Here is a 56,342-nt window from a genome sequence, read left to right as displayed (position 1 = left end):
GTAGGCCTCGCTCAGCTTGTTGGACGTGGCCATCTTGCCGTTGATCGCGAACGAGTTGTACATGGCGGCGAACTTGGCCTGGTCCACGCCCAGCCGCACGGCCAGGGCCAGCATGTCCTTGTCCTCTTCCACGTCGACACGTTCGCGATGGAAGGCCTCGAACACCCGGCCCTGCAGCTCCTCGGACTTGCCCAGCGCTTCCAGCGTCAGGAACAGCTTCTGGTGCGGCTTGATGTTGGGCCGGAAGCCCACATGGATGCGGCGGAAGGCCACGTCGGCCGGCAGCTGCTTGACCCATTCACGCAGCATCGGCTCCAGCGCATAGCAATGCGGGCAGCCGTACCAGAAGAACTCGATCACCTCGATCTTGCCGGGCGTGGTCGGCACCGGGTTGCCCAGGCGCTTGTAATGCTTGCCTTCGACCGGCCCGCCCTGGGCCCAGGCGCTGCTGCCGGCCAGGGCGGCGAGTCCGAGGGCGGAGAAATCACGGCGCTTCATGGAGCTTTCCTCTGTAAGGGGAAGGGAATGGGGAGGGCGGCGGCTCAGCGCTGCACGCGGACCAGGTTGGCCTCGACGCCCGAGCCCTCGAGCTTCTTCTGCAGGCCTTCGGCCTCGTCGCGGGCATCCAGGGGGCCGATGCGGACCCGGTAGACGGTGCGGCCCGACTGCTCGAACTCATAGATCTTGGCCACATGGCCGAGCAAGGCCAGCTTGGCGCGCTGGGCCTCGGCGTCGTCGGTCTTCAGGTAGGCGCCGGCCTGCACGAAGTAGATCGACGGGTCGGCTGACGCTGCCTTGGCGTCGGCGGCCTTGGCTTCAGGCTTGGACTCGGTCCTGGCCACGGCCTTGCTGGCGACCGGCGCCGGAGCCGGTGCGGCGGCCGGGGCTGGCGCGGGGGCCTGGACCGGGGCGGCGCTGCTGGCGTGGGCCGCAGCCGGCTTGGGCGCCGGGGCTTCGCCGGCACTGACCACGCCGCTGGCCGCCTTGCCGTTCTTGCCGGCCAGCGGGGCGTTCGGGTCCCAGTTCTTGTTGCGCTCGGCCTCTTCGGCGTCCTGCTCGGCCGTGCGCTGCGGCACCTTGTTGACGAAGGGGATGGGCGTCTTGTTGATGTACAGCGCCACGCCCAGGGCCACGGCCAGGCCGATCAGCAGGCCGACGATCAGCCCGAGGACGAAGCCGCCGCGCTGCTCGCTGCTGCTGCCACCGCCGGGCGCGCCACCGGCGCCGGGCTTGCCACCACCCTTCTTTTCGCTCATGCCTTCTCTGCCTTTTCTTCCGATTCGGTCGATTCGCGGGACATCGCTTCCGGCGCGCTGACACCCAGCACCGCCAGGGCATTGCGCAGCACCTGGCGCGTGGCGGCCAGCAGGGCCACCCGGGCGCGGGTCAGGTCTTCGGCCTGGCCCAGCACGCGTTCGGCCGCATAGTAGCTGTGGAACAGGCCGGCCAGGTCGCGCAGGTAGAAGGCCACGTCATGCGGCGCCAGGCCGTTGGCGGCGCCGGACAGCATGCGCGGGTAGTCGGCCAGCTTGAGCATCAGGGCGGCCTCGGTGGGCGCGCTCAAGAGGCTGAGGTCGGCGCCCTGGAGCTGGGCTTCGTCGCCACCCCAGTTGCGGATGATGGAGCAGATGCGCGCATGGGCGTACTGCACATAGAACACCGGGTTCTCGTCGTTCTGCTTCAGCGCCAGGTCCACGTCGAAGGTGAACTCGGTGTCGGCCTTGCGGCTGATCAGGAAGAAGCGCACCGCATCGCGGCTGGTCCATTCGATCAGGTCGCGCAGCGTCACGTAGGAGCCGGCGCGCTTGGAGATCTTGACCTCCTCGCCGCCCTTCATCACCGTGACCATCTTGTGCAGCACATAGTCCGGGAAGCCCTGCGGAATGCCCAGCTCCTGGGCCTGCAGGCCACCGCGCACCCGGGCGATGGTGCCGTGGTGGTCCGTGCCCTGGATGTTGATGCACTTGGTGTAGCCGCGCTGGAACTTGTTGACGTGGTAGGCCACGTCAGGCACGAAGTAGGTGAAGCCGCCTTCGCTCTTGCGCATCACCCGGTCCTTGTCGTCACCGTAGTCGGTGGACCGGAACCACAGCGCGCCGCCTTCCTCGTAGGTCTTGCCACTGGCGACCATGCGCTCGACCGCCTTCTCCAGCTGGCCGCCGGCGTAGACGCTGGACTCCAGGAAGTAGTTGTCAAACCTGAGGCCGAAGGCCTGCAGGTCCAGGTCCTGCTCATGGCGCAGGTAGGCCACGGCGAACTGGCGGATGCCGTCCAGGTCGTTGACGTCGCCCGAGGCCGTGAACTCGCGGTCGTCGGCCTTGACCGTCTCCTTGCGCAGGAAGGCGTCGGCGATGTCCTGGATGTAGTCGCCGTTGTAGGCGGCCTCGGGCCAGCCTTGCATGCCGGGCTTCAGCCCTTGCAGACGCTTGTGCGTGGAGTCGGCCAGCGTGGCGATCTGCACGCCGGCGTCGTTGTAATAGAACTCGCGGGTGACCTGGCAGCCCTGAGTCTCGAACAGGTGGCAGATCGAATCGCCCAGCGCGGCCTGGCGGGCGTGGCCCACGTGCAGGGGGCCGGTCGGATTGGCCGAGACGAACTCGACCATGACATGGGTGTCGTTGCCGGCCTGGTGGCCGAAGCGGCCGGCACCGGCCAGCACCTCGGCCACGACGGCCTGCTTGGCGGCCGGCTTGAGGCGGATGTTGATGAAGCCGGGGCCGGCGATCTCCAGGCTCTCGGTCCAGCGCTGGAAGGCTGATCTTGCCTGCAGGGCAGCGATCAGCTGCTCGGCCAGGGCGCGCGGATTGGTCTTGAGCGCCTTGGACATCTGCATCGCGACGGTGCAGGCGAAGTCGCCGTGGCTGGCCTGCTTGGGCGACTCGAAGGCGGCAGCGAGCGCGCTGCCGGGGTTCAGTTCCTGGATGGCTTCGCCGAGGGCGGCGAGCAGTTCCTGCTTGGCTTGGATCATGGGGCGGGATTCTACGGGGAGGGCCTTTTTGAGGGCCGGCCGGCCCGTATGATCGCCGCATGAGCAGCACCGAGTCCGGCAGCCTCACGGCCTCGATCGCCAGCACCACCGGCGATCTGCCGGCCTACATCGGCAAGTACAAGGTGCTGCGTCGCCTCGGCGAGGGGGCGACCAGCGATGTGTTCCTGGCCATGGACGAGTTCCGCGGCTGCGAGGTGGCGATCAAGCGGGTGCGGTCCTGGGCCATCGCCTCCGACAACCCGGCCGACCAGATCAGCAACCGCTTCTTCGCCGCCGAGGCCGCCCTGGCCGGCCGGCTGCAGCATCCCAACGTGGTGCAGATCCTGGATGCCGTGCCCGACCCCGACTCGCCCTACCTGGTGATGGAGTTCGTGCCCGGGGTCACGCTGAAGAACTTCTGCCGCAGCGACCGGCTGCTGCCGCTGGACCAGATCGTCGAACTGGGCTTCAAGTGCGCCATGGCGCTGGACTATGTGTTCCGCCAGGGCGTGATCCACCGCGACGTCAAGCCGGCCAATCTGCTGGCCGTGCTGGACAGCCAGGGCCTGCTGACCGACGTGAAGGTCAGCGACTTCGGTTCGGCCCTGAACCTGATGTCGGACAAGACGCAAGTCCATCGCGTCGGTTCGCTGGCCTACATGCCGCCGGAGCAGGTCGAGGGCGGCGACGTGGACTGCCGGGCCGACATCTATGCGCTGGGCGCCGTGCTCTATCACCTGATCGCCGGCCGGCCGCCGTTCGACGCTCCCAACCAGATGGCGCTGATGCACCAGATCTACCACCAGCAGCCGACCTCGCTGGTCGACCTGCGCGGCGGGGTCACGGCCGAGCTGGAGAAGGTGATCTTCACCGCGCTGGCCAAGCATCCGGAGCAGCGCTTCCAGACCTGGGACGCCTTCGCCCGCGCGCTGTCCGAGCTGGTGTCCAAGCAGCTGGTGCCACTGGCGCGGCTCTACGAGGTGCGCGACTCGGAGCGCTTCAACATGCTGCGCGACCTGGAGTTCTTCAGCGACTTCGGCGACGTGGAGCTGTGGGAGGTGGTGCACCGCGCGCGCTGGCGCCGCTATCCGCTGGAGCATGCGCTGTACAAGAAAGGCCAGGAGGGCAATACCTTCCACATCATTGCCCAGGGGGCGGTCGAGGTGTTCCGCGACGGCACCAAGGTAGTGACCCTGGGCCAGGGCACCTCGGTGGGCGAGATGGTCTACCTGGCGCCAAATCCCGACCTGCGCCGCCACAGCACCGACATCCGCGTCAGCGAGGTCTGCACCACGATCTCGTTCACGCCCGAATCGCTGGGCCTGCTCAGCCCGGAATGCCAGCACCGCTTCGACCGCGCCTTCATCCAGGTGCTGGTGCGGCGCCTGCATGCGGCCCATGAGCAGCTGTCACATCCGCGCCGGATCATGTAGTCGATGGTTTCCCGTAGTCGTCAAGAGAGGTAGAAGTGATGAACCAGAAGTCCCTGCTTTCCCTGATCGTCGTGCTGTCCGCCGCGTTCGCGGCACCGGCCTTTGCGGCCGACGCGGCCGCCAGCTGCGAGGCCAAGGCGGCCGAGAAGAAGCTGGCCGGCGCCGCCAAGACCAGCTTCACCAAGAAGTGCATGGCCGATGCCGGTGGTGGTGGCGATGCCGCCGCAGCCTGCGATGCCAAGGCCGCAGAGAAGAAGCTGGCCGGCGCGGCCAAGACCAGCTTCACCAAGAAATGCGTGGCCGATGCCGGCGGCGCCGCCCCTGCCGCGGCCGGCCCGGAAGCCGCCTGCGAGGCCAAGGCGGCCGAGAAGAAGCTGCATGGTGCCGCCAAGACCAGTTTTACCAAGAAGTGCGTGGCCGACGGGGCCGCTGCGAAGTAGTCAAGCTGGTCCGTCCGGACGCCGCCCGCCGGCCCCGCGCCAGTAGGCGGCGTTGCCGTACCTGGACTTCAGGAAGTCGATCCACAGCCTCAGCCGCAGCGGCAGGTGCTTGCGTTGGGCATAGACCGCGTAGATGCCATTGGGTGGCGCGGCGAAGTCGTCGAGCACGGCACGCAGCCGGCCGGCGGCAATGTCGGCCTCCACCTCCCAGGTCGAGCGCCAGGCCAGGCCCAGGCCGGCCAGGCACCAGTCGTGCAGCACCTGGCCGTCGCTGCAGTCCAGGCGGCCGCTGGGCCGCAGATGGACCAGCTGGCCGTCGATCATGAAGGCCCAGCCGCGCGACTGGCTGGCGTCCGAGCTCAGCACCAGACAGGCATGGCGGGTGAGCTCCGAGGGATGGCGCGGCGTGCCGGCGCGCTTGAGGTAGGCCGGCGCGCCCACGCAGAGCCGGCGGTTGTCGGCCAGGCGCTGGCTGACCAGGCTGGAGTCGGGCAGGTCGCCGACCCGCACCGCGCAGTCATAGCCCTCGGCCGCCAGGTCGACGATGCGGTCGCTGAGGTTGAGCGAGACGCTGAGGTCCGGATGCGCGGCCAGGAATTCCGGCACCAGCGGCGCCACATGGCGGCGGCCGAAGCCGGCCGGCGCGGTCAGGCGCAAATGGCCGCTCGCCTGCAGGCCGCCGGCACTGACCGAGGCCTCGGCATTGGCAAAGTCGATCAAGAGCCGCTGGCAGTCCTCCAGGAAGGCGCTGCCCTCGTGGGTCAGCGTGAGCCGGCGCGTGCTGCGCAGCATCAGCTTGATGCCCAGGCGCTGTTCCAGGGCGTCGAGCCGGCGGCCCATCACGGCCGGGGTCACGCCCTCGGCCTGGGCCGCGGCGCTCAGGCTGCCCTTGGTGGCGATGGCGACGAAGGATTCGATCTGCTTCAGGCGATCCATGTAATCGACCGGGAATTTGGCCGGATCTTTGCATGAAAGTAATGAATCCAATGCGTTTGGCGTCAGCAATCTTTCATGCCGGCGGGTCTAAATTGGCGGCAGTTCCACCATTTCCTCAGCCTCCAGGAGCCTGCCATGAGCCAGCGCATCAACCTCCACCGCCTGCAAGTCGACAGCGCCCTGTTGGGCTTCATCAACAACGAGGTGCTGCCGGGCACCGGCGTCAGCCCCGAGGCCTACTGGGCGGGCTTCGATGCCATCGTCCATGAGCTGGCGCCCAAGAACCTGGCACTGCTGGCCGAGCGCGACCGGCTGCAGGCCGAGATCGACGGCTGGCACCGCGCGCATCCCGGTCCGATCGCCGACATGGCGGCCTACCGCGGCTTCCTCGAAAAGATCGGCTACCTGGTGCCGGCGCCCGGCAAGACCCAGGTGACGACGGCCCATGTCGATGCCGAGCTGGCCATCCAGGCCGGACCTCAATTGGTCGTGCCCATCCTCAATGCCCGCTATGTGCTGAACGCCGCCAATGCGCGCTGGGGCTCGCTGTACGACGCGCTCTACGGCACGGATGCGATTGCCGAGACCGGCGGCGCCGAGCGCGCCGGCGCCTACAACCCGGTGCGCGGCGCCCAGGTGATCGCTTATGCCCGCCGCGTGCTGGACCAGGCCGCGCCGCTGGCCGGCGGCTTGCATGCCGATGCCACGGCCTACAAGGTCGAGGGCGGCCGGCTGGCCGTCAGCCTGGCCAATGGTTCGACGGTCGGCCTGCAGGATGCTGCGCAGTTCGTCGGTTATCAAGGCGATGCCGCTGCGCCGAGCAGCGTGCTGCTGGTCCACCACGGCCTGCACCTGGATCTCCAGATCGACCGCTCCACGGCCATTGGCGCCAGCGATGCAGCCGGTGTCAGCGACTTGGTGCTTGAAGCCGCCCTGTCCACCATCCTGGACCTGGAGGATTCGGTGGCCGCGGTCGATGCCGAGGACAAGCTGCTGGCCTACCGCAACTGGCTCGGCATCCAGCAGGGCACGCTGACCGAGGAAGTCACCAAGGGCGGCAAGAGCTTCACCCGTCGCTTGAATAGCGACCGGGTCTACAACGCGCCGACTGGTGGCAGCCTGACGCTGCACGGCCGCTCGCTGATGTTCGTCCGCAATGTCGGCCACCTGATGAGCAACCCGGCCATCCTGTGGGACGGGGGCAAGGAGATCCCGGAAGGCATCATGGATGCGCTGGTCACCGTGGCCATCGCCGTGCATGACCTGAAGCGCCGCGGAAATTCAAGGACCGGCTCGATCTACATCGTCAAGCCCAAGATGCACGGCCCGGCCGAGGTCGGCTTCGCGGCCGAACTGTTCGGCCGCGTCGAGCAGCTGCTGGGCCTGGCGGACAGCACGGTCAAGCTGGGCATCATGGACGAGGAGCGCCGCACCAGCGTCAACCTCAAGGCCTGCATCGCCGCGGCTTCCAGCCGCGTGGCCTTCATCAACACCGGCTTCCTGGACCGCACCGGCGACGAGATGCACACGGCCATGCTGGCCGGCCCGATGCTGCGCAAGGGCGACATGAAGACATCGGCCTGGATCCAGGCCTATGAGCGCAGCAATGTGCTGACCGGCCTCTGCTGCGGTCTGCGCGGCCGGGCCCAGATCGGCAAGGGCATGTGGGCCATGCCCGATCTGATGGCCGCCATGCTGGAGCAGAAGATCGGTCACCCCAAGGCCGGTGCCAACACCGCCTGGGTGCCCTCGCCGACCGCAGCCACACTGCATGCGCTGCACTACCACCAGGTCGACGTGGCGGCGGTCCAGCGCGAGCTGGAAGCCATCGACGCCGATGCGCTGCGCCCCGAGCTGCTGGACAAGCTGCTAAGCGTGCCCGTGGCCGCCGAGGCCCAGTGGTCGGCCACCGAGCGCCAGCAGGAGCTGGACAACAACGTGCAGGGCATCCTCGGCTATGTGGTGCGCTGGATCGACCAGGGCGTGGGCTGCTCCAAGGTGCCCGACATCAATGGCATAGGCCTGATGGAAGACCGCGCCACGCTGCGCATCTCCAGCCAGCACATCGCTAACTGGCTGCATCACGGCGTGGTGACCGAGGCCCAGGTGCGCGAGACCTTTACGCGCATGGCGGCCGTGGTGGACGGCCAGAACGCCGGTGACCCGCTCTACAAGAGCCTGGCCGCTAACCCCGGCGGCGCTGCCTTCCAGGCCGCGCTGGACCTGGTGTTCACGGGCAAGGAGCAGCCCAGCGGCTACACGGAGCCGCTGCTGCATGCCTGGCGATTGAGGGTGAAGGCGGGCTGAACCGCCCCCGGGGCGACGAACCAAACCCTCAGCAAGGGCCGGTCGGGAGACCGGCCCTTTCTTCTTCTTTCCAGTCAATGCTCGCAAGTCCCCGGCCGTCATGCGGCAGCGCCGGCGGGTGGCTTGTCATGACGCGAAGGCCCCCCTTGGTGGGAATGCCAACAGAGGCGTCGTTGCAACAGTGGCCCCGGCCGGATCCTGCTGACTGTGAGGTCAGTGGATCCATGCGGTCGGATCGGGCGGAACTGAGGCGCCGACCAGTCCTTTGGGGGGATGGCGCAGCCCCTGTTGTCGTCCGGCGACCCTGTTCAAGCATGAGTACGGTCATGGGTGGCTTTCGGCAGGGCTGTTGCTGCACCATCGCGCCGCCGCAATCACGGTGACAGCAGAGGGAGCCCGTCGGCAGGACGAGCCATCGCACGAGCGAAGGTCGCACCTGACCCGCAGGGCCAATCTCAATAGCAGAGCGCGCTCGACTAGAGCCGGGCGCGCCGCACACAACCATTGGTTCATTGGAGGAGATTTGTTTATGAGTTACATCAAGCGTCAGACGAGGAAGCGCCTGGCTCGGTCGCTGGTCGCGGCCGCGGTCGGCACCTGCCTGGCCGGCATCGTCATGGCCCAGAGCACGACCGGTAGCGTGCATGGCAGCTTGCCGGCTGGCACCGTGGTCGTGCTCACCAGCAATACCGGTGTCACCCGGACCGTGACCGCAGGCGCCGATGGCCGCTTCTCGGTCGCCAACCTGCAGGCCGGCAGCTACAAGATCGAAGCCAAGGGAATCGGCACGCGCGAAGTGACCGTCACCATCGGCGGCGGTACCGACGTCTCCTTTGCAAACACGCTGGAGACCGTGACGGTGTCCGGCACCCGCATCTCCAAGATCGACGTCAGTCAGACGGACACGCGCACCGTCTTCACGGCCGACGCACTGACCAAGATCGCGGTCGGCCAGTCGGTCAACCAGGTGGCCTTGCTGGCGCCTGGCGTGATCAACAGCAACAGCTACAACCTGGCCACCGGTGGCAACGACACGCCACTGGGTCGCGCAGCCATGGCCAACATCGGCAGCTTCGGGGGCTCGGCGGCCTCGGAGAATGCGTACTACATCAATGGCTTCTCGGTCACGAACCCGCTGACCAACATGGGCGCCACCACCCTGCCTTTCGCCGCCATCGGCCAGATGCAGGTGCTGACCGGCGGCTATGGCGCGGAGTTCGGCCGTTCGACCGGCGGCGTGGTCAATGTGCTGACCAAGGCCGGCACCAACGAGTGGAAGGGCGGCGTCTACGCCGTCTGGGCGCCTGCAGCGCTGCGCAGCGCTCCCAAGGATCTGTACTACGCCAACACCGGCAAGTGGAGCGAAGCCAATCACTACAACACCACGGCCGGCAACAACAAGGACAACTGGACCGACGGTACGCTGTACTCGCTGCGCTCGCTCAACAAGCTGGAAGAGACCAAGGTCGGCGGCTATGTCAGCGGCCCCATCATCAAGGACAAGCTGTTCATCTTTGCCAACGCCGAGCAGACCACGCGGGAATCGGAAGGTGTCCGCATCCGTCGCATCGACACGCTGACCGCAACGAATGCGGCACAGGCCTGGGGTGAAACCAGAACCCAGTACCCGCGCGCGGCGGTGAAGGTGGACTGGAACATCACCGACAACCACCTGCTGGAAGTGACCGGCGTCAAGGATGGCGCCAACGAGCAGTTCGCCTACTACGGCTTCGACTACAACACGCTGACGCGCAACAAGACCAAGTTCAATGGCCTGAATGGGGACCATGTGCTGGACGACAAGGCGGAGCTGTGGGTCGCGAAGTACACCGGCAATCTGACCGACAACTTCTCGGTGGCCGCCACCTTCGGCCAGCAGAAGATCCGCCACAACCCGGATCCGCTGCCCGGCTACGACGCCACCAAGACCTATGTGAGCATCAGCCCCACGACGGTGCCGGCACAGTACAAGGCCATCACCAACCCTCAGCCCTATGGCTCGGTCACGGACCCGGGGCAGGACAAGACCACCGGCTACCGCCTGGACCTGACCTACCACCTGGGCAAGCATGAATTGCGCTTCGGCGTCGACCATTTCAAGGCCGACTCGACGGTGGGCGACAAGAACTCCGGACCCGGCGCCTATACCTGGACCTATGCGCTTTCGAATGACCCGACCGCGGCCGTTTCCGCCGGCTACGGCATCGGCTCGCCGGCCAGTGGCGGCGGACTGGGTGCGCAGGGCTATTACGTGACCCAGAACCTGCATGCCAGTGGCGGCACGGTCAGTACCGAACAGCACGCCATCTATGTCGAGGACCGCTGGCAGGCCACCAAGAATCTGCTGCTGTCGCTGGGCATCCGCAACGACAGCTTCACCAACTACAACGGCGACCATCAGCCCTACGCCAAGCAGAAGAACAACCGCGGCCCGCGCATGGGCGCCGTCTGGGATGTGAACGGCGACGCTTCGCTGAAGACCTTTGCCAACTTCGGCCGCTACTTCCTGGCCCTGCCCAACAACGTCGCCATCCGTGGCGCCAACGCTTCGCTGGGCGCCACGAAGTACTACACCTACACCGGCATTGGCGCCGATGGCGCGCCGACAGGCTTGAACCAGCTGAAGCCGGCTGCCGGTTCCGCCGGCTTGTGCCCCGACGGCACGCCGGGCGCCGGCGCCACCTCCGAGAACTCGGAATGCGGCAAGGCACCGGATCCGAGCACCGTGGCGATCGAGGGTCTGAAGGCGCACTACCAGGATGAGCTGATCCTGGGCTTCGAACAGGCGCTGAACAAGCAATGGTCCTGGGGATCGAAGTTCACCTACCGTGATCTGAAGAACTCCATCGACGACGTCTGCGTCGGCTCGGTCTGCCGCATCTTCAACCCGGGCCAGGCGGCCACCTTCCTGATCCCGCAGGCCGACGGCACGATCAAGCGGACCAGCTACACCGCCGAGGAAATGCGCTTCCCCAAGCTCAAGCGCAAGCTGGTGGCTCTGGACCTCTTCGCCGAGTATCAGGACGGCCGCACCTTCGGCAAGCTTGAGTACACGCTGTCGCGCAACTATGGCAACGCCGAAGGTCAGCTGGATTCCAGTGGGGACACCGGCAACGGCGGTCAGCCCGATGTCTCCGTGACTGCCCAGTGGGACATTCCGGAAATCATGGAAGGGTCCGATGGCCTGCTGCCCAATAACCGCACGCATCAGATCAAGGCCTTCGGCAGCTACAAGCTGAATTCGGAATGGAGGGTGGGTGGTTCGACCATCATCCAGAGCGGCCGTCCCAACTACTGCCGGAGCCTGTATCCGTACGCCAAGAAGGGCATCTACAACGGCGCGTATTACAACTTCTGTGGTGTGGCGGGTGCTCAGACGGCCACCGACAAGCCTGGCACGGCGCCGAACGCGGACTACCGGTCGACGCCGCACGGCACGCTGGGCAACACGCCGTGGACCAAGACCTTCAACCTCAACGTGACCTACACGCCTGAGTTCCTGAAGGGCTTCAGCCTGCAGGCCGACATCCAGAACCTGTTCAATACGCAGACGGCTACGGCCTACAGCGCGGTGTCGGCTTCGTCGCGGACCGCGGCCTCGTCGACCTACAACCGCGTGATTTACTACACCGATCCGCGCACCGTCCGCTTCACCGGCCGCTACGACTTCTAAGGAGGTTGGCAAATCCCCCCGGTGGCCTGGCTCGCCGGGGTGGTTTGCCCAGGACGGGCTGATTTCCGGCCTGCCGAGCGATAGGTACAACACCCCAGGGGCCCCGCGAGGGCCCCTTCTTCATGGGGCTGCGAGAATCCGCGCCACGACATGGAGACCCGATGGTGGAGAGTTCCTCTTCTGCGATGCGATGCGAGGTACTGGTGGTCGGCGCCGGTCCGGCCGGCAGCGCCAGCGCGCGCGTGCTGGCCCAGGCGGGCCTGGATGTGCTGCTGATCGACCAGGCCCAGCCCGGCCGCGACAAGATTTGCGGGGACGGCCTGATTCCCGACGCCCATGCGGCGCTGCGGCGCCTGGGCCTGCTGGACCAGGTGATGGCCCGCGCCCATCCGGCCGAGCATGTGGGCTGCATCGGCCCGCGCGGCGGCCGCATCGACGTGCCGGGTAGCCTGGCCGTGCTGCCGCGCCGCGAACTGGATGCGATGCTGCTGGAAGGCGCTCGCGAAGCCGGTGCCCGCGTGCTGATGCCGGCGCGCTTCGAGTCGCCGATCGAAGACGAGGGCGGCCGCGTGGCCGGCGCCCGCGTCAAGCTGGACGGTGCCGAGGTCGAGGTGCAGGCCCAATGGGTGGTGCTGGCCACCGGCGCCGTGCCCAAGGCTCTGACGGCCGCCGGCCTGTGCGAGCGCCACACGCCCAGTGGCGTGGCCCTGCGCGGCTATGTGCGCGCGCCGTCCATGGTCGGCAAGATCAAGGCCCTGGAGGTCGTCTGGTGCAACGCGGTGCGGCCCGGCTACGGCTGGATCTTTCCGGCGCCGGACGGCTGCTTCAACATCGGCGTCGGCGTGACCGACAGCCATTCGGCCGTCGGCGGCAAGGGTTCCAAGAAGGAGCTCAACCTGCGCGCCATCTTCGACGCCTTCTGCCAGCACTACGAGCCGGCCGCCCAGCTGATGCGCGAGGGCGAGCTGGTAGGCGAGCTCAAGGGCGCGCCGCTGCGCTGCACGCTGGAGGGCGCGCGCTGGAGCCGCCCGGGTCTGCTGGTCACAGGCGAGGCCGCGGGAAGCACCTACTCGTTCACCGGCGAAGGCATTGGCAAGGCGATGGAGACCGGCATGCTGGCCGCCGATGCCATCCTGCGCGGCCGCAACCAGGGCCTGGACGACGCGGCCGTGCGCGCCGACTACGAAGCTGAGCTGACGGCTCTCAAGCCGCGCTTCGACCTCTACCAGAAGGCCAACCGCGTCAATGCCATGCCCTGGCTGGCCGACCTCCTGATCTGGCGCGCCAAGCGCAGCCCGCGCCTGCTCAAGCGCATGAGTGGCGTGCTCAACGAGACCAGCAATCCGGGCAACCTGGTGACGTTCAAAGGCTTGTCGCGCCTGTTCCTGGAGTGAGCCTCATGAACCCCCACGCTCGCTTCGTTTCCTGCCCCCCAAGGGGGTGCTCAGCGCCTTTCGGGCGGCCGCGCGGGCGCTGACCATGTGCCAGCTGCTCGGCATGAATGCCAACACGCCGACCGACGTGATGTTCAGCTTCGCCGGCCTGGCCAACCGGGCTGACGAGCACAAGGACGGCTTCGGCATCGCCTTCTTCGAGGGCCGCGGCCTGCGGCATTTCGTCGACCACCACAGCGCCCGCCACTCGCCGCTGGCCGAGCTGGTCAAGCATTACCCGATCAAGAGCGACAACGTCATCGCCCACATCCGCAAGGCCACGCAGGGCCAGGTGGCGCTGGAGAACACCCATCCGTTCGCCCGCGAACTGTGGGGCCGCTACTGGGTGTTCGCCCACAACGGCAACCTGAAGGACTTCCAGCCGCGGCTGCACGGCGCCTTCCGGCCGGTCGGCGACACCGACAGCGAGCGCGCCTTCTGCTGGCTGATGCAGGAGCTGGCCAAGGCCCACCATTCCGTGCCGAGCATCGAGGAGCTCAGCCTCACGCTGGCCGAGCTGATGCCCCAGCTCAACGCCTACGGCACTTTCAACATGCTGCTGTCCAACGGCCAGGCCCTGTGGGCCCATGGCTCGACCCGCCTGCATTACCTGGTGCGCCAGCATCCGTTCGGCCGGGTGCAGTTGCAGGATGAAGACCTGCATGTGGATTTCGCCAGCGCCACCACGCCGCGCGACCAGGTGGCGGTCATCGCCACCGAACCGCTGACCCGCGACGAAGCCTGGGTGGCCTTCCAGCCGGGCCAGCTCAAGGTCTTTGTCGACGGGATGCCCCGCGAGTGAGGCATCCGGCCATTCATCCGGCCATCCCGCCATTCGCCGCCCGGCCGGCCCGGCGGCCCGGCGGCCGCGCCTAGACTGCGCCCCCATGAGTACCCCGACCGCTCCTCTCAACCGCTTCCAGCGCTGGTATTTCGGCTGGGCCGAGAAGCACTACCAGCGCATGCCGGCCGACATCCAGGCCCAGGCGCGCGAGCTGGACCGCCTGCTCTACAGCCGGCGCGGCCTGGGCATCTGGTTGGGCTTGCTGGGCGGCTTGATGGGTTCGACCTTCGGGCTGCACGGCGGCGGCATGGGCTGGGGCGCCGCGTTCGGCATTTCGCTGCTGGGCATGTTCTGCCTGGTGATCGGCCTGGCCGGTGCCTGGCTGCATCCCGAGAAATTCATAGGCCGCTGGCGCTTCAGCCGCATCTTCCTTTGGTCCCTGTTCGGCGTGGCCTTCGGCGCCGCTATGGGGTGGCTGGTCGGACCGTTCTTCCGCTACGGCATGGATGGGCTCGATCATTTCCCGCGGGCCTTTAGCAGCCTGTTCAAGATCGGCCTGCCGGTGGCCCTGGGCGTGACCATCGCCTACGGCCTGCTGCTGTCCATGACCGCCGCCGTGCGGCGCAACATGCTCCAGCAGGAACTGGAGGCCAGCCGCGAGGCCGAGGCCCAGGCCCAGGCCCAGCGCGAGGCCAGCGAAGCCCGGCTGCGCCTGCTGCAGGCCCAGATCCAGCCGCATTTCATCTTCAACAGCCTGTCGGCGGTCCAGCACTGGGTGGACAGCGCCGACCCGCGCGCCAGCGGCCTGCTGCGCTCGCTCACCGCCTTTCTGCGTGGCAGCGCCGAGCTGATGCTGCGGCCCCAGGTCAGTCTCGACGAGGAGCTGACCCAGGTGCGCCATTACCTGCAGGTGATGCAGGCCCGCTGGGGCGAGCGGCTGCAATACAGCCTTGACTACGAAAGCGAGCTGGCCGGCCGCGCCCAGCTGCCGCCCGGCATCGTCCTGAGCCTGGTCGAGAACGCGCTGGAGCATGGCCTGGCGCCTACGCTGGGTGGGGGTCAGCTGCGCATCGCCCTGCGGCCCCATGAGGACGGGGGCTGGCAACTGGAGGTCTGCGACGACGGTGTGGGCATGGCCGATTTCGCCGCCGAGGGCCTGGGCCTGGCCAATTGCCGCGCCCGCCTGGGCCATGCCTTCGGGCCGCGAGCCAGTCTGGTGCTGGACGCCGACCCCGATGGCCGGGGCACCCGTGCCTGCATCACGCTGCAGGGAGATGTCCATGGGCTTTGAGTTCTCGCAACCGGCCTGGTTCAAGCGCCTGTGCATTCCGCAGAACATGCAGGTCTTCTCGGCCGAGGAGCTGGCACGCGCCGGCGACCAGGCCTGGCCCCGGCTGATCGACGGCTATGTGCTGTTCCAGTACGTGGCCATTGCCGCCGCCTGCTTCGTGCTGATTCCCCGCGGCATTGCGCCGCTGCTGATACTGGGCGGGCTGCTGCTGCTGCTCGGCATCCTGGTGCTGAGCCGGCGGTTGTGGCGCGATCCGGCGCCCAAGCGCGTCACCCGCTCGATCCGCACCGCCGGCCTGATCTACGGCGCTGGCGTGCTGGCGTCCACCGCCTGGCTGGACAAGGCCGAGGCCATGGCCGTGATCGTGGTGCTGGCCTGGCTGCTGTTCTTCTGCACCTCGGCCTGGTGGGGCATGCTGGTGTTCCGCCAGCACCAGATCAAGGCCAGGCTGCGCGAGCTGGACGAGCGCGACCAGCAGGCCGCGCTGCAGGCCCAGCTGCTGCAGGCCCAGATCCAGCCGCATTTCCTTTTCAACTCGTTGGCCTCGCTGGGCCATTGGGTGCGCAGCCAGGACCCGCGCGCGGCCCCCATGCTGGAAGCGCTGACCGCCTATCTGCGCGCCACGCTGCCACTGTTCAACCGCGAGCAGCTCAGCGTGGGTGAGGAGCTGGCGGCGGTGCGTGAGTACCTGACCGTGATGCAGGCCCGGCTCGGCGAGCGGCTCAAGGTCGAGATCGACGTGGATCCGGCCCTGCTGGACCAACCGCTGCCGCCGGCCATCCTGCTGACCCTGGTGGAGAACGCCATCGAGCATGGGGTCGTGCCCAAGCTGGGCGAGGCCACCTTGCGCATCGAGGGCCGCCAGCTCAAGAGCAGCGTGCTGATCAGCGTGGCCGACGATGGCCCCGGTCTGCCCGAACACCCGGCGCCGCAGGCCCCGGGTCGCGGCGTGGGCCTGAACAACTCGCGGCTGCGCCTGGCCCAGCGCTTTGGCGAGCGGGCGCGGCTGAGCCTGGAGAACGGGCCGCTGGGCGGCTGCCTGGCCCAATTGCGTGTGGAGGCGGCCTGATGCTGGGCGCGATGAAAAGCTTCTTCGCCAGCGTCGACTGGCGGACCGCCCTGATGCTGGGGCCCAGGCACGAGTTCACGCCGGCTCAATGGAAGCAGATGGCACCGCTGCTCGCCATCTCGCCCACCATCAAGGTGTCGGCCCTGCTGAACGCGCTGTTCCTGTCGTTCATCCTGGTGCAGAGCCTGCCGCCAGGCGTGGCCGTGCCGGCGTTTCTGATCTTCCTGAGCGTGGCCCTGCTGATGCTGTCGATGGCCGCCATGGTGTGGCGGCGCCCGACCATGAAGCGGCTCTACATCGCCTACGGTGCGACCACCGTGCCGGTGGGCTTTGTCGGCGGCTTTGCGATGGCGATCCTGGAGAGCAAGGGGATGGGGGCGGTTGCGCACGAGGTCTTGATGCGGGGCCTTGGCCTGGGGTTGCTGTTCGCCTTCGGCATCTGGGTCGTGGCCATGTGGCGCAACGAATTCCTGGCCGACTGGCTGCACGACGAGGAGCTGCGCGCCCACGCCGCCGAGGCCTCGCGCAAGCTGTCCAGCGCCCAGATCCAGCCGCATTTCCTGTTCAATTCTCTGGCCTCGCTGCAGCACTGGGTTGCCAGCAAGGACGATAGAGCTGCACCACTTCTGGCATCGCTAACGCATTATCTGCGCGCCACACTGCCGCTGTTCGATCGGCCCCTGCTGGCGGTGGGCGAAGAGGCCGAAGCAGCCCGTCGCTACCTGGAGGTGATGCAGGCGCGGCTGGGCGAACGGCTGCGCTATGCCCTGGACATCGATCCGGCGGCAGCTGCCGTCCAGCTTCCACCGGGCGTGCTTCTGACCCTGGTCGAGAATGCCGTCGAGCATGGCGTGCAGCCCAGCTTGTCCGGTGGCGAGGTGCGGGTGCAGGCGCGTCTGCTGCCCGACGGTGCCCTGCTGCTGGAAGTGCTGGACGACGGACCTGGCCTGGCACCGCTGGCCACCGTGACCGAAGGCAGCCTGGGCCTGCACAACAGCCGGCTGCGTCTGCAGCAGGCCTTCGGCGGCCGCGCCGCCCTGAAGCTGGGCAATCGTGCCGAGGGCGGCTGCTGCGCCGTGGTGCAGCTCGGTGCCCATGGGGGAGATCCAATCAAGTGAACAAGCAGAGGAGAGTGAGAGCATGAGCAAGACGACCGTGACCGCCCTGATTGCCGACGACGAGGAGGGCCCGCGCGAGCAGCTGCGCGCCGCGCTCAAGCGCCTGTGGCCCGAACTGGAGATCGTGGCCGCCAGCATCCACGGCGTCGATGCCTGGGACGACTTCCTGCAGCATGAGCCGGACGTCTGCTTCCTCGACATCCGCATGCCCGGCCTGACCGGCATCGAGGTGGCGCGACGCATGGCAGCCACGGCCACGCCGCCGCAGGTGGTCTTCGTCACCGCCTTTGGCGACCATGCGCTGTCGGCCTTCGACGCCGGCGCGGTGGACTATGTGATGAAGCCGGTCGACGACGCCCGCCTGGCCCAGGCCATCGAGCGGGTGCAGGGCCGGCTGCAACGCCCCGAGCCGGCGGCCGCCGGTGCGGACCTGCAGGCCCTGCTCAAGCAGCTGCTGCCGGCCGCCGCGCCCCGGCCCAAGATGATCCAGGCCTCGCTGGGCCGCGAGGTCAAGATGATCGCGCCCGAGGACGTGATCTATTTCGAGAGCGACAACCGCTACACCCGCGTGGTCTACGAAGGCGGCGAGGCGCTGATACGCACGGCGCTGAAGGAGCTGCTGACCCAGCTGGACGCCGAGCAGTTCTGGCAGGTGCACCGCTCGGTGCTGGTCAACAGCCGCTGCGTCGCCAGCGCGATCCGTATCGACGAGAACTCCATGGTGCTGACGCTCAAGGGCCGGCAGGAGAAACTGCCGGTGTCCAGGCAGTTTCAGGGCCTCTTCAAGGGACAGTGAGCCGAAGGCTCACTGTCCTTTTCTGATGAGCTTGCCATCCTCGCTGCGGTCGTCGTTCTTGAACACGCCTTCCCAGCGGTCGCCGCTGGCCCAGATGAAGGCGCCGGGGCCTTCCTTGAGTCCGGCCTGCCAGCGGCCCACGTACTTGTCGCCATGCTTCCAGAGGTAGGTGCCCTGGCCATGCGGCTGGCCCTGCTGGAGCTCGCCCTCGTAGACGTCGCCTGAGGCGAACTGCAGCTTGCCGCTGCCGTGCGGCACGCCGTTCTGTACCTGGCCTTCGTAGTCGTTGCCATTGGCGAAGCGCAGCTTGCCGCGGCCGTTGGGCTTGTCGTTGACCCACTGACCCTCGTAGCGCTGGCCGCTCTTCCAGACGTAGGTGCCCAGGCCCTCGGGCAGGCCCTGGTGCATCGTGCCCTTGTAGCTGTCGCCCGAGGCGTACTGCATCTCGCCGTCGCCCTGGGGCTGGCCATCGACGATGCTGCCCTTGAAGAAGTTGCCGTTGGCAAAGCGCATCTCGCCCTGGCCGCTGGCCTTGTCATTGACCCACTGGCCCTTGTACTGCTGGCCGCTGGCCCAGCGGAATTCGCCCTGGCCGTGGCGCTCGCCGCGCAGCAGGTCGCCTTCGTAGCTGTCGCCGTTGTCCCAGGCGATGCGGCCGCGGCCGGTCAGCAGGTTGCCACCGCCCTCGCGCACGAACAGGCCCTTGAAATGTGCGCTACCGGATTTGAGGTCGACCTCCTGAGCCACCGGCGGCGGCGCCGGCTTGTCGGGCACCGGAGCGGGCACGGCGGCGACCAGGGTGCTGGCCGTGTTGGCGGTACTCGCGGCCGTGGTCGCAGCGGTCGTGGCGGCCTGCAGCATGGGCGCTGGCGCGCCGGGCTTGGTGTCATTGGCGGCTGCGGGCTTGCTGGTGGGAGCGGCTGCTGCCGTGGTGGTCGGCGCCGGCTTGGTGGGTGAGGGGGCTGCGGCAGTCGGCGCCGGCCGGACCGGCGCCGGGCGCGGCGCGGCTGCCACGGCCGGTGCCACATCGGCCGGCGGCTGGGTCGGCACCCAGGGCGTGCCCCGTTCGCGGGCCAGGGTCTGGGCGGTGTTGCGGGCCGTGGTCGCGGCCTCGTTGCGGCATTGGTTGGCCGCTTCGCGCCACAGGGTCTCGGAGATCTGCGACTGGCGCTGGCGCTCGTCGGGCGCCAGGCCGGCCTGGGCGCTGCGGAACTTCAGCCAGAAGCCGCGGGCCCGGTCGAACATGGGCGCGCAGAACTCGGCGTTGTGGGCATCGACCTCGGCCTCTTCGCGGCGCTTGTTGGCCACCGTTTGCTGCACGCCGGTGCAGACCTCGGTGGCCAGGTCCCAGCCGTTCTCGGCCTTGCGGAACAGCAGTGCTGCCTGGTCCCAGCGGCTCTCGGACAGCGCCTGCGCCGCCAGCTCGCCCAGGGCCGTGGCATCGCGGTGGGCGGTCTCGCACTGGCTGCCGGCGGCCAGGCGCTCGGCCTGCTGCTCGCGCTGGCCCTGGGTGTCGGCCAGGTTGCGCAGCGCGCGTTCGCGGGCCCGGCCTTCGCAGGTCTCGGCGGCCTTGGTCCACAGCGCCAGCGCCTCGTCGTAGAGCTTGACCTGCTCGTCCAGCGGCTTGTTCTGGGCCAGGGCGGTGGCGGCGCGCAGGTCGGCGGTATTGGCCCGCGCCGTCAGCTGGGCGCAACTGGGCGGCGGCGGGCCGGCCGGCACGCTGGCTGCGGCCGAGGGGGCCGAGGCAGGCGCGGAAGCCGGATCTACAGCGGCCGATGCCGCGGAAGCCGGTGCTTGCGCCGGTGTGGCCTCGGATTGCGCACGGGCCGGCAGCGTCGCGGCGGCGGCAAGAAGCAGCAGGGCCGACAAGCCCAGCGCCAGGGCGGAAGCCGAAAACCTCATTCGCTTACTTTCCCTTCTTGGTCGCCAGGGGCATGGACAGCGTGGCGTCGATCAGGCCGTTGGCATAGGGGTTGGCGCCCGGATCGTTGTCCAGCGTGTAGCTGAAGCGCTTGCGGGCCGAGGCCACGGGCATGGCGCCTACGTCGGCCACCAGTTCGGCCGGCTTGATGCCCTTGAGGATGGCGACGACCTCGGTCTCGAAGCCCTTGGCCGCGGCCACCTTGTTCAGGGCGCTCAGCCGCTCGGCGTCCAGGATCATCGAATTGCCGGTCAGGTCGCGCTCCAGCAGCTTCTGGTGCAGGCTGAAGGCGGACAGTGGATTGCCGTTGAGCTGGGCCACCCGGGTGAAGGCCCATTCGTCGGCCTTCTCGAATACTGTCGAAGCCACGTAGGAGATGCCCGACAGCGCACCACGGTTGGCGGCGGCCTTCTGCAGGGCGCCCAGCACCTGGCCCTTGGTCATCTGCTCCAGCTGGTCGCTGAACGATTCGCGGATCTTCTGAAGGGCCAGGGCCTTGCCCTGGTCGATCAGCTGCTGCTTGAGCACTTCGCCCACTGCCGAGGCGGCCGCGTTCTTGGCGGCGCTGATCGCTGCATCTGCGGCCAGGGCAGCGCCCTTGAGGCCGGTGGCGATGGTGAAGATGCTGTACAGCGTGGAGGCAATCTTGGTGCTGTAGTGCACCGTCTTCATCCGTGCGCCGCCTTCTTCGGAGACGCCCTGGCTCCACAACACCAGCCACAGCGCCTCGTCCTCGTTCATGTTGGCCAACGGTACTTCCAAGGGATGCATGCTCAGCAGCCAGTGGTAGTCCTGCATCCGCGGCGTGTTGGGCGGCGCGAAGCGGGTGTAGCCACGGCAGACCTCGAACGGCTGGATTACCACGCCACGTCCGGCGGCGGTCTGCACCGCAAAGGCACGGCCACGGTCGCGCGCCTCGGTCAGCGCCAGCAGCTGTTGCTCGGCCTCGGTACTGCTGCTGCCGGCCACCGAGATCAGCTTTTCGCCAGGGCTCAACGGCGAGCCCGGCGCGGTGGCGATCACCGTGAGTCGCTCATCCACACCCAGCGCGCGCACCCAGGCGACGCGGTCGTTCTCGTCCCAACCCTGGCTGGACACCACGGCGAAGGGCAGCTCCCACTGCTTGTCGCAGTCCTTGTCCTTGAGTGCCGAGCTGCGCTGGATGGCCGGGCGTATGGCGCGCTCGCCGGAGCCATAGGCGCTGATCGAGCCCAGCAGCACCGGGTCGACCTGGCGGCCGTCGTCGACCGTGTACTTGGTGCTGGAGCAGGCCGAGAGCAGGGCCAGCAAGGCCGGCGCAGCCAGCTTGCCGAGGCGAATCCAACAGGCGCGAGCAAGCAGCTTCATGGTGCGTCCGTCCTTGGGGGCTGAAGGCTAGTCTAGGGCGCGCGGCGAGGCTGTCCATCGTCGGGGTGACAGTAGTTTCACCGTCCGGGGAAGTCCCCGGGCTTGCCCTGTGGGCCCCTGCCTACACTGCCCGCCATGCGAACGCTCAGAACCGACGACGGCCTGCCGCTGCACTGGCGGCAATGGACCAAGCCGGGCCTGGACCGTGCGCGCGGCACGGTGCTGATCGTCCATGGCCTGGGCGAGCATGGCGGCCGCTACCAGCATGTGGCGGCCCGGCTCAACAGCTGGGGCTGGCACGTGGTGGCCGTCGATCTGCGCGGCCACGGTGCCTCCGGCGGCCCGCGCGGTGACATTCCCGATCCCGAGCGCTACTTCAAGGACCTGGCCCAGGTCATCGACGAGCTGCGCAACGACGAACAACTGGCCGGCGGCGCCTTGCTGCTGCTGGGCCACAGCATGGGCGGCCTGATCGCCTCGCGCTTCGTGGCCGGCGGCCTCAGCGCCAGCGCCGGCGGCGTGCTGCCGGCCTGGTTCCGGCCGGTTGACGGCCTGATCCTGTCCTCGCCGGCGCTGGACCCCGGTATGTCCTGGTTCCAGAAGCTGCTGCTGAATGTGGCCCGGCCGCTGGTGCCGCATCTGCCGGCCGGCAATGGCCTGAAGCCGGCCTGGATCTCCCGCAGCCCGGCCGTGGTCAAGGCCTATGTCAGCGACCCGCAGGTCCACAGCCGCATCACGCCCATGCTGGCGCGGATGATCGTGGACGCCGGCGAGGAAGTCCGCGACCACGCCTCCGAATGGCTGGTGCCCACGCTATTGATGTGGGCTGGTGCCGACCGCTGCGTGGCTCCCTCCGGCAGTGCCGCCTTCGCGGCCGCGGCGCCGCGCCTGTTGGTGCAGGGCTATTGCTTCGAGCGGCTGTTCCACGAGCTGTTCAACGAGCCGGAGCAGGAGCAGGTGTTCGCCCGCATGCAGGGCTGGCTCGAGGAGCGTTTTGCCCGTACCACCATGTACTGAATGGGCCGGACTTAAACTCCGGCCTGCGCTTACCAAGCGCCGAAACCCGGAGACCGAGATGAACGCACGCGACCCGCAGCTACCCCTGCAAGCCGACGAAGCCAGCGCCCTGGGCGAATTTGCCGCCCGCGTCTGGGACGAGGAAATCGTCCCCGCCCTGACCCAGTACATCGCCATCCCGGCCAAGAGCCCGATGTTCGACGCCGACTGGGCCAAGAATGGTCATATCGAAAAGGTGCTGCGCGACGCTGCCGGCTGGGTCGAGAGCAAGAAGGTCGCGGGCCTGAAGCTGGAAGTCATCCGTCTCGAAGGCCGCACGCCGGTGATCTTCTTCGAGGTGCCGGCCACCAAGGCGGATTGCGACGACACCATCGTGCTGTACGGCCACCTGGACAAGCAGCCCGAGTTCAATGGCTGGCGCGCCGACCTGGGCCCCTGGACCCCCAAGTACGAGGACGGCAAGCTCTACGGCCGTGGCGGCGCCGACGACGGCTACGCGGTCTACGCCTCGCTGACGGCCATCATGGCCCTGGACAAGCAGGGCATTCCGCGCCCGCGCTGCGTCGGCATCATCGAGACCTGCGAGGAAAGCGGCTCCTACGACCTGCCGGCCTACATCGACGTGCTCAAGGCCCGCCTGGGTAATGTTTCGCTGGTCGTGTGCCTGGATTCGGGCGCTGGCGACTACGAGCAGCTGTGGCTCACCACCTCGCTGCGCGGCATGGTTTCGGGCGTGCTCAAGGTCGAGGTGCTGACCGAGGGCATCCACTCGGGCGATGCCTCGGGCCTGGTGCCGTCGAGCTTCCGCATCCTGCGCCAGGTGCTGGACCGCCTGGAAGACAGCAAGACCGGCCGCCTGCTGCCGGAGAGCTTCCATTGCGAGATCCCGGGCAACCGGATCGCCCAGGCCCAGGCCACGGCCGCCATCCTGAAGGAAGAGGTCTACAAGCGCATGCCCTGGGCCTGCGGCGCCGACGGCGGCCCGGTCCTGCCCATGACCACGGACCCGGTCGAAGCCCTGCTGAACCGCACCTGGCGGCCGACGCTGTCGGTCACCGGCGTGGAAGGCTTCCCCGAGCTGAAGAACGCCGGCAATGTGCTGCGGCCCTTCACGGCCTTCAAGCTGTCGCTGCGCCTGCCGCCGGTCATAGACGGCAACGCCGCCGCGCTGGAGCTGAAGAAGCTGCTGGAAGACAACGCGCCCTACAACGCCAAGGTCACTTTCGTGCCGGACGGCCGCGCCGGTGCCTTCGGTGCCACCGGCTGGAACACGCCCGAGCTCTCGTCCTGGCTGGAGACCGCGCTGGAAGACGCCAGCCAGCAGCATTTCGGCCGGCCGGTGGGTTTCATTGGCCAGGGCGGCACCATCCCTTTGATGAGCATGCTGCAGAAGGGTTTCCCGTCGGCGCAGATGATGGTCTGCGGCGTGCTGGGTCCCAAGAGCAATGCCCATGGCCCGAACGAGTTCCTGCATGTGCCCTATGGCAAGCGCCTGACCGCGGCCGTCGCGCAGGTCATGGCCGCTCACCCGTAAGCGCTCGATGGACCAGCTGCGGGCGATCCGGGTTTTCGTCCGCGTCATCGACGAGGGCAGCTTCGCCGGCGCGGCGCGGGCGCTGGACCTGGCTCCGGCCGTGGTCACGCGCCTGGTGGCCGAGCTCGAGGAGCACCTGGGCTCGCGCCTGCTCAACCGAACGACGCGCCGCCTGGCGTTGACCGACATTGGTGAGAGCTACCTGGAACGGGCGCGGCGCATCCTGGCCGAACTGGACGAGGCCGAGGCCCTGGTCGTGTCGGCCACGGCGGAGCCGCGGGGCCATCTGCGGGTCTTGCTGCCGCCTGCCCTGGCGGTGCATCAACTGGCCAAGCACCTGCCGCGCTTCAATGAGCGCTTCCCCCTCGTCACGATCGAGCTGCATTCGATCGGACCGGTCGAGACGGCCGACGAGAGTTTCGACATCAGCATCCTGATCACGCGCAACCCTCTGAGCGGCGATTTCGTGGCGCGACGGTTGGCGCGCAGCGAGGTGATCATGTGTGCCGCGCCCGAATACCTGGACCGGCGCAGCCGCCCTCAGAAGCCGCAGGATCTGGCCGAGCACAATGCGCTCCTGCCCCAGACGGTCAGCTTCAACCACGGGGTGACGATGCGTCGCGGTACCGAAACGGTGACGCTGGAACCTTCCAGCAAGCCGCTGCTGCGCGCCAGCCACATCGACACCAACTACGCCGCAGCGCTGCACGGCCTGGGCATCGCCGGCCTGCCCAGCTTCATGATCGAGGACGCCTTGCTGGAAAAGGCGCTGGAGCGGGTGCTGCCCGAATGGCAGCTGTACAGCCTCACCCTGTGGGCCGCGATGCCCACTCGCAAGTACCTGCCGGCCCGGACCCGGGCCTTCCTCGAATTCCTGCTCGAGATCTTCGGCGGCGAGGACCGCGACCCCTGGCTGGCGGCCGCCGGCTGCGAAACCGCCTTCGATCGCGAGCCCTTGGTCAGCTCATTCAGCGCAGATTGAAGCCGGTCTGGGTCAGCTCCGGGCGCAGGTCTTCCAGCAGCCGCTTCAGCGGCGCCAGCTCGACATAGCGCATGGCCACCTTGATGCAGTAGGCGTAGAAGCGCGGCAGGTCGGCGATGTAGGCGCTCTTGCCGTCGCGGTAGTGCAGGCGGCAGTAGATGCCCAGGATCTTCAGGTGGCGCTGCAGGCCGGTCCATTCCAGCCGGCGCCAGAACTCGCCGAAGTCGTCGGCCCAGTGCGCCTCGCCGAACAGGCCGGCCTTGCGGGCCAGCTCCCAGTAGCGGATCGCCCAGTCCAGCTCCTGCTCCTCGTCCCAGGACAGGAAGGCGTCGCGCAGCAGCGAGGCGATGTCGTAGCCGATGGGGCCGGCCACGGCGTCCTGGAAGTCCAATACGCCGGGTGTGCCGTCGGCCAGCAGCATCAGGTTGCGCGGCATGTAGTCGCGATGCATGGGCACGACCGGCTGCTCGGCAATGTTGCGGGCCAGCAGAGCGCAGATCTGCTCCCACCAGGCCTGCTGCTGCTCGTTCCACTGCCTGCCGTGATGGCGCTGCACGCACCAGTCGGTGAAGATCTGCAGCTCGCGGCGCACGAAGGCTTCGTCGAAGGCTGGCAGCTGGGTGGCATCGCCCCGGGTCTGCCAGTGCACCAGGGTGGTGGTGGCTGCCCGCATCAGGCGTTCGGCCTCGGGCATCGTGGCCTGCTGCAAGGCCTTCAGGTAGGTGGTCTCGCCCAGGTCTTCGAGCAGCAGGAAACCGCGCTCCTTGTCGGCCGCATGGATGGCCGGCACATGCAGGCCGCAGCCGGACATCATGGCGCCAACCGCCAGGAAGGGCCGCACGTCGTTGGGCGGCGTCGGCGCGTCCATCACGATGTAGGACTGGCCGGCTTCATCGCGCAGCCGCAGATAGCGGCGCGTGCTGGCGTCCTCGGTGGCCAGGGCCACGCTGTCGGCCCGCAGCTGCAGACTGGCCGGCAGGGACTGCAGCCAGGCATGGAATTCTTGTTCGCGGGCCGCATCGGGCCAGAGGGGCAGGCTCATCGGGAAGGGGGGCTGGAGACAGGATTCGGGGCTGGTCTGGCGCGCCCGGTCGGCGGCCGCCCCTCATGGATAATCGATTCTACAAACCGCCCCCTCCTCGCCTCCCTAGCAAGACCCCCAGTCACCGTGCCGCGCTCCCCTGTTCCCTGTCGAATCGCGCGGCTCGTGCCCCTGGTCCTGGCGATCACCGGCCTGGCTCAGGCCCAGGAGGCCCGCAAGCAGGAAGAACCGCTGACCCTGCGCCGCAGCAAAGTGCTGACACCGCCGGGGTCGAGCACGCCGACCACGCGACCGGCCGTGGTGCTGGGCGCGCGCAAACTGGAGAGCCGCCTGGACCAGGAGGCCACGGCCGAGGGCGATGCTGAATTGCGCTATGGCGAGCTGCTGCTCAAGGCCGACAAGCTCAGCTATCTGGAGCCGCGCGACGAGGCCCGTGCCACCGGCCATGTGGAGGTCAGCCGTGCCGGCAATGTGTTCCGCGGCAGCGAGCTGCAGCTGTTCGTCCAGCGCTTCGAGGGCGAGTTCCTCGACCCCAGCTATTTCTTCTCGCTGACCGGCGGCGGCGGCAAGGCCGCCCGGCTGCGCTTCCTCGGCGAGCAGAAGGTGCTGGCCGAGGGCGGCACCTACAGCTCCTGCCCGGCCGGCGAGGACGGCCAGGAGCCGGCCTGGGAATTGCGCACCACGCGGCTGCGCATGGACTTTGAAGCCAACGAAGGCATCGCCAGTGGTGCCGTGCTGCGCTTTTACGGCGTGCCCATCCTGGCGGCGCCGACCATCAGCTTTGCGCTGGGCTCGGCGCGCAAGTCGGGCTGGCTGCCACCCAATATCGGCCTGGACAACCGCAGCGGCTTCGAGCTGGGCCTGCCCTACTACTGGAACATCGCGCCCCAGCACGACGCCACCTTCACGCCGTTCGTGATGACGCGCCGCGGCGCCGGCGTGGACAGCGAGTTCCGCTACCTGGAGCCGCAGCACAACGGTGTGCTCAACCTGGCCTGGCTGCCCAGCGACCGCGTGGCCAACCGGGCGCGCTGGGCGCTGGACCTGGCCCAGCAGGGCGAGGTCGGCCGCGACTGGCGCTACCAGATCCGCTCCGAGCGGGTCTCGGACGACGAATACTGGAAGGACCTGCCCAAGCGCCTGCACAGCCAGACGCCGCGGCTGCTGGCCACCGACCTGCGCTTCGGCCGCACCGTGCAGCGCGACTGGGGCGAGGCCCAGGCCTATGCCCGGGTGCAGAGCTGGCAGGCCCTGCAGGGCGCCGATCCGCTGAGCCGCTACGAGACGCCCTACCAGCGCCTGCCCCAGGTGGGCCTGCGCCTGACCAGCGAGGCCGACGACGCGGTGATGGCCGGCTTCCGCCCCTGGGGCCGCCGGGCCCGGCTGGAGGGCTCGCTGGAGCTGGAATACAACCGCTTCGAGCTGCCGCGAGAAGCCCTGCTCAGCCAGATCAAGGACCTGCCGACCGGCCAGCGTGCCCATGCGCTGGGCCATGTCAGCGTGCCGCTGGGCGGTGCCGGCTGGTGGCTGATCCCGAAACTGTCGCTCAATGCCGCGGCCTACTCGCTCGACGCCCCCTTGCTGGACGGCCGCCGCAGCATGTCGCGCAGCGTGCCCAGCTTCAGTGTGGACCAGGGCTGGGTGTTCGAGCGCCAGACCGAGCTGTTCGGCCGCGGCACCTTGCAAACGCTGGAGCCGCGCCTGCTGTACGTGAACACGCCGTACCGGGCCCAGCTCGCTCTGCCCAATTTCGATTCGGCGCCCAAGGACTTCAATTTCGACTCGATCTACACCGACAACCAGTTTTCGGGCATCGACCGGGTTTCGGACAACCACCAGCTGACCTTCGGCGCGATCAGCCGCTGGGTCAACGCCTCGCAGGGCGGCGAGCTGCTGCGCCTGGGCCTGGTGCAGCGCTACCTGTTCCGCGACCAGCGCATCACGCCCGACGGCCAACCACAGACCCAGCGCCTGTCGGACCTGCTGCTGCTGGGCTCGGCCCATCTGAACTCTCAGTGGTGGATGGACGCGGCCGTCCAGTACAACCCGGACAGCAGCAAGGCCGTGCGTACCGTGATGTCGGCGCGCTACTCGCCGGGGCCCTATCGCACGGTCAGCGCGGCCTACCGGCTGGCGGCGGGCCAGAGCGAGCAGGTCGAGCTGGGCTGGCAATGGCCGCTGTTCGGCGCCAAGCCCGACGATGGTCCGCGACGCAGCAGTGCCTCGTCCAATGGCAGCGGCAGCTGCAGCGGTGCCTGGTACAGCGCCGGCCGAGTCCAGTACAGCCTGAAGGACAAGCGCTTCACCGATTCGGTGGTCGGCTTCGAGTACGACGCCGGCTGCTGGATCTTGCGCGTCGGCGCCGAACGGCTGTCCACCGGCCGGGCCGAAACCAATACCCGATTGCTGTTGCAACTGGAGCTGGTGGGCCTGTCCCGGCTTGGCTCCAATGCCCTCAAGGTCCTGAGAGACAATATCCCCGGTTACCGTCCGCTGAGCTCAGACCGCTCGGCCAGCTCTGATGCCTCCTATGACTGATCGTCCCGTCGTTCGTTCCCTGGCCCTGGCGGCCGCCCTCTGCGCCGCACTCGGCAGCGCGCCGGCCTTGGCCCAGGGCAGCATCCGCCCCGGCGACCAGATTGCCGCCGTGGTCAACAACGACGTGGTTGCCGCCAGTGAAGTGCTGGCCCGCATCCAGCAGATCCGCGAGGAGGCGCGCCGCAAGGGCGACATCCCGGACCCGGAGGAGATCCGCAAGCAGGCCATGGAAGCGCTGATCCTGGAGCGGGTGCTGGTCACCAATGCCCGCGAGGCCGGCGCCAAGGTGGACGAGCCCGAGCTGGACCGCGTCGTCGCCAATGTGGCGGTGCAGAACAAGATGAGCATGGAGCAACTGCGCGAGCGGCTCAAGGCCGACGGCATGGACTACCGCCGTTTCCGCGAGCAGCTGCGCGACCAGATGCTTATGGAGCGGGTGCGCGAGGCCGAGGTGCAGAAGCGAATCAAGATCAGCGACTCCGACGTGGACAGGTACCTCGAGGAGCAGCAAGAGAAGGCCAACAGCAACCCGCAGCTGAATATCGGCCAGGTGCTGATCAGCGTGCCGGAAGGCGCCTCCGACCAGGTGGTGGCTGAGCGCAAGGCCAAGGCTGAGGCCGCCTTGGCCCGCCTCAAGGCCGGCGAGGACTTTGGCAAGGTGGCGCGCGAGCTGTCGGAAGACAGCTTCCGTGACAAGGGTGGCGAGATCGGCCTGCGCCAGGCGGAGCGCCTGCCGGACCTGCTGGTCGAAGCGGTCAAGGGCCTGAAGACCGGCGAGCTGCGCCCCACGGTGCTGCGCTCGCCCTCGGGCTTCCATGTGCTGAAGATGATCGAACGCCAGGCTCCTACGGCGGCGAACCAGGTCACCCAGACCCGCGCCCGCCATGTGCTGCTGCGCCCTTCGGCCCAGCTCACCAACGAGGTGGCGGCCCAGCGCCTGGCCGAATACAAGCGGCAGATCGAGAGCGGCAGCGCCAAGTTCGAGGACATCGCGCGCCAGAACTCCGAGGACGGCAGTGCGGAGCAGGGCGGTGACCTGGGCTGGGTCGCACCGGGAGTGTTTGTGCCTGAGTTTGAAGAGGCCATGAACGCCCTGCCGCTGAAGGGTATCTCGGCCCCTGTGCCCTCGCGCTTCGGCGTGCACCTGATCCAGGTGCTGGAGCGCAAGGTGGTCGAGCTGGAGCTCAAGCAGATGCGCGAGCAGGCCCGTGGTGCCCTGCGTGAACGCAAGTACGACGAGGCCTACCAGGAGTGGGTCAAGGAACTGCGGGCCAAGGCCTTCGTCGAAATGCGCGAGTGGGCACTCTGAACGCCTGATCGATGGCCCAACACATCGCTCGCAAGCGCTTCGGCCAGCATTTCCTGACCGACAAGGCCATCATCGACGCCATCGTCGATGCCATCGACCCGCAGCCCGGCGAGGCCCTGGTCGAGATCGGCCCGGGCCTGGGCGCGATGACGCTGCCGCTGCTTGAACGGATCAAGCCGTTCACCGTGGTCGAACTGGACCGCGACCTGGCGGCGCGGCTGCGCAAGCGCGAAGGCATCGAGGTCATCGAGTCCGACGTGCTGAAGGTCGACTTCGCCGAGCTGGCCCAGGCAAAGGGACAGAAGCTGCGGGTGGTCGGCAATCTGCCTTACAACATCTCCACGCCCATCCTGTTCCATCTGCTGGGCTTCGTGGATCACGTGGTGGACCAGAACTTCATGCTGCAGAAGGAAGTGGTCGACCGCATGGCGGCCGGCCCGGGCTGCAAGGACTACGGGCGGCTGTCGGTGATGCTTCAGTGGCGCTACGAGGTCGAGTCCATCCTGGATGTGCCGCCGGAGAGCTTCGATCCGCCGCCGCGGGTCGATTCGGCCATCGTTCGCATGCGGCCGTTTGCCGAACCGCCGGCGATCAATCCCGAGTTGCTGGGCGAGCTCGTGGCTGCCGCCTTCTCGCAGCGCCGCAAGCTGCTGCGCCACAGCCTGGGTGTCTGGCTGAGCCAGCGGCATTACGGCGGGCATTTCGACCTGCAGCGCCGGGCCGAGGAAGTGCCGGTCGAGGAATTCGTCGCGCTGGCCAAGGAACTGGCCGGCGCCTGAAAAAGAAAAGAGGCCCCGAGGGGCCTCTCTTTCATCGTGCCTGTCTGCGCGCCTCAGGCGGCGCTCAGCCACATCGAGGTATCGAAGGCACTGCACATCATCGGCATGTTCATGCCGAAGTTTGCGTTGGCTGCTGCCTTGCTGGCATTCTTTGCAGCAGGCTTCTCAATAACCGGGGCCACCTCAGCAGCCCGCTCCCATGACCCGTTTTCTTGGGAGCGGGCTACTGAAAAGAATAGAAGCACCGGAACTGGATCTTGCGATCGGCCCAGTAATCGGCCGCCTCCCGGAACACGTCGAGCAACTGCTCGCGCGCCTCGCGGTCGAAGCGGATGTTGTCGGGCAACTGCTCCAGCACCACCACGAAGCCCGGCTGGCTGCCGGACTTGTGGACCAGGTCGGTCATGCAGTCGTACAAAGCGTCCAGGTTCTTGCCGAAATGCGCCGGAAACAGGAAGGCCTGGGCAATCCCCTCAAGCACGTCCTGCTTGGACTGGGCCTCAGTCAGGTTGGCATACAGGAAATGCTGTCCGGCATCCTGTGCGGCCTGCATCAAGTCCTCTACCCGGTAGGCCCTGATGGCCTGCACGATATTGGGACGGACGGTCTGCAAAAGCATGGTCGCGTTCCTCCTAGATAGTCACAATCTTTCGAACCGCCGGCTCGCTGGCTTCAGGGCGTGGTGACGCGCCGGAAGCTCGCATAGTGGTCGTCGGTGTAAAAGCAAACCTCAGGTTGGGTGGCCGGCGTGCCACCGCAAACCAACCGCCGGGGGCCGCGGCTGCGTTCGCCGGGCGTCTTGACGGTGTATTCGCGGTAGTAACCCCGGGCCTTGACCGGCAGGCGCCGCTCGCGATTGCCAAACACGATGCCGTCCTTGTCGTAGGGGAAGGGTCCCCCGGCAAGGATCTTGGCGTGCGTGGATTGAGCCTGCGGCGGCAATGCCGACAAGGAAACCGTGGCTGTCTCGGTGACCGATTCCTTGGCGGGCACCTGGGCGCCTGTGGTCAGTCCTGCCGCGAAAACGGCTGCCAGACCCAAACGGCGCCAAGATGGCCACACCGGTGACCGATCAAGCAAAGACACGGGTTTACCCTGTTCCTGAAAGGCGACATGGTACCGAAGGAGCCCGAAAAGCTCAAGCCGCAGCCCTCGGCCCGGTCTGGAATCCGGGTCGAGTTAGTGTGCGCACACCGCGCTGCTATGCCACGCCAAATTTGAAATTGGCGAGCTGAAAAATATCGGGTGAGCTCTTACAAACTTTTGTAAAAAGGGCTTCCGTCCGGGCGCTCAGCGCGCAGCATTGGCATCCGCCACGGTCAAGGCCGTCATGTTGACGATGCGTCGGACGGTGGCCGAAGGCGTCAAGACATGCACCGGCTTGGCCGCGCCAAGCAGCACCGGGCCGATGGCGATGCCTCCGCCGGCAGCGGTCTTGAGCAGGTTGTAGGAGATGTTTGCGGCGTCGATATTGGGCAGCACCAGCAGGTTGGCTTCGCCGGACAGCGTCGAACGCGGCATCAGCTGCTGGCGGTAGGCGGCATCCAGCGCCGTGTCGCCATGCATCTCGCCGTCGACCTCCAGCCAGGGGGCGGCCTGCTGGATCAGGCCCAGCGCGTCGCGCATCTTGACCGCCGAGGGGCAGTTGCTGGAGCCGAAATTGCTGTGCGAGAGCAGGGCCGCCTTGGGCCGGATGCCGAAACGCATCAGCTCTTCGGCTGCCATCACCGTGATCTCGGCCAGTTGCTCGGCCGTCGGGTCGTAGTTGACGTGGGTGTCGACCAGGAAGACCTGGCGACCCGGAAGGATCAGGCCGTTCATGCAGGCGAAGTTCTTGACGCCCGGCCGCTTGCCTATGACCTGGTCGATGTACTGCAGGTGCATGGCCGTGTTGGACCAAGTGCCGCAGAGCATGCCGTCGACCTCGCCCTTGTGCAGCAACATGGCGCCGATCAAGGTCAGGCGACGGCGCATCTCGATCTTGGCCAGTTGCTGGGTCACGCCCTTGCGCTCGGTCAGCCGGTGGTAGGTCTGCCAGTAGTCGCGGTAGCGGTGGTCCTGCTCGACGTTGACCGTGTCGTAGTCGCGCCCCTGCTGCAGGCGCAGGCCGAAGTTCTCGCAGCGCTGGGCGATCACCTCGGGACGGCCGATCAGGGTCGGGCGGGCCAGGCCTTCGTCCACCACGACCTGCACCGCACGGAGCACCCGCTCCTCTTCGCCCTCGGCGTAGGCGACGCGGTTCTTGGTCGCACGCTTGGCCAGGTTGAAGATGGGCTTCATCGTCGTGCCCGAGGCATAGACGAAGCTCTGCAGCTTCTCGCGGTAGGCGTCCATGTCGGCGACCGGCCGCAGGGCCACGCCGGAATCGACCGCCGCCTGAGCCACGGCCGGCGCGATCTTCATCATCAGCCGCGGGTCGAAGGGCTTGGGGATCAGGTACTCGGGTCCGAAGCTCAGCGTCGCGCCGGCATAGGCGGCGGCGACGACCTCGCTCTGCTCGGCCTGGGCCAGCTCGGCGATGGCATGGACCGCAGCGATCTCCATCTCATCGGTGATCGTCGTGGCACCCGAATCCAGCGCGCCGCGGAAGATGTAGGGAAAGCACAGGACGTTGTTGACCTGGTTCGGATAGTCGGTGCGGCCGGTGGCCATGACGGCGTCGTCGCGCACCGCCTTGACTTCTTCGGGCAGGATTTCCGGCGTCGGGTTGGCCAGGGCGAAGATCAACGGCTTGGCCGCCATCGTCGCCACCATGTCGGCCTTGAGCACGCCGCCGGCCGACAGGCCCAGGAACACGTCGGCGCCATTGATCACTTCACGCAGCGTGCGTTGCTCGGTCTTCTGCGCGAACTGGGCCTTGTCCGGGTCCATCAGCTCGACCCGACCTTCGTAGACCACGCCGGCCAGGTCGGTCACCCAGATGTTCTCGCGCGGCAGACCCAGCTTGATGAGCAGCTGCAGGCAGGCCAGGGCGGCGGCGCCGGCGCCCGAGGTCACCAGCTTGATGCTCTTGATGTCCTTGCCCAGCACCTTGAGGCCGTTCAGGAAGGCTGCGCCGACGACGATGGCCGTGCCATGCTGGTCGTCGTGGAAGACCGGGATCTTCATGCGCTCGCGCAGCTTGCGCTCGACGTAGAAGCAGTCCGGCGCCTTGATGTCCTCGAGGTTGATGCCGCCGAAGGTCGGCTCCAGCGCGGCGATCACGTCGACCAGCTTGTCGAGGTCCTTCTCCTGGATCTCCAGGTCGAACACGTCGATGCCGGCGAACTTCTTGAACAGCACGCCCTTGCCTTCCATCACTGGCTTGGAAGCCAGCGGGCCTATGTCGCCCAGGCCCAGCACGGCCGTGCCGTTGGTGACCACGGCGACCAGGTTGCCGCGCGAGGTGTAGCGGAAGGCATTGGCCGGGTCGGCCACGATTTCTTCGCAGGCCGCGGCCACGCCGGGCGAGTAGGCCAGGGCCAGGTCGCGCTGGTTGACGAGCTGCTTGGTCGCGGCAATCGCCACCTTGCCCGGGGTCGGAAACTCGTGGTACTCCAGTGCGGCTTTGCGGAGTTCGGCGCGTTTTTCTTCGGACGTGGACATGGGCACTTGGGCGACAGGGCCGGACGGAATCGGGCAGTGATTGTAGGAGCGCGGCTGACACGGTCCCGACTGCGAGAATGCCGCCATGTCCCTTGGTGAATTCGACCTGATCCAACGCTTCTTCCAGCGCGGCCCCGAGCCGCAGCCCGGCGTGGCCCTGGGCATAGGCGACGACTGTGCGGCGCTGGTGCCGACACCGGGTCAGCAGTGGCTGATTTCCTCGGACATGCTGGTCGAAGGTCGGCATTTCCTGTCCACGGTAGCGCCCGAGCGGCTCGCCCACAAGGCGTTGGCGGTGAACCTCAGCGACCTGGCGGCCTGCGGCGCTACACCGCGCGGCTTTACCCTTGCCATTGCCTTGCCGCGGGCCGATGCGAGCTGGCTGGAACGCTTTGCCGCCGGCCTGTTCTCCTTGGCCGATGAACACCGGATTCCGCTGGTCGGTGGCGACACCACGGCCGGCCCGCTCAATCTCTGCATCACCGTTTTCGGCGAGGCGCCCATTGGCACGGCCCTGCTGCGCAGCGGGGCCAGGCCCGGCGATGAGCTTTACGTCAGCGGTACGGTGGGCGATGCACGCTTGGCGCTCGAAGCCTTCCGCGGCACGGTGAGCCTGGCCGGCGATCACTTCGAGCGGGTCCGTCGCGCCATGGAGCTGCCCCAGCCGCGCGTGGCGCTGGGTCAGGCGCTGCGTGGCATTGCCAGCAGCGCGATCGACATCTCGGACGGCCTGCTGGGCGATCTGGCTCACGTGCTTCGCCGATCCGGTGTCGGAGCTACTTTGATGGCCGACGAACTTCCACGCAGCGCCGTGCTGGCGGCCCAGCCGGTGCCGCTGCAGAGGCTTTGCAGCTTGGCCGGTGGCGACGACTACGAGCTGCTTTTCACCGCCGCGCCCGAGCGCCGCGCCGCCATCGCGGCGGCTGCCATTGACAGCGGAACTCGCGTGACCCGCATAGGCCGGATCGAGACCGAACCCGGCCTGCGGTTGCTGGATGGCGCTGGACAGGGGCTGAGCGCCGACTACGAATCCTTCGATCACTTCAAGACTGTCCATGGCTGACCAAGCCCCGCGCCGCGCCACCGCCGGCTTCATGCTGCGCCATCCGGCGCACTGGATCGCCCTGGGCTTTGGCAGCGGACTTTCGCCCAAGGCGCCCGGCACGGCCGGCACTCTGTGGGCCTGGCTGGCCTTCGTTGTGTTGGACCGTTGGCTGACAGCGTCGCAATGGGGCCTGGCGATTGGCCTGGGTACGCTGGTCGGATGGTGGGCCTGCACGGTGACTGCCCGCAACCTCGCAATACCTGACCCCGGCGCCATCGTCTGGGACGAGGTGCTGGCCTTCTGGCTGGTGCTTTGGCTGGTGATGCCGGTCGGCCTGCTGGGCCAGGCCGTCGCCTTCGGCTTGTTCCGGTTCTTCGACGCCGCCAAGCCTGGGCCGGTGCGCTGGGCCGATTCGATGTTCAAGGGCCGGCCTGGCGAGACTGTGGGCTGGGCCCAGGGCTTCGGCATATTGTTTGACGATTTCGTGGCCGCCGGATGTACCCTTGTCGTCATCGCGCTGTGGCGCGCGGTGGTCTGAAACGGAGAACTGCCCATGCTGTTTCCCGACGAACATGAGTTGATAGACCGCATAGGCGTGGCCCTGATCAGGCGGCGCGAGCGCATGGGCACGGCCGAGTCCTGCACCGGCGGTCTGATCGCCTCGGCCTGCACCAGCGTGTCCGGTTCCAGCCAGTGGTTCGAGCGCAGCGTGATCAGCTATAGCGATCAATCCAAGACCGAGCTGCTGGGTGTGCCGCCGGCGCTGATCGCCCTGCACGGTTCGGTCAGCGGCGAGGTGGCCCACCACATGGCGCGCGGCCTGCTGGCCCATGCGCCGCTTGACTGGGCTCTGGCGGTCACCGGCATCGCTGGCCCCACCGGCGGTTCGGCCAACAAGCCGGTCGGCACGGTCTGGCTGGCCCTGGCCCACCAGGGCACGCCGACCCGGGTCTGGAAGGAGCAGTTCGATGGCAATCGGCACGATGTGCGCATTGCCACGCTGCGGGCCGGCCTCGAGGCGCTTTGCGAAGCGGTCGAGGAGAAGGAGTCGTGAGCCTCTATCTTGTGGGCCACTGGAGTGGTCGCAACGATGCGGCGGCGCAGGACGAGCGGGCGGGCTGGCTGTCGGCCCTGCAGGAGGCCCTGCCGCATGAGGAATGGTTGACGCAGCCGCCCACCGACGCTGCCCAGGCGGCGCAGGTCGAGGTGGCCATCGTGGCCAACCCGCCGGCCGGCAGTCTGCAAGGTCTGCCGAATCTGAAGCTGATCCAGTCGGTCTGGGCCGGCGTCGACAAGTTGCTGAGCGACACCACGCTGCCGGCCGGTGTGCCGCTGGCGCGCATGGTCGATCCGGCGATGAACGAGGCCATGGTCCACACGGCGCTGTGGGCCGTGCTTAGCCTGCACCGGCGCTTCTTCGAGCTGGCGGTCCAGCAGCGCGAGGCGCAGTGGCAGCCGCTCAAGTACCGGCGTGCCGCCGAGTGGCGAGTGCTGGTGCTTGGTCTCGGTGAGTTGGGCGGCCGGGTGGCGCGGGCGCTGGCGGCCCAGGGCTATGCGGTCAGCGGCTGGGCCACAAGGCCGGTCAGCCTGTCTGGCGTGGCCTGCGTCCATGGCGAGGATGCCCTGGCCTGGGAACTGGCGTCGGCCAATACCGTGGTCAATCTGCTGCCGCTGACACTTTCCACGCGCGACTTCTTCGATGCGCGCCGACTGGGCCAGATGAAGAAGGGTGCAACCCTGGTCAACCTGGCACGTGGCGCCCATGTGGTCGAGGACGACCTGCTAGCAGCCTTGGACGTCGGCCAGGTCGGACACGCGGTGCTCGATGTGTTTCAGCAGGAACCGCTGCCGACCGGCCATCGCTTCTGGTCGCATCCGCAGGTGACGGTGCTGCCCCACACGGCAGCGCAGACCGATGCGCGCACGGCAGCGGCCGTGGTCGCTGCCAATCTGCTGGCCTTGCGGGCCGGCCGCCCGCTGTTGCACGAGGTGCAGCGTCAGCGCGGCTATTGACCGGGCCTGGACCGGCGACGCCTAGTTCAGCTCCGAGAACATCGTGTCCAGCCGCTCGCCGCTGAGGTCGGGCGCCTGCCAGCGCGGCAGCCACTCGAAGAACTGCTCGACGGGCATGGGTCGGCTGATGAAATAGCCCTGGCCTTCGTCGCAGCCCAGGCCGGCGAGCAGCTTCCAGGCCTTGCCGGTCTCCACGCCTTCAGCCACCACGCTAAGCCCCAGGTTGTGGGCCAACTCGATCGTCGAACGAACGATCTTGGCATCGTCGATCTCGCGCTCCATGGCCATCACGAAACTCTTGTCTATCTTCAGTTCGTCCACGGGCAGACGCTTCAGATAGGCCAGCGAGGAATAACCGGTGCCGAAGTCGTCGATGGACAGGCGGAAGCCCATCTCATGCAAGCGCTCCAGCGTCTGCAGGGCACGCTGCGGGTCATCCATGATGGCGCTCTCGGTGATCTCCAGGCAAAGGAATTCAGGCGCCACCGAGTAACGGCTCAGCAGCTGCTCGACCTTGACCGGCAGGTCCTGGTCCAGCAGGTCGCGGGTCGAGAGATTGGCGCTGATGCGAAGGTCCAGGCCGCGCAGCCGGGCCGACTGCAGCACCTTGGCCGACTCGGCCAGCACCCAGGCGGTCAGCTGACGGATGAAACCGGTCTGCTCGGCGAACGGGATGAAGGCCATGGGCGGCACCAGGCCGCGCTGCGGATGGTCCCAGCGCACCAGGGCTTCGGCACTGACGACAGCTCCGCTGTTCAGGTCGATCTTGGGCTGCAGGTACAGGCGCAGCTCGTTGGCCTCGACCGCATGGCGCAGCTCGCCCAGCAGGGACAGCGACTCCTGGCTGCCGGCATCCAGCGCCGCCTCGTAGACCATGCTGCCGCATTGCCGCCGCTTGGCCGAATACATGGCCAGCTCGGCGCGGCTGAGCAGGGTGCTGACCTCGATGCCGTGCTCGGGGCTCAGCGCAATGCCGATGCCGGCGCCTATATCCACGGTCTGGTCCTCGATGTGCAGCGGCTGTTCGAAGTCTTTGAGGATGCGCCGGGCGGCCTGGATGGCCGCCATCTCGTCGGCACCTTCCAGCAGTAGCACGAACTCGTCGCCGCCCAGCCGGGCAAGCAGGCTCGAACTCGCTGCCGAGAGCCTGCTCAGCCGCTCCGACACGCTGCACAGCAGCTGGTCGCCGAAGGCGTGGCCCAGCACGTCGTTGACATGCTTGAAGCGGTCCAGGTCCAGCATCAGCACTGCGCAGCGGCCGGAGGCATTCAGCTGCTGCGACAGCCTCTGGCTGAACTGCTCGCGGTTGGGCAGACCGGTCAGCGGGTCCCAGAACGCGAGGCGGCGCACCTGCTCCTCGCGGGCGCGGATGTCGGTGCGCATGGCCTCGAAGGCGGTGGCCAGGGCGCCGACCTCGTCGGTGGACTTGGGCTCGATGGGCGTGTCGTAGTCGCCGCGGCCCAGGCGCTTGGCCGACTCGGCCAGCAGCTTCAGCGGCTCGGTGATGCGGCGGGCGAAGGGCAGGCTCAGCAGCACGAACAGGGCAACGCCGACGCCGGTCAGGCCCAGCAGCTTCCACTGCAGCTGCCGGTAGGGCGCGATGGCCTCGTCGAACGAGCGCAGCAGCAGCACGCCCACCTCGTCGCCGGAGGCGCGCACCAGGCTGACGTAGCGACCGCGCAGTTGCTCGCCGCCGAGCTTCAGCGCGAACAGGGTGCCGTCGGCGCGCAATTGCGGCGCCAGCTCGTTGTCTATCAGCTGTGGCCGGCTGCTGACCAGCACATGCCAGTCCGGGCCGTTGTTGACCACGGCCGCGTCCAGCCGCGACAGCTGCTTCAGGTCCTTCAGCGTGGCGCTGTCCAGCTCGAAGGCCATGAGCACCGAGCCGTTGGGCGCCGGCGTGCAGACCGGCACTGCGACCACCTGGTAGGGCTGCCCGCCGACCAGCACGATGTTGGGCCCCTGGATCGCCTCGCTGCCGCCGCGACACCGCATCTTGCGGGTCAGCGGGGCGATCAGCTTGGCAAAGCCCTCGACCTGCGGACGCGTCGCGGCCACCAGGCGCTGCTCGCGGTCGGCATAGACGACCACAGTGGCGCCAATGCGGTCGCCGTGGTTCTTCAGGGCGTCGGTGAGGGTCGGCACATCCTGCTGGCCTTCGCCGTTGCCTATGGTCTCAATGAAACCGTAGTCGGCCGCCAGCACGCGGGCCGCATCGTTGCGCTTCTCTGCTTCCTGAACGAGCAGGCGCCGGTAGACCCGCTCGCCGGTCTCCAGCTCTGCCGAGATCGAGGCCTCGGCATTGCGCTCGATGCTGCTGCCGATCAGGCCGAAGCTGATCAGCTGCACCACCAGCAGCAGGCCCAGGAACATGGCGACGATGCGCGCCTCCAGCCGGCGCAGGTCGAGCAGACGGGGCAGTCTCATGGGCTGCTTCACTCCACTTGCAGCGTCACCACCGTCTGGCCCGCCGCGGCGCCCACGCTGAGCGCCTGCGACTGCAGCCGCGGCTCGGGGCTGCGCGGGTGCCAGGTCTTGAGCTGGTGCTCGCCGGCCGGCAGCTCCAGCTGAACCAGGCCGCGCGCGTCGGTCTTGGCGAACACCGGTGTGTCCACCACCACCACATGGGCGCTCATCTGGTCATGGATGTTGCAGCCCAGCGTGGCCACGCCGGGCTTGTCGAACAGCACCGGCTCGGCCGGCGTGCCGGCGTAGAGCTTCAGGTCGAACTTCTTGGTTGGCGAGAACGAATAGACATGGTGGCGGACCGTGTCGAAGTTCGGGAAGTTGACCGCCGTGCCGGTCTGCACGACCAGCACATAGGGAATGAACTGGCGCTCGCGCTGGGCGACCTCGGCCTTGACACCGCTGGCCGTGCTGCGCTGGCCCTTGATCTCGACGGCCACCACGGCATCCTGCAGCGGCTTGCCATCGGGCGAGCGCACCTGCACGGTCCACGAGGCGGACAGCGCCTGTGGGGCCAGACAAAGCAGGAGCGGGGCGACGGCGAGAGTCAGGGCTTGTCGCATGGACAGATCGGCGGCAGCAATGCAGCCCGCACGATAACCCGATTCGGCGCCCGGCGGGACTAGGGGCGGGCCGGGCGAGAGGCGGCCTGTTGCATCAGCATCAGGGCCAGGCGTTGCAGGGCGGCCCAGGGCTCGCTCGGCCAGTCCGGATGGCGCAGGCCCTTGACGATGCCGTCGACCACCTGGGCGGCTTCCAGCAGGCGCGCCAGCTCGCGGCTCCTGAGACCGGGCAGCAGGCGCTCGAACAGCCTTTCCTTGTTGCCCCAGACCCGCGCCTCGCGCAGGGCCATGGGCAGGGGCTTGCCGGCATCCATGCCGTCGCGCACGCGCTTGAGGGCGCGGATGTCCTCGGCCAGGGTCCAGTGCACCAGCACCGCCGCCTCGCCCTCGGCCTCCAGGCCGTTCAGCATGCGCATCACCCGGGCCGACTGGCCGGCCAGAACGGCCTCGCTGAGCTTGAAGACGTCGAAGCGGGCCACGTCAAGCACGGCCTGCTCGATGTTCTCGAACGTCAGTTCGCCTTGCGGATGGAGCAGGGCCAGCTTCTGCAGTTCCTGGTGGGCGGCCAGCAGATTGCCCTCGACCCGGTCGGCGAAGAAGGCCAGGGCCCGCTGCCCGTCCTCGCCTTCGGCCACGCGCTGCCCTTGGGCGGCCAGGCGCTGGGCGATCCATTGCGGCAGGGCGCGCCGCTCGATCGGCTCGACTTTCACGGTGACGCCCACGCCGTCGAGTGCCGTGAACCAGGCGCTGGAGAGCTGGGTCTTGTCCAGCCTCGGCAGGGTGACCAGGGTGACTATGTCCTCGGGCACGGCCTCGCAATAACGCTGCAAGGCCTCGGAGCCGTCCTTGCCCGGCTTGCCCGAGGGAATGCGGATCTCGATGAACTGGCGCTCGGAGAACAGGCTCATGGCCTGGGCAGCGGCCAGCACCGGGCCCCAGTCGAAATAGGCGCCGCTGACGGTGAAGACCTTGCGTTCGCCATAGCCCTGCTGGCGCGCGGCGGCGCGGATCGCGTCGCCAGCCTCCTGGGCCAGCAGCGGTTCGTCGCCATGGATCGTGTAGACCGGCTTCAGGCCCTTGGACAGCTGGGCCGCGAGGGCCTCGGGACGCATCTGCATCGCGGCAGGCTCAGCTGGGCAGCTTGACGGCCGCCAGATGGCGCATCACCTGGGCCACAGCGTCGGACTGCATGGCGCGGTACAGCGCTGCCTCCTCCTGCTCCTTGGCCAGGGCGGCGGTCTCGGTGTAGTTCATCTCGCGCGTCAGCCGCAGCTCGGTGCGCGGCAGCAGCAGCTCGCCACCGGGCGTGCGCAGCAGGAAATCGAAGCGCAGCCGCAGCTGCCATTCACGCACCTGGCCGGCGCTGGTGGAGGCGACCACGGTCTTGTCGCGGCGGTCGAAGCGGCTCTCCAGGATCAGCTCGGCCTGCTGCAGGTCCTCGACGATGCGGGCCTGGCTGCGGCCGATCTGGCGGCGCAGCTCGGCTAGCATGGGCGAGTCGCCCTGGAAGCCGACCAGGGCGATGCGCTGGATCTTGAGCTCGCTGTCGCGGCGCAGCTCGAAGCCGCAGGCCACCATCAGCGTGGCCGGCAGGGCGAGGACCAGGCGACGGCGACCGGCGAGCATGGCCTTCAGACCACCACGTTGACCAGGCGGCCCGGCACGATCACGACCTTCTTGGCCGGCTTGCCTTCGCTGAACTCCGCGAACTTCTCGTGCGCCAGCGCGGCGGCCTCGATGGCGGCCTTGTCGGCAGCGGCCGGCACCTTGAGCGCGCCGCGCAGCTTGCCGTTGACCTGCAGCATCAGCTCGATCTCGTCCTGCACCAGGGCGGCTTCATCGACGGTCGGCCAGGGCGCGTCGAGCAGGTCGCCCAGCTCGGCCGCAAAGCCCAGGTCCTGCCACAGCTGGTGGGCAATGTGCGGGCAGGCCGGGTAGAGCACGCGCAGCAGCACCGAGAAGCCTTCGCGCACGGCCGCTTCCTGGCCGGCGGCCTTGAAGCCTTCCAGCGCGTTCAGGAGCTTCATCGCGCCGGACACCACGGTGTTGTATTGCATGCGCTCGTAGTCGTACGAGACCTGCTTCAGCACCAGGTGCACCTCGCGGCGCAGGGCCTTGCCGTCGCCGCTCAGTGCGGTGAAGTCGGCACCGGCGGCCTTGATGCCCTCGGCATTCTTGGCGCCGAAAGCCCAGACCCGCTTGAGGAAGCGGTGCGCGCCTTCGACGCCGGCATCGTTCCACTCCAGCGTCTGTTCCGGCGGCGAAGCGAACATCACGAACAGGCGGGCCGTGTCGGCGCCGTGTTCATTGATCAGCTGCTGCGGGTCGACGCCGTTGTTCTTGGACTTGGACATGGTGCCCACGCCCTCGTAGTCCACATGCGAGCCGTCGCTCTTGAGCTTGGCGCCGGTGATCTTGCCGCCTTCGTCGAAGCTGTTCTCGACCTCGTGCGGCCAGAAGTACTCGATGCCGCCCTTCTCGTTGCGGCGCGAGTAGATGTGGTTCAGCACCATGCCCTGGGTCAGCAGCTTGGTGAACGGCTCGTCCACCTTGACCAGGCCCAGGTCGCGCATCACCTTGGTCCAGAAGCGCGCGTACAGCAGGTGCAGGATGGCGTGCTCGATGCCGCCTATGTACTGGTCCATCGCGGCGCCCTGGCGCATCCAGTAGGCCGTGCCGTCGCCGACCATGGCTTCGCCGTTCTTGGCGTCGCAATAGCGCATGAAGTACCACGAGCTGTCCACGAAGGTGTCCATCGTGTCAGTCTCGCGCTTGGCCGGCTTGCCGCAGATCGGGCAGCTGCAGTTCAGGAAGTCGGCGCGCTTGGCGAGCGGGTTGCCGCTGCCGTCCGGGATGCAGTCCTCGGGCAGCACGACCGGCAGGTCCTTCTCGGGCACCGGCACGGCGCCATGCTCTTCGCAATGGATGATGGGGATGGGCGTGCCCCAGTAGCGCTGGCGGCTGATGCCCCAGTCGCGCAGACGCCAGGTGGTCTTCTTGGCACCGAGGTCCTTGGCGCCGACCAGCTCGGCCACCTTGTCCACGGCGGCCTTGTAGCCCAGGCCGTTCAGCACGCCGGACTCGATGCACACGCCCTTTTGCTTGTCGCCGTACCACTCGGCCCAGGCGGCCGTGCTGTAGCTCTGGCCTTCGACGGCCACGACCTGCTTGATCGTCAGGCCGTATTTCTTGGCGAATTCGAAGTCGCGCTCGTCATGCGCCGGCACGCCCATCACGGCGCCGTCGCCATAGCTCATCAGCACATAGTTGCCGACCCAGACCTCGACCTGCTCACCGGTCAGCGGATGGGTGACGAACAGGCCGGTCGCCATGCCCTTCTTCTCTTGCGTGGCCAGCTCGGCCTCGGTCGTGCCGCCCTTCTTGCATTCCTCGATGAAGGCAGCCAGCGCGGCATTGCCTGCCGCGGCGTGCGATGCCAGCGGGTGCTCGGGTGCCACGGCGCAGAAGGTCACGCCCATGATGGTGTCGGCGCGGGTGGTGAAGACATAGAGCTTGCCGTCCTGGATCAGCGCGCCGTCGGCGCCCTTGATCTCATGCGGGAAGGCGAAGCGCACGCCCTCGCTCTTGCCTATCCAGTTCTCCTGCATCAGGCGCACGCGCTCGGGCCAGCCGCTCAGATAGCTCTTGTCCGACGGGTCGGCCACGGCCGACAGCAGCTCCTCGGCGTACTGGGTGATGTTCAGGTAGTAGCCGGGAATCTCGCGCTTCTCCACGAGGGCGCCGGAGCGCCAGCCGCGGCCGTCGATGACCTGCTCGTTGGCCAGCACGGTCTGGTCCACCGGGTCCCAGTTGACGACCTGGGTGCGGCGTTCGGCGATGCCCTTCTCCAGCATCTTCAGGAACAGCCACTGGTTCCACTTGTAGTACTCGGGCTGGCAGGTGGCGATTTCGCGCGACCAGTCGATGGCCAGGCCCATGGCCTGCATCTGGCCCTTCATGTAGGCGATGTTGTCGTAGGTCCACTGCGCCGGTGGCAGCTTGCCCTTCATCGCGGCGTTCTCGGCCGGCAAGCCGAAGGCGTCCCAGCCCATGGGCATCAGGACATTGAAGCCCTTCATGCGCAGCTGGCGGGTCAGCATGTCGTTGATCGTGTAGTTGCGCACATGGCCCATGTGCAGCTTGCCGCTGGGGTAGGGCAGCATGGAGCAGGCATAGAACTTGGGCTTGCTCGAATCCTCGACGACGCGATAGGCGTCGCGCGATTCCCAGTACTGCCGCGCGGCGGCTTCGATCTCGTTCGGGGCGTACTTGTCGTTCATGCTGGGTCAAAAAGGCAGACGGCGCGCGGCCCCGGGCTGGGGCGCGAAAGGCGTCGATTGTAGAAGCGCCCGACTCAGGGCTTGGCCGCGGGCGTCTCGGTGACGAAGGCGATGCGGTTGAGGCCGTTGGCCTGGACCCAGCCGATCAGTTCGGCCACCTGGCCATATGGCACGGTCTTGTCGGCACGCAGCTGGACCTCGGTGTCCGGCCGGGCCTGGGCCTGGGTCTTGATGCGGGCCTGGAACTCGGCCGCCGACAGCTTGGCATCACCCAGGTACAGGCTGCCGTCCGGCGTGATCGCCACGGCGATGTACTGCGGCGCATCCGAGGGCGTGGCGGCACCGCTCTGCGGCAGGTCCAGCCGCAGCGAGCTGCTCATCAAGGGGGCGGTGATCATGAAGATCACCAGCAGCACCAGCATCACGTCGATCAGCGGCGTCATGTTGATTTCGCCCATGGGCTTGGGGAGATTGCTGCGCTCGAGTCGACCGAAAGCCATGACGGGTCAGTCTTCCTGGCGCAGTTCCCGCAGGTCGTGGGCGAAGCCTTCCAGCTCCGCCTCGCAGGCCGCGACCAGCTTGCCGAAGATGTTGTAGGCCAGCACGGCGGGGATGGCCACGGCCAGGCCGGCGGCCGTCATGATCAGCGCCTCGCCGACCGGGCCCGAGACCTTCTCTATGGTGATGGCGCCGCTGGCCGAGATGCTGACCAGGGCGTGGTAGATGCCCCAGACCGTGCCGAACAGGCCGACGAAGGGCGCCGTGCTGCCCACCGAGGCCAGCAGTACCTGGCCGAACTGCAGCTTGTTGAGCACCGCATGCAGGGCATCGCGCAGGCGGCGGGTCAGCTGCGATTCACGCTTGCCGGCAGCCTCCAGCGTGCCTCCATTGGCGGCAGCCATGGCGGCTTCCAGCAGGGGCAGCAGCACCTGTTCGCGGTCGAAGTTCTGCAGGGCCTGGCGACCGTCGTCCAGCGAGGCGGCGGCCCAGAAGGCCGGCACGGCGCGGCTGATGTCGCGGCGGGTGCGTTGCAGGATCCAGCTCTTCCAGAAGATCAGCACCCAGGCGCTGATGGACATGGTCAGGAGCAGCAGGGCCACCGAGCGGGTGACCAGGTCGCCTTGCAGCCAGAAGTCGTTGAAGCTGCCCATGATCCTCTTGGTATCAGGCGAGGCCCAGCACGTCGTTCATGCCGTACAGCCCGGCGCCGTGCTTCATCAGGAAACGCGCGGCGCGCAGGCTGCCCTGGGCGTAGGTGGCGCGGCTGCTGGACTTGTGCGAGATCTCGATGCGCTCGCCGGTGCCGGCGAACAGCACGGTGTGGTCGCCGATGATGTCGCCGCCGCGCACGGTGGCGAAGCCTATGGTGGACGGGTCACGCTCGCCGGTCACGCCTTCGCGGCCATAGACCGCGCATTGCTTCAGGTCGCGGCCCAGTGCGCCGGCCACGGCCTCGCCCATGGCCAGGGCCGTTCCGCTGGGGGCGTCGACCTTGTGGCGGTGGTGGGCTTCGATGATCTCGATGTCGTAGCCTTCGTTCAGCGCGCGGGCCGCCATGTCCAGCAGGCGCAGCACCACGTTCACGCCGACGCTCATATTGGGCGCCATCATCAGGCCCAGGTGCTTGGCATGCTCGGCAATCTCGGCCTTCTGGGCTTCGCTGAAGCCGGTCGTGCCGATGACGGCGCGCACGCCCAGCTCGCGGCAGACGGCTAGGTGGGCCAGCGTGCCTTCGGGGCGGGTGAAGTCGATCAGCACGTCGGTGCCGGCCAGGCCCTGGCGCAGGTCGGCCGTGATGTTCACGCCAGCGCGGCGGCCCAGGAAGGCATAGGCATCCTGGCCCAGGCTTTCGCTGCCCTCGCGGTCCAGGGCCCCGCTCAGTTCGCAGTCACCGGCATTGGCGACCGCCTCGAGCAGCATGCGGCCCATGCGGCCGGAGGCGCCGGCGATGGCGATGCGGGTCTTGCGTTCGCTGCTGCCGGCCGCCGTCACGTGCGCGGCTCCAGCGGCGGGTAGGTGCGGACCGGGCCGATGGGTTCCTGGGTAGGCTCGGCCGATTTGGCCGGGGTCGGCAGGGCCTTGCGCTCGGCTTCGGTCAGGCTCAGCTTGGGCGCCGGGCCGGTGGGCTTGAACGTGTTGATGGCCGCGACGAATTCGTTCTCGCTCGGCAGATCGTCAGGCACTTCCAGCGTCTTCAGCTTGTCGCCTTCGAACAGGGCCACGACCTTGCGGTGCTGCTTGGGTGCGCCCTGGCGCTGGATAGTGAACACGTAGTCCCAGCGGTCCTCGTGAAAGGCATCGGCCAGCATGGGCGAACCGAGCAGGTCGCGGATCTGGGCCCGCGGCATGCCGGGCTTGACCTTGGACACCAGTTCCTTGGTCAGCACATTGCCTTGCACGACTTCGACACGGTAGGGGGTGACCAGGCCCAAGACCTTGTCGCCGGTGACGCTGGCGAGGTCGCTCAGCGAAGGCATGGACGAGCAGCCGGCGAGCAGGGCGGCCAGGGCGGCCACCGGAAGGGTCACGGTTCTGGAAATCGGGCGCATGGGTAGGGGCTTGCCGAGGTGCGGGACCAGCCAAGCTGGCTATGATCGGCGCATTCTAGCGGCAGGCCCGGGAGCGGCCAGACGCATCCCCAACACCATGAATCAGACCGACGAGATCAAGAACAGCGGCCTCAAGGCCACGCTGCCCCGCATCAAGATTCTGGAGGTGTTCCAGAACACGGCGCAGCGCCACATGACGGCCGAAGACGTCTACAAGGCCCTGCTGGGCGAGGGTGCCGACATCGGGCTGGCCACGGTCTACCGGGTGCTGACCCAGTTCGAGCAGGCCGGACTGCTGTCGCGCAACCATTTCGAGACCGGCAAGGCCGTGTTCGAGCTGAATCAGGGTCATCACCATGACCACCTGGTCTGCCTGACCTGCGGCCGGGTCGAGGAGTTCTTCGATCCTTCAATCGAGGAACGGCAGCATGCGATTGCCCGCGAGCGTGGCTTCGAGCTGCAGGAGCATTCGCTGGCGCTTTACGCGGCCTGTACCAAGACGGCCTGTCCGCACCGGCACGGCTAGCCACAGGCTCCTTCCGGACCCTGTGTGCGGCTTCAGTCAGAGTCGTCGTCGCCGTGCCCACCGTTGGCGATGGCACGTTGGTGGCGCTCCACGAATTCCCGGTAGGTGTCGATACCGCGCAGCTGCAGGATGGTGTTGCGCACGGCGGCCTCGACCAGCACGGCCAGGTTGCGGCCGGCGTCCACGGCGATCACCACCTTGCGCACCGGCATGCCCAGCACGTCTTCATAGAGCGGCTCATAGGGCAGGCGCTCGAAGTCGCGCTCCATGGTCTCCTTGCGGACCAGGTGGACGATCAGCTTGAGACGCATCTTGCGGCGCACCGCGGTCTCGCCAAAGATGGCCTTGATGTCCAGCAGGCCTATGCCGCGCACTTCAAGCAGATTGGCCAGCAGCTCGGGGCAGCGGCCCTCGATGGCGGTTTGCGATATGCGGAACAGGTCCACCGCGTCATCGGCCACCAGGCCATGGCCGCGCGAGATCAGCTCCAGTCCCAGTTCGCTCTTGCCGAGGCCGGACTCGCCGGTCAGCAGCACGCCCAGGCCCAGGATGTCCATGAACACGCCGTGCCGCGTGGTGCGGTTGGCGCAGAGCTGGGCCAGGTAGGCGCGCACTACGTCGATCACATGGCCGGCGGATTCGGCGGTCACGAACAGCGGGATCTCGGCCCGGTCGCACATGGCGACCAGCTTGTCCGGTGGCGGTTGGTTGTCGGCCACGATGATGACCGGTGGTTCGAGCGTGACGATGCGCGACACGCGCCGGTCCAGCACCTCGCCCGAAGCCTGACTCAGGTAGGCCACCTCGCGACGGCCGACGATCTGGACCCGGTAGGGGTGGATGTAGTTCAGGTAGCCGACCAGGTCGGCCGCCGACTGGGCATCGCGGACCGCGTTCTCGTCGAAGCGGCGCTCGGGGTGGGCGTGGCCTGCGATCCACTCCCAGCGCAGAGACTCACGGTGCTCTTCGAAGAGCCGGTCGGCGCTGATTGAGGTGGGTTTCAATCAGGCAACCGACTTCAGGGGTTCCCAATCGGCGATCAAGCGGAACACCGCGCTGGCCTCCGCCTCGGTCTTGAGGCGTTCGCGCAGTTCGCGGTCCGACAGCATCTCGGCGATTTCGGACAGGATTTCCAGGTGGCGCTGGGTGGCCGCTTCGGGCACCAGCAGGAAGATCAGCAGGCTGACGGGCTCGTCATCCGGCGCATCGAAGCCAATGGCTTGTTGCACGCGCAGCACAGCCGCGAGCGGATTTTTCAGACCCTTGATGCGACCATGGGGGATGGCTACGCCATGACCCAGGCCGGTGGAACCCAGTCGCTCGCGGGCGAACAGGTTGTCGGTGACCAAGGCCCGGGCGATGGCGTGGTTGTTCTCGAACAGCAAGCCGGCTTGCTCGAAGACTCGTTTCTTGCTGGAGGCGTCCACATTCACCAGCACGTTGCTGGCGGGCAGGATAGCGGCGAGACGGTTCATCAGGTCACAGCGCCGTCTACGGCCATTTGGGCCTTGGGCAGGACGCTCATTCGGGATAAGTGAGGCGGAATTATAGAAAGGACACCGTCGCGATGGGGCCCACACCGAGATCGGCGCCGCAGTATTGCGCATTTTGCGGCGGTGCAGCAACAGGGGGATCCGGCGACAAAAAAGCGACCCCTGGGGTCGCTTTCGTTGCGGCGCCTAGCCACGACTGACTGGCTCAGGGAGCCGGGATCTCAAGGCGCTTGGGCGAAGCATGCTGGTGGTCCTGGATCCGATCCTTGTGACGGCAGACCTGGCGGTCCAGCTTGTCCATCAACTGATCAATGGCCGCGTACAAATCTTCATGGGACTGCTCGACGAAGATGTCGCGCCCCTTCACGTGAACGGTGACTTCGGCTCGTTGGCGACGGTCCTTTTCCTTCTGCTTTTCCACGGTGAGCAGGACGTTGATGTCAACGACCTGGTCGAAGTGGCGGGTCACCCGGTCCAGCTTTGTCAGCACGTACTCACGCAAAGCCGGAGTCACTTCAAGATGGTGGCCACTGATAGTCAGGTTCATAAAGCCTCCTTTCACAGGGGGTGGGTCAAATCTGCAAGGGAAATGCGGAAACCAAAAGAGCAGATGAAGGGGATTTCGGGTAGCGGAGGATGAGGCTTGAGTTGAGGGGGAGTGCGAGGCCAGTGTGCTACCGAAGCTAGGTGCTGACAAGGCTTTTGCAAGTGCACTTTTCCCGGGGTCAAGCGTTCTTGTTTTAGCTTGCTGGCGCCGTCGCGCGAATGACATAATCCGCCGATCCCATCACTGGAGCAGTTTCTTGGACAGCGATCACCCTCGGTGACCGTCCACTCCAGCGCCAAGTCGATGCCAGAAGGCATCAGTAGGCCGTGGTTCGATGCAGATGCTCGGGCCCTGCCGCTTGTCCGGAGTGAGGCGGGTTCACCCTCTTCCCCGGACGGCCCTCCCCGTCCCCTCTCAACACGAAGTGACGGCGCAGTTGGCGCTGGAGACCTGCATGCTCAATGTGTTCACGCTGGACAACGGGCGCCTGAAGGGCGGCCTGTTCCAGGAGGAAATCGAAAGCCCTGAAGCGCTGGCCCAGTCGACTCCGGTCTGGGTCGACCTGGAGAATCCCAGCAGCGAAGAAAAGGGCTGGATACGCGACCGTTTCGGGCTGGTGATCCCCGAGAACATCGTCGACGACGACCTCGAGGAATCGGCCCGCTTCTATGAAGAAGACAACGGCGAGCTGCACATCCGCTCCGACTTCCTGATCGACGACGACGAGGCACCGCGCAATGTGCGCGTGGCCTTCATCCTCTACAACAAGGTGCTGTTCTCGGTGCACAACGAGGACTTGCCGGTGTTTCGCCTGCTGCGCCTGCGGGCTCGGCGTATCCCGGCTTTGATCGAGGATGCCAAGGATGTTCTGCTGAAGCTCTACGACGCCGATGCCGAGTACTCGGCCGATGCGCTGGAGAGCATTTACGACAGCCTGGAGAAGATCAGCGCTCGCGTCTTGAAGAAGGATGTGAATGACACCGAAGCCGGTGAAGTGCTGGCGGCCATTGCACGCGAAGAGGACTTGAACGGCCGTATTCGGCGCAACGTGATGGACACCCGCCGTGCGGTCAGCTTCATGATGCGCAGCCGCATGCTCAATGCCGAGCAGTTCGAAGAATCGCGCCAGATCCTGCGAGACATCGACTCGCTGGACTCGCACACGGCTTTCCTGTTCGACAAGATCAACTTCCTGATGGATGCCACGGTCGGCTTCATCAACATCAACCAGAACAAGATCATCAAGATCTTCTCTGTGGCCAGCGTGGCGCTGCTACCGCCCACGCTGATCGCCAGCGTCTATGGCATGAACATGCACTTCCCCGAGCTGGAATGGTTGGGTCGCGGGGGCTATCCCTATGTGCTGGGCCTGATGGTCGCGTCGGTGGCTGCGCCCTTCCTCTATTTCCGCCGCAAGGGCTGGCTGCGCTGACGCGCATTGCCGTTCCCCAATTGCAAAGGGCTTCCGCCGCTGGCGGAAGCCCTGGTCATAAAAGTAGTCGCGAGACGCCCCGAAGCTAACGAGGGAGGGAGGGAGGAGGAGGAGAAAGGCTTCGGGATTGCATCCCCACAAAGGGGTGATCTGGCGACTGAAATGGATACGGTCAGTTCTCTTTCTGGCCTGTGTCAACGCAAGGGAACGCTTGAAATTCCGTCACGCGCCAAGCCGAAGGACTCGACACAGTTGCTTATGTACTCTCTGTGGCGGGCCTCTGCCGACCTTGGGTCGGGGCTGTCCCGATCAACCGGGACAAACTTAGGCGCCGGGCCTGAAGTATGCAACATCAAGCCCCCAAAAGGAATGGTTGGATTGTTGCACCGGACTGGGTCCTGGCATTCCGACAACGTTTGGGAACTGTGGCTTGACCTGACTCAAATGCACCACTTCTGCAGCTTATTGACCAACCTCGATTCGCACCTGGTGGCAGCGCAGTGGCCATGGCGGTGCTTGCAACAAGACCCATGGATGTCCAGGTCAATGGAGCTCAATTGGCGCGAAAATTGCCAATAGTTTCGGACTTCTTCCGATTTGTCCAAGGCAACACAGACGATGGCTCAGGCTGTAGAAAGCGTCGATAACGACGAGTCCTCGTGGCATGGCATAGCCAAGGTCGAGCGGGCGACTGGCATCAGCAAGGATACGTTGCGTGTCTGGGAACGGCGCTACGGATTCCCATCTCCCCAGCGCGATGCACAAGGTGAACGACTCTACCCGAATGAGCAGCTTCGACGGCTGAGAACGGTTAAGTGGTTGACTGACATGGGCTTTCGGCCTGGGCGTGTGGTGGCCGCCCCGCCCGAGGAACTAGAAAAGCTGCTCAATCAGGCGCGCGAAATGTCGGGATCATCGGCTGCAGCGGGCATCGCCCGCCGGTCGGAACTGGATGGCTATATAAGTTTGTTGCGCAGTCATGAGGTCGAGTTATTGAGACGGCGCTTGGCCCAATCCATTCTTCGCCGTGGCCTGGCTGATTGCATCAAGGAAGTGATTGCGCCACTGACCACCGAAGTCGGAGAAGCCTGGATGCGCGGCGAGCTGCAGGTGTTCGAGGAGCACATCTATAGCGAGTGCCTGCAGCACGTGCTGCGCCCAGCCATTCATGGGATCCAGCGCGCCGTCGTGGCCGAGGGTCCCCGGGTATTGCTGACCACATTGCCTGGTGAGCAACATGGCCTGGGCCTGTTGATGGTCGAGGCCTTGTTGGCTCTGGAGGGCTGCCATTGCCTGTCCCTCGGTGTGGAGACGCCGCTGGTCGAGATCCTTCGGGCGGCGGCCGCCCAGCGGGCGGACATCGTGGCCCTGAGCTTTACCGGCCGGCTGCCGGCTTCGGCGGTTCTCGACGAATTGCGACAACTGCGCGACTTGCTGCCGGCTGCCGTCGAGCTCTGGGTTGGCGGCAAATCAGGGGCCTTGCGGCGAGCGCCTGCAGGCACGCGCCACCTGGCGGGCCTCGCGGATCTTGGCCTGGCGCTTGCGCAATGGGGCGGCACCCGCGCCGCTACGGGTTTGGCCTAGGTTCTGTCATTTGCGCGGCATAGAATCCGCGCCGGACAAGCCAAGGAAAGCCATGCTTTACCCAGAACTATTCAAGCAGCTGGAAGCCGTGCGTTGGAACATGGACACGGACATTCCGTGGGACAAGTTCGATCCGGCCCTGCTGACCGAAGACCAGGCTCGGACGATCAAGATGAATGCCATCACCGAGTGGGCGGCCCTGCCGGCCACCGAGATGTTCCTGCGCGACAACCGCGACGACAGCGATTTCTCGGCGTTCATGAGCGTCTGGTTCTTCGAGGAGCAGAAGCATTCCCTGGTGCTGATGGAATACCTGCGCCGCTTCCGTCCCGACCTGGTGCCCACCGAAGCCGAACTGCACGAGATCCGCTTCGAGTTCGATCCGGCCCCGGCGCTGGAAACGCTGATGCTGCACTTCTGCGGCGAGATCCGACTGAACCACTGGTACCGCCGCGCCGCTGAATGGCACACCGAGCCGGTGATCAAGGCGATCTACGAGACGCTGTCTCGCGACGAGGCCCGCCATGGCGGCGCCTATCTGCGCTACATGAAGCGTGCCATGAGCAAGTTCGGTGACGAGGCCCGTGCCGCTTTCGCCAAGGTGGGCGTGCTGATGGCCAGTGCCCGCCGCACGGCGCAGGCCCTGCACCCGACCAACCTGCACGTCAATGCCAAGCTGTTCCCGCGCGACACCATCCAAAGCCGCCTGCCCGATCCCCAGTGGCTGGAGCATTGGCTGGACAAGCAGATCCAGTTCGACGCCGTCTGGGAGAACAAGGTGGTCGAGCGCATCCTGCACAATATGAGCCTGCTGATGGAGCGCAGCTTTGCCAGTGTCCAGGAGCTGAATCGCTTCCGCAAGGAACTGACCACCAAGCTGGCAGCGGCCGCACCGCAGCCGGCCGTTTGATCCGGTCGCTGGTTTCGGCCCCCCAATAGAAAGAGCCCGCAATTGCGGGCTCTTTGCATTTCCGGGCCGATCTCAGGTCGCGCGCTTGCGAGCCAGTATCACCAGGTAGAAGCAACCGGCCGCCACCAGCAGGCCGCCTATCAGGTGGGGCGAGGCCAGCTGTTGAACGGCCTGCCAGGCGTCTTGAAGGGCCCAGGGACCGAGGTTGTTCAAGAACTCACCCACTTCCGGATGGGTCTTCAGGGTCTTGCCCTCAAAGGTGTGGCTGGCGTTGAACAGGGCACGGCCGGCGCCGTCGAACTGGGCCTTGAGCAAGTCTCCGACGATGCGAATACCGTAGACCTTGTCCAGCACATTGCCGCCGATGACCAGGGTGCCGATCACGGCCGGCACGCCCCAGCGCTTCAGCCAGGCCGAGGCCGCCATCAGGATCATGAACAGCGGCGCCATCCACAGGGTCAGCAGGGCGACGCCGAAAGCGATGCGGATCAGGCCGATCAGCATGGTGACGATCACGCCACCCCAGGTGACCTGGGCCAGGCCAGCGAAGCCGAACAGCTTGATCAGCGAGGCGGTGCCGATGATCAGCCCGAAGCCCGCGCCAACCGCCAGGGCCAGCATGGGAATCAAGACCGCATGCATCAGCAGCGTCGCGACCACGCTCTCGCTGTGGCCGGCCGGCAGCGACATCCAGAACTCGATGGACCGGTCCTGCTGGTCGCGCCTCGCGAGGCCGGGCAGCTGGAACATGGCCACGATCCAGCTGAGACCGAAGACGGTGGCCGTGATGCCGGCCATGACCATCAGCGCCAGCAGCGAAGCCGGCGGCAGCTGCTTGTTGCCGAGTTCTACCGTGCCCTGGAAGGGCATGGCCACCAGGATGATCGCGGGCAGCAGGCACATCACGACCAGCCAGCCGATGTGATGCTGCATCCATTCGCGCCGCATCAGGGTGCTGAAACGGGTTGTCGTCGTCATGATTGGTTCTCCTTGGACGCTCAGGGCTCAGGCCTGCTGGCGCTGCATTTCGGGCTTGCGGGTGAGGGCCATGAACAGGTCCACGAGGCTGGGGCGGAAGCGCTGGCCCACGCCCTCCAGGTGGGCGGGCGGTGCGCCGTCGAACAGCGCCGCCGGCCGACCTTGCTGGCGGTAGCGCAGCAGCGGATGGGCATCGGCGATGGCATCGGCCGCCGCCGGGTCATGAGCCAGAGCGACGAAGCGAGAGTCCATCTCCTCCAGGCTGATGTTCAAGACCAGCCGACCCTCGTCCAGCATCATCACGTCGGACAGCAGCGACTCGATCTCCTCCACCTGGTGGGTCGAGATGATCACGCTGCGCTCGCCGTCGCACCATTCGTCGATCAGCATCTCGTAGAAGCTCTTGCGCGACATCACGTCCAGGCCCAGCGTGGGCTCGTCCAGGATCATCAGCTTGCTGTCGATGGCCGCGATCAAGGCCAGGTGCAGCTGGGTGACCATGCCCTTGGACAGGCTCTTGACCTTGTCGTTCTCGGTGACGCTGGTGCGCTTGAGCAGCTTGCGGGCCCGCTCGGCCGAGAACTTGGGCTGCAGGCCGCTCATCAGGGTGATCAGCTCATGCACCCGGGCCCAGCGCGGCAGCACGGCCACGTCGGGGATGTAGCTCAGCGATTCCAGCAGCTCGCCGCGCTGGCTCATAGGATCCAGGCCCAGCACCTTCAGCGAGCCCTCGCCGCCATGCAGGCCGACCATGGCCTTCATCAGCGAGGTCTTGCCGGCGCCGTTGTGGCCCAGCAGGCCGACGACCCGGCCCTTGGGAATGCTGAAGTTCAGGTTGTCCACGGCGGTCTTGCGGCCGTAACGCAGGCTGAAGCCGCTGGCTTCGATCAGGTGTTGTTGTTGTTCCATCATTGCGACTCCCAGTTCAGATCCTTGGCGGCGATGCCCAGTCGGGCCAGGCGCTCGCGCAGGGCCGGCCATTCCTCTTGCAGGAACTGCTCGCGCTCGCTGTGCAGCAGCTTTTCGCGGGCGCCCGGCTTGACGTAGATACCCATGCCGCGGCGCGATTCGACCAGGTCCCTTTCGGTCAGGGCCTGGATCGCTCGGCTGACGGTCAGCGGGTTGATCAGGTAGCGGCTGGCCAGGGCCCTGACGGACGGCATGGCTTCGCCTTCGGGGGGATCTCCGTCCAGCAGCTGGACCGCAAGGCGGTCGGCCAGCTGCTGGTAGATCGGGGCGGTTTGGTTCCAGTTGTGCATATCAACCTGGGCCCGGGGCCGGTGTGTTAGTGATGTAGCACACCATATCTCCGCCCCTCCGCCGGACGAAGCGGGCCGCGACAGACTGCAGAAAACGGGGGACAGTCCGTTGCGCCCGCCGGGGCCGGCCCGTTCAGCCGCTCTTGGCGGCGGCGGCCCGCTCCTGGTCGGCCTTGCGATCGGCCACCACCTTCTGCACCGCCGGGCGCTCGGCGATGAAGCGGGCATAGGTCTTCCAATCGATGCCGGCAGCCTGCAGCAGGTCCTCGCCCAGCACGGCCTTGGTGGCCATGCCCACGACCGGCAGGCTGGCCCAGGCGGCGCAATCGGCCAGGCTGTAGCTGCTGCCAGCGATGTAGGGCGAGAACTTGGCCAACTGCTTGAAGGCGGCGATG

50 protein-coding genes (2 of these 50 only partly in view) are annotated in these 56,342 nt (G+C 67.1%); 24 read left to right on the top strand and 26 right to left on the bottom strand.

The window, feature by feature from the left end; genetic code table 11:
* The 3 genes in view from QT382_RS13035 to argS are tightly spaced (at most 44 nt apart) and all read right to left on the bottom strand, a layout consistent with a single transcriptional unit that may run on beyond the window.
* Window positions 1-498, bottom strand: the 5' portion of a protein-coding gene (locus tag QT382_RS13035) for a thiol:disulfide interchange protein DsbA/DsbL (protein WP_289254457.1). The gene continues 156 nt to the left of window position 1, outside the view; 498 of the gene's 654 nt are visible here — the first part of the coding sequence; its start codon is at window positions 496-498; its stop codon lies beyond the left edge, outside the window.
* Window positions 499-542: 44 nt separating this feature from the next.
* Window positions 543-1,256, bottom strand: coding sequence for an SPOR domain-containing protein (locus QT382_RS13030; RefSeq protein ID WP_289254456.1), 714 nt, complete (start codon window positions 1,254-1,256; stop codon window positions 543-545).
* Entirely contained in the window at window positions 1,253-2,968 is a 1,716-nt protein-coding gene (gene argS, locus QT382_RS13025) for an arginine--tRNA ligase (RefSeq protein ID WP_289254455.1), read from the bottom strand. Before argS ends, QT382_RS13030 begins: the two co-directional genes overlap by 4 nt.
* A 59-nt stretch (window positions 2,969-3,027) precedes the next feature.
* Between argS and QT382_RS13020 the strand changes: the two genes are divergently transcribed.
* The gene (locus tag QT382_RS13020) at window positions 3,028-4,401 is read left to right on the top strand and encodes a serine/threonine-protein kinase (protein WP_289254454.1); all 1,374 of its coding nucleotides are present in this window, start codon (window positions 3,028-3,030) and stop codon (window positions 4,399-4,401) included.
* Between the two features lie 38 nt (window positions 4,402-4,439).
* Window positions 4,440-4,841, top strand: a complete 402-nt coding sequence (locus tag QT382_RS13015) for a hypothetical protein (RefSeq protein ID WP_353957271.1) — start codon at window positions 4,440-4,442, stop codon at window positions 4,839-4,841.
* On the opposite strand, the gene QT382_RS13010 is transcribed toward QT382_RS13015, so the two are convergent.
* A complete protein-coding gene (locus tag QT382_RS13010) occupies window positions 4,842-5,777 on the bottom strand; it encodes a LysR family transcriptional regulator (protein ID WP_289254453.1) in 936 nt (311 codons plus the stop codon).
* Between the two features lie 135 nt (window positions 5,778-5,912).
* Here QT382_RS13010 and QT382_RS13005 point away from each other — a divergent pair, with 135 nt between their 5' ends.
* The 8 genes from QT382_RS13005 (at window position 5,913) to QT382_RS12970 (ending at window position 18,248) form a co-directional block, all read left to right on the top strand.
* Window positions 5,913-8,084 carry a malate synthase G gene (locus tag QT382_RS13005; protein WP_289254452.1) on the top strand — a complete coding sequence of 724 codons (2,172 nt, stop codon included), beginning with the start codon at window positions 5,913-5,915 and terminating at the stop codon, window positions 8,082-8,084.
* 529 nt (window positions 8,085-8,613) lie between these two features.
* Window positions 8,614-11,757, top strand: coding sequence for a TonB-dependent receptor (locus tag QT382_RS13000; RefSeq protein ID WP_289254451.1), 3,144 nt, complete (start codon window positions 8,614-8,616; stop codon window positions 11,755-11,757).
* 161 nt (window positions 11,758-11,918) lie between these two features.
* The gene (locus QT382_RS12995; protein ID WP_289254450.1) at window positions 11,919-13,151 is read left to right on the top strand and encodes an NAD(P)/FAD-dependent oxidoreductase; all 1,233 of its coding nucleotides are present in this window, start codon (window positions 11,919-11,921) and stop codon (window positions 13,149-13,151) included.
* A gap of 85 nt (window positions 13,152-13,236) precedes the next feature.
* On the top strand, window positions 13,237-13,992 hold the full coding sequence (locus QT382_RS12990; RefSeq protein WP_289254449.1) for a class II glutamine amidotransferase: 756 nt from the start codon (window positions 13,237-13,239) through the stop codon (window positions 13,990-13,992).
* Window positions 13,993-14,077: 85 nt separating this feature from the next.
* Window positions 14,078-15,265, top strand: a complete 1,188-nt coding sequence (locus QT382_RS12985) for a sensor histidine kinase (RefSeq protein ID WP_289254448.1) — start codon at window positions 14,078-14,080, stop codon at window positions 15,263-15,265.
* Complete coding sequence (locus tag QT382_RS12980; RefSeq protein ID WP_289254447.1) at window positions 15,255-16,334, top strand: sensor histidine kinase; 1,080 nt, start codon at window positions 15,255-15,257, stop codon at window positions 16,332-16,334. Before QT382_RS12985 ends, QT382_RS12980 begins: the two co-directional genes overlap by 11 nt.
* Window positions 16,335-16,345: 11 nt before the next feature.
* On the top strand, window positions 16,346-17,452 hold the full coding sequence (locus QT382_RS12975) for a sensor histidine kinase (protein ID WP_289254446.1): 1,107 nt from the start codon (window positions 16,346-16,348) through the stop codon (window positions 17,450-17,452).
* 22 nt (window positions 17,453-17,474) lie between these two features.
* Entirely contained in the window at window positions 17,475-18,248 is a 774-nt protein-coding gene (locus QT382_RS12970; protein WP_289254445.1) for a LytR/AlgR family response regulator transcription factor, read from the top strand.
* A 9-nt stretch (window positions 18,249-18,257) separates the two neighbouring features.
* Here QT382_RS12970 and QT382_RS12965 read toward each other — a convergent pair whose 3' ends face one another.
* Both QT382_RS12965 and QT382_RS12960 read right to left on the bottom strand, forming a co-directional pair.
* Entirely contained in the window at window positions 18,258-20,150 is a 1,893-nt protein-coding gene (locus tag QT382_RS12965) for an MORN repeat-containing protein (RefSeq protein ID WP_289254444.1), read from the bottom strand.
* A gap of 4 nt (window positions 20,151-20,154) precedes the next feature.
* A complete protein-coding gene (locus QT382_RS12960) occupies window positions 20,155-21,516 on the bottom strand; it encodes a hypothetical protein (protein ID WP_289254443.1) in 1,362 nt (453 codons plus the stop codon).
* Between the two features lie 135 nt (window positions 21,517-21,651).
* Between QT382_RS12960 and QT382_RS12955 the strand changes: the two genes are divergently transcribed.
* Genes QT382_RS12955 through QT382_RS12945 form a run of 3 tightly spaced genes read left to right on the top strand, consistent with a single transcriptional unit; the run spans window position 21,652 to window position 25,049 of the window.
* Complete coding sequence (locus QT382_RS12955) at window positions 21,652-22,533, top strand: alpha/beta hydrolase (RefSeq protein WP_289254442.1); 882 nt, start codon at window positions 21,652-21,654, stop codon at window positions 22,531-22,533.
* A gap of 58 nt (window positions 22,534-22,591) precedes the next feature.
* On the top strand, window positions 22,592-24,067 hold the full coding sequence (locus QT382_RS12950) for a M20 family metallopeptidase (protein WP_289254441.1): 1,476 nt from the start codon (window positions 22,592-22,594) through the stop codon (window positions 24,065-24,067).
* A 7-nt stretch (window positions 24,068-24,074) separates the two neighbouring features.
* A complete protein-coding gene (locus tag QT382_RS12945) occupies window positions 24,075-25,049 on the top strand; it encodes a LysR family transcriptional regulator (RefSeq protein ID WP_289254440.1) in 975 nt (324 codons plus the stop codon).
* On the opposite strand, the gene QT382_RS12940 is transcribed toward QT382_RS12945, so the two are convergent.
* On the bottom strand, window positions 25,036-26,091 hold the full coding sequence (locus QT382_RS12940; RefSeq protein ID WP_289254439.1) for an aminoglycoside phosphotransferase family protein: 1,056 nt from the start codon (window positions 26,089-26,091) through the stop codon (window positions 25,036-25,038). The genes QT382_RS12945 and QT382_RS12940 overlap by 14 nt on opposite strands.
* Before the next feature lie 165 nt (window positions 26,092-26,256).
* Here QT382_RS12940 and QT382_RS12935 point away from each other — a divergent pair, with 165 nt between their 5' ends.
* Genes QT382_RS12935 through rsmA form a run of 3 tightly spaced genes read left to right on the top strand, consistent with a single transcriptional unit; the run spans window position 26,257 to window position 30,717 of the window.
* Window positions 26,257-28,629, top strand: coding sequence for an LPS-assembly protein LptD (locus QT382_RS12935; RefSeq protein WP_289254438.1), 2,373 nt, complete (start codon window positions 26,257-26,259; stop codon window positions 28,627-28,629).
* Window positions 28,622-29,938: a peptidylprolyl isomerase gene (locus tag QT382_RS12930; protein ID WP_289254437.1), complete on the top strand. Its 1,317-nt coding sequence runs from the start codon at window positions 28,622-28,624 to the stop codon at window positions 29,936-29,938. The genes QT382_RS12935 and QT382_RS12930 overlap by 8 nt, the downstream gene beginning before the upstream one ends.
* Before the next feature lie 11 nt (window positions 29,939-29,949).
* A complete protein-coding gene (gene rsmA / locus QT382_RS12925) occupies window positions 29,950-30,717 on the top strand; it encodes a 16S rRNA (adenine(1518)-N(6)/adenine(1519)-N(6))-dimethyltransferase RsmA (protein WP_289254436.1) in 768 nt (255 codons plus the stop codon).
* 223 nt (window positions 30,718-30,940) lie between these two features.
* On the opposite strand, the gene QT382_RS12920 is transcribed toward rsmA, so the two are convergent.
* From QT382_RS12920 to QT382_RS12910, 3 genes are all read right to left on the bottom strand, one after another.
* Window positions 30,941-31,336: a barstar family protein gene (locus QT382_RS12920; RefSeq protein WP_289254435.1), complete on the bottom strand. Its 396-nt coding sequence runs from the start codon at window positions 31,334-31,336 to the stop codon at window positions 30,941-30,943.
* A 53-nt stretch (window positions 31,337-31,389) separates the two neighbouring features.
* Window positions 31,390-31,728 carry a guanyl-specific ribonuclease gene (locus QT382_RS12915; RefSeq protein WP_289254728.1) on the bottom strand — a complete coding sequence of 113 codons (339 nt, stop codon included), beginning with the start codon at window positions 31,726-31,728 and terminating at the stop codon, window positions 31,390-31,392.
* A 279-nt stretch (window positions 31,729-32,007) separates the two neighbouring features.
* Window positions 32,008-34,302, bottom strand: coding sequence for an NADP-dependent malic enzyme (locus QT382_RS12910; RefSeq protein WP_289254434.1), 2,295 nt, complete (start codon window positions 34,300-34,302; stop codon window positions 32,008-32,010).
* Between the two features lie 85 nt (window positions 34,303-34,387).
* On the opposite strand from QT382_RS12910, the gene thiL reads away from it, so the two are divergent.
* The 4 genes from thiL to QT382_RS12890 are packed head-to-tail and all read left to right on the top strand — an operon-like array spanning window position 34,388 to window position 37,360.
* The gene (thiL, locus tag QT382_RS12905; RefSeq protein WP_289254433.1) at window positions 34,388-35,365 is read left to right on the top strand and encodes a thiamine-phosphate kinase; all 978 of its coding nucleotides are present in this window, start codon (window positions 34,388-34,390) and stop codon (window positions 35,363-35,365) included.
* A complete protein-coding gene (locus tag QT382_RS12900) occupies window positions 35,358-35,885 on the top strand; it encodes a phosphatidylglycerophosphatase A family protein (RefSeq protein ID WP_289254432.1) in 528 nt (175 codons plus the stop codon). Before thiL ends, QT382_RS12900 begins: the two co-directional genes overlap by 8 nt.
* Before the next feature lie 15 nt (window positions 35,886-35,900).
* Entirely contained in the window at window positions 35,901-36,401 is a 501-nt protein-coding gene (locus QT382_RS12895) for a CinA family protein (protein WP_289254431.1), read from the top strand.
* Entirely contained in the window at window positions 36,398-37,360 is a 963-nt protein-coding gene (locus QT382_RS12890) for a 2-hydroxyacid dehydrogenase (protein ID WP_289254430.1), read from the top strand. Before QT382_RS12895 ends, QT382_RS12890 begins: the two co-directional genes overlap by 4 nt.
* Before the next feature lie 21 nt (window positions 37,361-37,381).
* On the opposite strand, the gene QT382_RS12885 is transcribed toward QT382_RS12890, so the two are convergent.
* The 9 genes from QT382_RS12885 to QT382_RS12845 form a co-directional block, all read right to left on the bottom strand.
* Window positions 37,382-39,787 carry a bifunctional diguanylate cyclase/phosphodiesterase gene (locus tag QT382_RS12885; RefSeq protein WP_289254429.1) on the bottom strand — a complete coding sequence of 802 codons (2,406 nt, stop codon included), beginning with the start codon at window positions 39,785-39,787 and terminating at the stop codon, window positions 37,382-37,384.
* A gap of 8 nt (window positions 39,788-39,795) precedes the next feature.
* Complete coding sequence (locus QT382_RS12880) at window positions 39,796-40,389, bottom strand: methylamine utilization protein (protein WP_289254428.1); 594 nt, start codon at window positions 40,387-40,389, stop codon at window positions 39,796-39,798.
* A gap of 59 nt (window positions 40,390-40,448) precedes the next feature.
* Window positions 40,449-41,507, bottom strand: coding sequence for a DNA polymerase III subunit delta (gene holA / locus QT382_RS12875; protein ID WP_289254427.1), 1,059 nt, complete (start codon window positions 41,505-41,507; stop codon window positions 40,449-40,451).
* A 10-nt stretch (window positions 41,508-41,517) separates the two neighbouring features.
* Window positions 41,518-42,015, bottom strand: a complete 498-nt coding sequence (locus QT382_RS12870; protein ID WP_289254426.1) for an LPS-assembly lipoprotein LptE — start codon at window positions 42,013-42,015, stop codon at window positions 41,518-41,520.
* Window positions 42,016-42,020: 5 nt separating this feature from the next.
* A complete protein-coding gene (gene leuS / locus QT382_RS12865) occupies window positions 42,021-44,669 on the bottom strand; it encodes a leucine--tRNA ligase (protein ID WP_289254425.1) in 2,649 nt (882 codons plus the stop codon).
* Window positions 44,670-44,743: 74 nt separating this feature from the next.
* A complete protein-coding gene (locus QT382_RS12860) occupies window positions 44,744-45,169 on the bottom strand; it encodes an ExbD/TolR family protein (protein WP_289254424.1) in 426 nt (141 codons plus the stop codon).
* 6 nt (window positions 45,170-45,175) lie between these two features.
* Entirely contained in the window at window positions 45,176-45,820 is a 645-nt protein-coding gene (locus QT382_RS12855) for a MotA/TolQ/ExbB proton channel family protein (protein WP_289254423.1), read from the bottom strand.
* 13 nt (window positions 45,821-45,833) lie between these two features.
* Window positions 45,834-46,661 carry a 4-hydroxy-tetrahydrodipicolinate reductase gene (gene dapB / locus QT382_RS12850; RefSeq protein ID WP_289254422.1) on the bottom strand — a complete coding sequence of 276 codons (828 nt, stop codon included), beginning with the start codon at window positions 46,659-46,661 and terminating at the stop codon, window positions 45,834-45,836.
* On the bottom strand, window positions 46,658-47,218 hold the full coding sequence (locus QT382_RS12845) for an outer membrane protein assembly factor BamE (protein WP_289254421.1): 561 nt from the start codon (window positions 47,216-47,218) through the stop codon (window positions 46,658-46,660). The genes dapB and QT382_RS12845 overlap by 4 nt, the downstream gene beginning before the upstream one ends.
* Before the next feature lie 97 nt (window positions 47,219-47,315).
* Here QT382_RS12845 and fur point away from each other — a divergent pair, with 97 nt between their 5' ends.
* The gene (gene fur, locus QT382_RS12840; protein WP_289254420.1) at window positions 47,316-47,744 is read left to right on the top strand and encodes a ferric iron uptake transcriptional regulator; all 429 of its coding nucleotides are present in this window, start codon (window positions 47,316-47,318) and stop codon (window positions 47,742-47,744) included.
* A 32-nt stretch (window positions 47,745-47,776) separates the two neighbouring features.
* Here the strand turns inward: fur and hprK are convergent, their stop codons facing one another.
* The 3 genes from hprK to hpf form a co-directional block, all read right to left on the bottom strand.
* On the bottom strand, window positions 47,777-48,748 hold the full coding sequence (gene hprK / locus QT382_RS12835; protein WP_289254419.1) for an HPr(Ser) kinase/phosphatase: 972 nt from the start codon (window positions 48,746-48,748) through the stop codon (window positions 47,777-47,779).
* Complete coding sequence (locus QT382_RS12830) at window positions 48,749-49,219, bottom strand: PTS sugar transporter subunit IIA (RefSeq protein ID WP_289254418.1); 471 nt, start codon at window positions 49,217-49,219, stop codon at window positions 48,749-48,751. It lies immediately after the preceding gene.
* 223 nt (window positions 49,220-49,442) lie between these two features.
* A complete protein-coding gene (gene hpf, locus QT382_RS12825) occupies window positions 49,443-49,784 on the bottom strand; it encodes a ribosome hibernation-promoting factor, HPF/YfiA family (RefSeq protein ID WP_289254417.1) in 342 nt (113 codons plus the stop codon).
* A 454-nt stretch (window positions 49,785-50,238) separates the two neighbouring features.
* Here hpf and corA point away from each other — a divergent pair, with 454 nt between their 5' ends.
* The 3 genes from corA (at window position 50,239) to QT382_RS12810 (ending at window position 53,710) form a co-directional block, all read left to right on the top strand.
* Window positions 50,239-51,216 carry a magnesium/cobalt transporter CorA gene (gene corA, locus QT382_RS12820; protein ID WP_289254416.1) on the top strand — a complete coding sequence of 326 codons (978 nt, stop codon included), beginning with the start codon at window positions 50,239-50,241 and terminating at the stop codon, window positions 51,214-51,216.
* Window positions 51,217-51,834: 618 nt separating this feature from the next.
* Window positions 51,835-52,800 (top strand): MerR family transcriptional regulator, encoded by a 966-nt coding sequence (locus QT382_RS12815; protein WP_289254415.1) that lies wholly within the window; start codon window positions 51,835-51,837, stop codon window positions 52,798-52,800.
* Window positions 52,801-52,852: 52 nt separating this feature from the next.
* A complete protein-coding gene (locus tag QT382_RS12810) occupies window positions 52,853-53,710 on the top strand; it encodes a ferritin family protein (protein WP_289254414.1) in 858 nt (285 codons plus the stop codon).
* A gap of 72 nt (window positions 53,711-53,782) precedes the next feature.
* Here the strand turns inward: QT382_RS12810 and QT382_RS12805 are convergent, their stop codons facing one another.
* The 4 genes from QT382_RS12805 to QT382_RS12790 all read right to left on the bottom strand — a co-directional run.
* On the bottom strand, window positions 53,783-54,688 hold the full coding sequence (locus tag QT382_RS12805; protein WP_289254413.1) for a hypothetical protein: 906 nt from the start codon (window positions 54,686-54,688) through the stop codon (window positions 53,783-53,785).
* Between the two features lie 27 nt (window positions 54,689-54,715).
* Window positions 54,716-55,597 carry an ABC transporter ATP-binding protein gene (locus QT382_RS12800; protein ID WP_289254412.1) on the bottom strand — a complete coding sequence of 294 codons (882 nt, stop codon included), beginning with the start codon at window positions 55,595-55,597 and terminating at the stop codon, window positions 54,716-54,718.
* Window positions 55,597-55,947: a GntR family transcriptional regulator gene (locus QT382_RS12795; protein WP_289254411.1), complete on the bottom strand. Its 351-nt coding sequence runs from the start codon at window positions 55,945-55,947 to the stop codon at window positions 55,597-55,599. The genes QT382_RS12800 and QT382_RS12795 overlap by 1 nt, the downstream gene beginning before the upstream one ends.
* 133 nt (window positions 55,948-56,080) lie before the next feature.
* Window positions 56,081-56,342 carry the 3' portion of a glutathione S-transferase family protein gene (locus QT382_RS12790; RefSeq protein ID WP_289254410.1) on the bottom strand. The gene runs 401 nt beyond the window's last position, so 262 of the gene's 663 nt are visible here — the last part of the coding sequence; the start codon falls outside the window, past its right edge; the stop codon is at window positions 56,081-56,083.

It is taken from the genome of Pelomonas sp. SE-A7, from assembly GCF_030345705.1.
In the GTDB taxonomy this organism is placed as follows: Bacteria; Pseudomonadota; Gammaproteobacteria; order Burkholderiales; family Burkholderiaceae_C; genus JAUASW01.
The sequence above is the reverse complement of the archived record's forward strand: the minus strand, read 5'-3'. Positions and strand labels throughout refer to the sequence as shown.

Excerpts from the sequence above, each read along its gene's own strand:
- QT382_RS13030 (WP_289254456.1), bottom strand. The coding sequence starts at position 1,256 with ATGAGCGAAAAGAAGGGTGGTGGCAAGCCCGGCGCCGGTGGCGCGCCC.
- argS (WP_289254455.1), bottom strand. The coding sequence starts at position 2,968 with ATGATCCAAGCCAAGCAGGAACTGCTCGCCGCCCTCGGCGAAGCCATC.
- QT382_RS13020 (WP_289254454.1), top strand. The coding sequence starts at position 3,028 with ATGAGCAGCACCGAGTCCGGCAGCCTCACGGCCTCGATCGCCAGCACC.
- QT382_RS13015 (WP_353957271.1), top strand. The coding sequence starts at position 4,440 with ATGAACCAGAAGTCCCTGCTTTCCCTGATCGTCGTGCTGTCCGCCGCG.
- QT382_RS13010 (WP_289254453.1), bottom strand. The coding sequence starts at position 5,777 with ATGGATCGCCTGAAGCAGATCGAATCCTTCGTCGCCATCGCCACCAAG.
- QT382_RS13005 (WP_289254452.1), top strand. The coding sequence starts at position 5,913 with ATGAGCCAGCGCATCAACCTCCACCGCCTGCAAGTCGACAGCGCCCTG.
- QT382_RS13000 (WP_289254451.1), top strand. The coding sequence starts at position 8,614 with ATGAGTTACATCAAGCGTCAGACGAGGAAGCGCCTGGCTCGGTCGCTG.
- QT382_RS12995 (WP_289254450.1), top strand. The coding sequence starts at position 11,919 with ATGGTGGAGAGTTCCTCTTCTGCGATGCGATGCGAGGTACTGGTGGTC.
- QT382_RS12990 (WP_289254449.1), top strand. The coding sequence starts at position 13,237 with ATGTGCCAGCTGCTCGGCATGAATGCCAACACGCCGACCGACGTGATG.
- QT382_RS12985 (WP_289254448.1), top strand. The coding sequence starts at position 14,078 with ATGAGTACCCCGACCGCTCCTCTCAACCGCTTCCAGCGCTGGTATTTC.
- QT382_RS12980 (WP_289254447.1), top strand. The coding sequence starts at position 15,255 with ATGGGCTTTGAGTTCTCGCAACCGGCCTGGTTCAAGCGCCTGTGCATT.
- QT382_RS12975 (WP_289254446.1), top strand. The coding sequence starts at position 16,346 with ATGAAAAGCTTCTTCGCCAGCGTCGACTGGCGGACCGCCCTGATGCTG.
- QT382_RS12970 (WP_289254445.1), top strand. The coding sequence starts at position 17,475 with ATGAGCAAGACGACCGTGACCGCCCTGATTGCCGACGACGAGGAGGGC.
- QT382_RS12965 (WP_289254444.1), bottom strand. The coding sequence starts at position 20,150 with ATGAGGTTTTCGGCTTCCGCCCTGGCGCTGGGCTTGTCGGCCCTGCTG.
- QT382_RS12960 (WP_289254443.1), bottom strand. The coding sequence starts at position 21,516 with ATGAAGCTGCTTGCTCGCGCCTGTTGGATTCGCCTCGGCAAGCTGGCT.
- QT382_RS12955 (WP_289254442.1), top strand. The coding sequence starts at position 21,652 with ATGCGAACGCTCAGAACCGACGACGGCCTGCCGCTGCACTGGCGGCAA.
- QT382_RS12950 (WP_289254441.1), top strand. The coding sequence starts at position 22,592 with ATGAACGCACGCGACCCGCAGCTACCCCTGCAAGCCGACGAAGCCAGC.
- QT382_RS12945 (WP_289254440.1), top strand. The coding sequence starts at position 24,075 with ATGGACCAGCTGCGGGCGATCCGGGTTTTCGTCCGCGTCATCGACGAG.
- QT382_RS12940 (WP_289254439.1), bottom strand. The coding sequence starts at position 26,091 with ATGAGCCTGCCCCTCTGGCCCGATGCGGCCCGCGAACAAGAATTCCAT.
- QT382_RS12930 (WP_289254437.1), top strand. The coding sequence starts at position 28,622 with ATGACTGATCGTCCCGTCGTTCGTTCCCTGGCCCTGGCGGCCGCCCTC.
- rsmA (WP_289254436.1), top strand. The coding sequence starts at position 29,950 with ATGGCCCAACACATCGCTCGCAAGCGCTTCGGCCAGCATTTCCTGACC.
- QT382_RS12920 (WP_289254435.1), bottom strand. The coding sequence starts at position 31,336 with ATGCTTTTGCAGACCGTCCGTCCCAATATCGTGCAGGCCATCAGGGCC.
- QT382_RS12910 (WP_289254434.1), bottom strand. The coding sequence starts at position 34,302 with ATGTCCACGTCCGAAGAAAAACGCGCCGAACTCCGCAAAGCCGCACTG.
- thiL (WP_289254433.1), top strand. The coding sequence starts at position 34,388 with ATGTCCCTTGGTGAATTCGACCTGATCCAACGCTTCTTCCAGCGCGGC.
- QT382_RS12900 (WP_289254432.1), top strand. The coding sequence starts at position 35,358 with ATGGCTGACCAAGCCCCGCGCCGCGCCACCGCCGGCTTCATGCTGCGC.
- QT382_RS12895 (WP_289254431.1), top strand. The coding sequence starts at position 35,901 with ATGCTGTTTCCCGACGAACATGAGTTGATAGACCGCATAGGCGTGGCC.
- QT382_RS12885 (WP_289254429.1), bottom strand. The coding sequence starts at position 39,787 with ATGAGACTGCCCCGTCTGCTCGACCTGCGCCGGCTGGAGGCGCGCATC.
- QT382_RS12880 (WP_289254428.1), bottom strand. The coding sequence starts at position 40,389 with ATGCGACAAGCCCTGACTCTCGCCGTCGCCCCGCTCCTGCTTTGTCTG.
- holA (WP_289254427.1), bottom strand. The coding sequence starts at position 41,507 with ATGCAGATGCGTCCCGAGGCCCTCGCGGCCCAGCTGTCCAAGGGCCTG.
- QT382_RS12870 (WP_289254426.1), bottom strand. The coding sequence starts at position 42,015 with ATGCTCGCCGGTCGCCGTCGCCTGGTCCTCGCCCTGCCGGCCACGCTG.
- leuS (WP_289254425.1), bottom strand. The coding sequence starts at position 44,669 with ATGAACGACAAGTACGCCCCGAACGAGATCGAAGCCGCCGCGCGGCAG.
- QT382_RS12860 (WP_289254424.1), bottom strand. The coding sequence starts at position 45,169 with ATGGCTTTCGGTCGACTCGAGCGCAGCAATCTCCCCAAGCCCATGGGC.
- QT382_RS12855 (WP_289254423.1), bottom strand. The coding sequence starts at position 45,820 with ATGGGCAGCTTCAACGACTTCTGGCTGCAAGGCGACCTGGTCACCCGC.
- QT382_RS12845 (WP_289254421.1), bottom strand. The coding sequence starts at position 47,218 with ATGCGCCCGATTTCCAGAACCGTGACCCTTCCGGTGGCCGCCCTGGCC.
- fur (WP_289254420.1), top strand. The coding sequence starts at position 47,316 with ATGAATCAGACCGACGAGATCAAGAACAGCGGCCTCAAGGCCACGCTG.
- QT382_RS12830 (WP_289254418.1), bottom strand. The coding sequence starts at position 49,219 with ATGAACCGTCTCGCCGCTATCCTGCCCGCCAGCAACGTGCTGGTGAAT.
- hpf (WP_289254417.1), bottom strand. The coding sequence starts at position 49,784 with ATGAACCTGACTATCAGTGGCCACCATCTTGAAGTGACTCCGGCTTTG.
- corA (WP_289254416.1), top strand. The coding sequence starts at position 50,239 with ATGCTCAATGTGTTCACGCTGGACAACGGGCGCCTGAAGGGCGGCCTG.
- QT382_RS12815 (WP_289254415.1), top strand. The coding sequence starts at position 51,835 with ATGGCTCAGGCTGTAGAAAGCGTCGATAACGACGAGTCCTCGTGGCAT.
- QT382_RS12810 (WP_289254414.1), top strand. The coding sequence starts at position 52,853 with ATGCTTTACCCAGAACTATTCAAGCAGCTGGAAGCCGTGCGTTGGAAC.
- QT382_RS12805 (WP_289254413.1), bottom strand. The coding sequence starts at position 54,688 with ATGACGACGACAACCCGTTTCAGCACCCTGATGCGGCGCGAATGGATG.
- QT382_RS12800 (WP_289254412.1), bottom strand. The coding sequence starts at position 55,597 with ATGGAACAACAACAACACCTGATCGAAGCCAGCGGCTTCAGCCTGCGT.
- QT382_RS12795 (WP_289254411.1), bottom strand. The coding sequence starts at position 55,947 with ATGCACAACTGGAACCAAACCGCCCCGATCTACCAGCAGCTGGCCGAC.